Origin of the sequence: Lacinutrix iliipiscaria (assembly GCF_042686125.1) — a bacterium.
Lineage (GTDB): Bacteria > Bacteroidota > Bacteroidia > Flavobacteriales > Flavobacteriaceae > Oceanihabitans > Oceanihabitans iliipiscarium.
In genome coordinates, this window is the sequence record NZ_JBHUOV010000001.1 from 115,343 (window position 1) to 173,013 (window position 57,671).

The window sequence follows — 57,671 nt, forward strand, 5'->3', positions numbered from 1 at the left end:
CGAAGTCAAACTGCTCCAGCCCAAAGATTAACCGATTTTGTAGAAGGTCATTTATCTGCCGATTTAAATCCGACCTCCTATCAACCTGGCTTAAAAAGTGCGCCATTACATTCTTTATTTCCAAAAGCTATTGGCGGACGGTTACGTCAAGGTTTTAAAGCTTTTGGTGAGAAAATGAAAGGATATTATACTGCAGAAGCCAATATAATAGGCGTAGAATCAAGAACGTCTTCTCCTGTTAATATTCCAAGAAATGACAACTTAGAGCATCCAGAAATTAAAGGTTTTTTTCCATGCGGAGAAGGAGGAGGTTATGCAGGAGGTATCATTTCTGCGGCTATGGATGGCGAACGATGTGCAGAAGCAGCAACAAAAGGCTTATAAGTTTAATAATATTGTTATTTTTGCAACTTAAATATAAATAAATGAACGCATACATATTTCCAGGTCAAGGTGCTCAATTTTCAGGAATGGGTTTAGACTTATACGAAAATTCACCTGAAGCACAATTATTATTTGAAGATGCTAATGAGATATTAGGATTTAATATCACAGACATTATGTTTGAAGGCTCTGCTGAAGACCTTAAAGAAACTAAAGTCACTCAGCCTGCCATTTTTTTACATTCAGTGATTTTAGCAAAAACACTTGGTGATCGTTTTAAACCAGATATGGTTGCTGGACATTCTCTAGGTGAGTTTTCTGCATTAGTTGCCAATGGTGCATTGACTTTTGAAGATGGATTGCGTTTAGTATCACAACGTGCTTTAGCTATGCAAAAAGCATGCGAAATTCAGCCAAGTACAATGGCTGCTGTTCTTGGTTTAGAGGACGCTATTGTTGAAACTATTTGTGAAAAAACTGAAGGTGTTGTTGTTGCTGCAAATTATAATTGCCCAGGACAACTAGTGATTTCTGGAGAAATTAATGCTATTAATCGTGCATGTGAAGCTTTAAAAGAAGCTGGTGCACGTCGTGCTTTAGTTTTACCTGTTGGTGGTGCGTTTCACTCACCAATGATGGAGCCTGCAAGAGAAGAATTAGCCGCAGCAATTGAGAACACAGTTTTTAACACACCTAATTCTCCTATTTATCAAAATGTAACTGCTTGTGCCATACTTAATGAATCAGAAATCAAGAAAAACTTAATTTCTCAATTAACAGCTCCTGTTAGATGGACACAATCTGTACAACAAATGATTGCAGACGGAGCTACTTTATTTACTGAAGTTGGTCCAGGGAATGTGCTTCAAGGCTTAGTTAAAAAAATTAATAGGGAAGCACAAACAGCTTCAGCATCATTAGAAACTAAGGCTTAATGAAACGTTCTCTATTTATTGGGTTTCTAATCATCTTAAATATAGTTTTGGATCAAGTTTCTAAAGTTTGGGTTAGAGCTTCAGTTGCTCCTGGGACTAAAACTGAAATTATTGGCGATTATTTCACCTTACATAATGTTGAGAATTCTGGTGCTTTTTTAGGTATGGGAAGTGATTTAGACCCTACACTTCGCCTTATCTTTTTATTGATAATACCAACTGGAGTAATGGCTTATGTCCTATTTTATATCTTCAAAAACAAAGAATTAGATAAGCTTTCATTAATTGGATTTTGCTGTATTTTAGGTGGAGGAATGGCAAATATTTATGATCGCTTCATGTATGGTGAAGTGACTGATTTTTTTCATATTGATTTTGGAGGTGTATTTAAAACTGGCATTTTTAACGTTGCAGACATGTCTGTAATGCTAGGCTTAGGCTTATTAATTATTAGTAATTTTAAAAAGAAAGAAATCGCTTAATCTTCCTTTCTAATATTTTGTTCCCATTGCCAAGCAGAACGCATAGCATCATCTAAAGTAAGCTGCGCTTTCCAACCTAAATCTGTGTTAGCCTTTTTTGTATCAGCATAAGCAGAAGTAATATCTCCTGCCCTTCTATCAGTTATTTTGTAATTCAGTTTCTTCCCTGAAACACGCTCAAAAGATTGAATAACTTCAAGTACAGAACTCCCTGTTCCTGTGCCTAAATTAAAAGTCTCATAATTAGCTTTATTCTTATTACTCAATAATCTTTGCAAGGCAACAACATGAGCTTTAGCCAAATCAACAACATGTATATAATCTCTTATACAAGTTCCGTCTGGAGTTGGATAATCATCACCAAAAACAGATAATTGTTCACGAATACCAATAGCTGTTTGAGTAATAAAAGGCACTAAATTTTGAGGTACACCAAGAGGTAATTCTCCTATTTTAGAACTTTCATGAGAACCAACTGGATTAAAATAACGCAGTGCTATGGCATTAAAATTTTTGTTAACATGGCAAACATCTTGAATTATTTCTTCACCTATTTGCTTCGTGTTTCCATAAGGAGATTCGGCCATTTTCACAGGTGCATTTTCAGTAATTGGCATTACATCAGCTTGGCCATAAACCGTACAAGAAGAACTAAAAATAAAATTAGAGTGCTTTAATTTTTGTAACTCTTGCATTACATAAACAAGCGTATTTATATTGTTTTCATAATACATAAGTGGCTTCTCCACACTTTCTCCAACCGCTTTACTCGCTGCAAAATGAATAACACCTTTAATATCTTGGTGGCGTTTAAAAAAGTCTTGAACTTTGGACTTGTCTTTTAAATCCAACTGTTCAAAAATTGGAGTTTTACCAGTAATAGAAATAATCCTATCTAAATTGTCTATAGATGAATTAGATAAATTATCAATAATCACTACCTCATAATTTTCTCTCTGAAGTTCAACAACAGTATGTGAACCAATAAATCCTAATCCACCAGTTACTAATATCTTATCCATTAATAAACGCTATAACTTTAGATGTAATATATGTAATTTGCTCATCGTCTAACTCAGTATGCATCGGTAGTGAAATTACTTCTTTTACAAGTTGATTGGTCACAGTAAAATCGGCTTCGTTATATCTTGAATCCTGATAGGCTTTTTGATTATGCAACGGAATAGGATAATAAACACCACAAGGAATGTCATTAGCTTGCAAAAAAGATACTAATCCATCTCTATCTACATTTTTAAGTTTTAATGTATACTGATGAAAAACATGATTATCATCACTCCCTTGACGAAAAGGCGTTGCTATTTGCTTAATATTTTTAAAGGCCTCATCATATTTATTTGCAGCCGCTCTTCTACGTTTATTATAAGTATCTAAATAAGGCAACTTTGCGTCTAAGACAGCTGCCTGAATAGAGTCTAATCTAGAGTTCACACCAACAACATCATGATGATAGCGCTCATACATTCCGTGATTCACAATACCTCTTATTATATGAGCAAGTTCATCGTCGTTGGTAAAAATAGCACCTCCATCGCCATAACAACCTAAGTTTTTTGATGGGAAAAATGATGTGGAAGACACATGTCCTATGGTTCCCGCTTTTGCTTTATCTCCATTAGAAAACGTATAGTTTGCGCCAATACCTTGTGCATTATCTTCAATTACATACAAATCGTTTTCATTAGCTATTTTCATAATAGCCTCCATATTAGCACATTGCCCAAATAAGTGTACAGGAACAATAGCCTTTGTCTTAGGTGTAATTGCTTTTTTTATAGCATCAATATCTATATTAAAGGTATCTGGATCTACATCTACTAAAACTGGAGTTAATTGCAATAACGCAATCACCTCAACAGTTGCAGCAAAAGTAAAGTCTGCTGTAATAACCTCATCACCTGGCTTTAAACCTAATCCCATCATTGCAATTTGCAATGCATCTGTACCATTCGCACAAGGAATAACATGCTTAACGCCTAAATACTCTTCAAGGTTGTTTTGAAATTCATGGACTTTTGGTCCATTTATAAATGATGCATTATCAATAATGTTTTGAATAGCAGGATTTACAACCTCTTTTATACCGTTATACTGACCTTTAAGGTCAACCATTTGAATTTTTTTCATACACTACGAAATTACAAAAATCATTCTCGTTTACCAATGAAACATTTATGAATAATTTATTAAATGATAGCCATGTATTTAATTTAAAAGAAATGTATTTTAGCAACAAAGAAATGATATTGCGTTTTATTTATAACATCATTATTAACATAACCCCTTTTATATTAAAAGGTGTCGCTTATTTTAACCCAAAAGTTAAAAAAGGAGTGTTAGGTCGCTCACAAACTTTTAAAACACTAAAGACCAACATCTCTAAAACTGACCAAACCATTTGGTTTCATTGTGCATCATTAGGCGAATATGAACAAGGACTTCCTGTTTTTAAAGAAATCAGAAAATTATATACAAATCATAAAATAGTGTTGAGTTTTTTTTCTCCTTCTGGTTATGAGATACGCAAACACTCGAAAATCGCTGATGTTATAATTTATTTACCACTTGATACGAATAAGAATGCCATAAAATTCCTTGACCTTGTGAATCCAGAACTTAGCGTTTTTGTAAAATATGATATTTGGCCAAACTTTTTAAATGAATTAAAACACAGAAATAAAAAAGCAATTCTAATTTCAGCCCTTTTTAGATCAAGTCAGCCTTTTTTTAAAAGTTACGGAAAGCATTTACGAGAAGCATTGTTCACTTTTGAACATATATTTGTTCAAAATGAAACTTCAAAAAATCTATTAAATAAAATAAATTATACCAAAGTTACAATATCTGGCGATACACGATTTGATCGTGTTTACAGCCAATTAGAGATCAATAACACATTAGAATTTATTGAAACTTTTAAACAAGACAGCCTTTGCATTGTTGCAGGTAGCACTTGGCCTGAAGATGAAAACATATTGATAGACTATATAAATAAATATGCTTCAGATGATTTAAAGTTTATTATTGCACCTCATAACATTAATGTCTCACAAATAGGAAAGTTTAAAAAACAGCTTAAAGTAAATTCTATACTATTTTCAGAAAAGGAGCATAAAAATCTAGCAGAATACAAGGTGTTTATTATTGACACTATAGGCTTACTATCAAAAATATACAACTATGCAAATATTGCCTACGTTGGAGGAGCTATGGGTCATACAGGTTTGCACAATACATTAGAACCTGCAGTCTTTGGGATTCCAATAATTATTGGTCAAAATTTTAAAAACTTCCCTGAAGCTAGTGAAATGATGAAAAACCAAGGTTTATTTTCAATACGTAATAAAAAAGAAATAGAATCTATTCTAAATCGCTTAATCTCAAATACTGAAGAAAGATATGCTGCTGGCCTGTCTAATTTTGAATATATTAAAAAAAATAAAGGTTCAGTCATCCAAATCATGGACTTTCTTCGTATTTAGACTAAATAATTTACGCAGTTAATAATAATGTTAAAATTCTTAACAAAACTATAGTATATTTTAACTAGAAGTTATTACTTTCGTATTATTGATAATTAACACTAAAACTATTACTAATGAAAAAATTATTATTTAGCGCTGCTTTATTATTAGCATTAAGCGTTTCATTTACTTCATGTAGAGAAGTAAAAGAAAAAACTGACACTGCTGGTGACGCAGTAGAAAATGCTGTTGAAGCTACTGGTGAGGCTGTAGAAAATGCTGCTGATGCTGCTGGTGAAGCTGTTGATGACGCTGTTGACGCTGCAGGAGATGCTGCTGATGCTGCTGGTGAAGCAGTAGATGGTGCAGTAAACGCTGCTGGTGAGGCTGTAGAAAATGCAACTGATGCTGCTGGCGAAGCAGTAGATGGTGCTGTAGATGCTGCTGGAAATGCAGTTGACAAAGCTGCAGATGCAGTAAAAGATAAAGTAAAAGAAGTAAAAGACGAACACTAATTTTTCGCCTTTCTTTTATCTGAAATTAAAAACCCTTCAATTAAATTGAAGGGTTTTTTCATTTTTATTGCAATCGAAACAATTATTAATATTATAAATTTGATAGTTTTTAGACTCAAAAAATAGAAGATTAAATACTTTTAGCTCAAAAATTTGCTACATTAACAATATTTCTTATATTTGGTTTACCAATCTGGTTAACCAATTTAACAAAATGAAATTTATATAACTATCACAAAAAAGCCTTTTCTAAATAAAAGGCTTTTTTTATAATTTTAAAATACCTTAAGAAATTAATGTTTCACATGAAAAAAATATCATCAATAATATTCCTGCTATTCGCACTAACTGGTTGTACTAATACTAAAATCACCAATCAAATTAAAGTTTCTAATGCAGAAGAGCTAAATTCAGCAATAAACAAATGTAAACCTGGTGAACAAATTATTATAGCTAACGGAACATATAAAGATGTTGAAATTAAATTTATCGGAGAAGGTACTGAAGACAAACCAATTACCTTAAAAGCAGAAACTGCTGGAAAAGTATTCATTGAAGGAGAATCAAGCTTAGAAATTAGTGGAAATTACTTAGAAGTTAATGGTTTGTTTTTTAGAAACGGACATTCGCCAAAAGCTAACGTCATTGCATTTAGAACCAGTGAAAAAGACGTCGCTAACCATTCTAAAGTGACCAATTGTGTGATTTTAGATTTTAATAATTTAGAACGCGACCAAGATAATCTTTGGGTACAACTTTACGGAAAACATAACGAATTAAGTAACTGTTACATTGCTGGTAAAACGAATGGCGGACCAACAGTTAGAGTTGATTTAAAAGGAAATCAAAGCATTAGAAACTACCATAAAATTATTAATAATCACTTTGGCCCTAGACCTCGAAAAGGTGGAGCTAGAGGCGAAACCATTCAGTTAGGAAGTAGCTTTACATCTATGAGTCCGAGTAACACATTAATTGCAAATAATTTATTTGAAGAGTGTAACGGCGAAGTTGAAATCATTTCGAGTAAAACCAATTTCAATATCATTAAAAATAATGTGTTTTATAAAAGTGAAGGTTCAGTAGTTACAAGACATGGAAACTATGTCGCAGTAGATGGCAACTATTTTATCGGAGATGGTGAAAACGATCAATATGGTGGAATCAGAATTATCAATACTGGTCACTGGGTAACTAATAATCTGTTTTATAAAATTAAAGGTAAGAATTTTAGAAGTCCGATTGCGATTATGAATGGGATTCCAAAATCGCCTTTAAACAGATACAATCAAGTGACTGATGTTGTTGTGGCTTACAATACCTTTGTAGATTCCGATTCGCCATGGCAATTTGGTGTTGGTACAAATATCTCCCAAGCCGATGTATTACCAGAGTCAGAAATTCGCTCAGCAAGAGCTTTAAGAACTGAAGTCGTCAATAACGTGATTTATAATTCTGAAGGTGATGCAAACCCAATAATAGAGCATGATAAGGCTGATGGTGTTACCTTTGCTAGTAATATTATTGATAACAATGGCGTAGAAGTTAAAAACAGTCATGGTTTAATTTCTAAAAAATTAACATTAACAGATATTGGTACAGGGCTTTCTGTTCCAACTTCTGGTTTTGATGATGTTGAAGCGTATAATGGTTTTGACTTTGAAACGATTACTGAAGATCTATTAGGAAACTCAAGAAGTAAATCCAATCAAATTGGTGCGATTTTAAATGTAGACAACATCAACTTAGAGCTCTTAGATAAATCAAAATATGGTGCAGATTGGTATTCTAATGAAGTTGAAGCTAAAGAGCCTAAAACACATACTGTTTCAAATGCTTCAGAATTAATTGCCAAACTTAAGGAAGCCGAAAGTGGTGATATTATTGCTTTAAATGATGGTGTTTTTAAAATTTCAGAATCCTTAGTAATTGACAAAACGATCACTGTTGAATCTAAAGAAAATTCAGAAATTATATATGAAGGCGCAGCAAACACACCAGCGTTTTCATTACAACCTTATGGGAAATTAACAGTTAAAAACATCAAACTAAAAGGAAACAATTCTAATTATGCCTTTGCGAGTTTAAAAGCAAACATGTCTAATCATTTTGGCTTGGAAGTTATAGATGCTGACATTAGTAATTTTAATTATGCTTTAAGGGTTTATAAACAAGCCTTTTCTGAAGAGATTACATTCAAAAACACCTCTATTTCCGACTGTGAAAATGGGATTGAATTATCTGAAGAAACCAACGACAGAGGCGATTATAACACCGAATATCTAACCATAGATAATTGTAATTTCAATAACGTCAAACAAAATGTCATCGATTATTATCGAGGTGGTTATGATGAGTCTACCATTGGAGGAAATCTTTTAATCACTAACAGCACCTTTACTAATTGTGGTGAAAAAGAAAAAAACAAGAGACTGCTAAACCACAACGGAATTGTAAATGTGAACATTAATAACAACACGTTTAAAAACAATAAGGTGCAATTTGTCTCTATTCTTTGGGGCGCAAAAAACAATGTAGAATCAAACAATACAGTCATTAATTCAGGAGAAATAAAGACAGAAGAAAACTTAGTAATGACATTAATGTACTAATTATTCTTGCGTAGCAATGAATCCTTTAAAGTGTAATAAAAAGCTTAAAATGAAAAAATCAATCTTTATACTCGTTACAATTCTAACAATAGTTGCATGTAAAAATGAGGCTAAAGTCAATTCAGATTCGACTTCGGTTTCTACTTCAGATTCTATTAAAAAATACCCAAGTGACGTCATTCCGTTTATGGACAAATGGAAAATTCTTTTGGGTGATGGGACTTATGTAGACAGCTTAGTCAACTATCAAAAAGATGATTTCTTTTATGTTGAAAACGATGGTCAAACCGATTGGGTTGTCTATAAAACACCAAACTCTGGAGTCACTTCTAGAACCTCTAGCAACACAAGAACAGAGCTTGGTCAAAAAGCCCATTGGATACCTGAAGTTGGCGGAAAACTAACTGGAACATTAAAAGTACAGCATGTCTCTACATCTGGCGATGCAAGAGTTGCGGCTTCATACTCTGTTGTGGTTGGGCAAATTCATAGTGATGAAGGCCATGAAAACGAGCCCATCAAAATCTTTTATAAAAAATTCCCAAATCATACAAAAGGATCTGTTTTTTGGAATTATGAAATCAACACAAAAGGCGATAATTCTAAAAGATGGGACTATTCAACTGCTGTTTGGGGTTACGACATGTCAGTTGTTGGTTCTAGTACAACAACATTTCCTGAAGAACCAAAAGACGGTATTGCTTTAGGTGAAGAATTTAGCTATGAGATAAACGTCTATAAAGGTATAATGTATCTTACTTTTATAAGTGAAGGTCACGAAACTAGAACATTTACTAAAAGCTTATTGAAATCAGATTTTTCAAGAAAAGAAGATATTCCTGAACAAATATGGACACTGTATGCTGCTATTGGACGTGATGGTATTGAACGTGAAAATGCATATGCTGGCGAAATAAATTATTTCAAACAAGGCGCTTATAATCAAACCAACGGCAAAGATCCTAAAGACAATATTGTTTGGAGTACTGGATCTGAAACCTATGGAGGAGACATCGTTAAACAATATGCAAATGGTTGTTATGCTGAAGTTTGGTTTAAAGAAGCGACTGTTGGTGCATCTACAGATCCCAATCAATAAAACAAGGAACATTGAATAAAGTCATATTAATAATGGGTGTTTCGGGTTGTGGCAAAAGTACCATCGGAGCATTACTTGCTAAAGAATTAAACATTCCTTTTTTTGATGGTGACGACTTTCACTCAAAAAGTAATATTCAAAAAATGTCTAACGGACAAGCTTTAAATGATGATGATAGACAAGCTTGGTTAGAAACTTTAAATGATTTGGCTAAAAGGGAACTCGCAAAAAATAGTTGTATCATTGTTTGTTCTGCGTTAAAGCAAAAGTATCGAGAGACCTTAAGTATAGGTATTAATCAAGAAATAAAATGGGTGTATTTATCAGGCTCTTTTAATCAGATTTACAATAGAGTAAATAAGAGACCAGATCACTTTATGCCATCAGATTTATTGCAATCTCAATTTGATGCTTTAGAAGAACCTAAAGATGCATTAAAGATTGACATTAACTTATCACCAGAAGAAATTATAAAAAAGATAAAAACAGATTTATGAATACTTCGGAATTTGGATTATTTGGTTTAGGCGTTATGGGAAAGAGCCTATGCCGAAACTTAGCTAATAATGGTTTTAAAATCGCTATGTTTAACAGACATGTCGATGGGATTGAAGTTGATGTTGCTAAAAACTTTAAAGCAGAGCATCCCGAATTATCTGAAGCTGATGCTTTTGATGATATTTCGGCTTTTGTAAATGCCTTAGAAACCCCGAGAAAAATCATGCTCATGGTGAATGCAGGTAAAACAATCGATTATGTCATTGAAGATTTACTGCCTCATTTATCAGAAAATGACATACTAATTGATGGTGGAAACTCAAACTATAAAAAAACTAAAGAACGCTACGAGTATTTAAAATCTAAAGGCATTCATTTTATAGGAACAGGTGTTTCTGGTGGCGAAGAAGGCGCTTTAAAAGGACCATCGATAATGCCAAGTGGAGATTTGGAAGCTTATAATAATGTGAAGCCTTTTTTGGAAAAAATTTCAGCAAAAGACCAAAATAACTTACCATGTTGCACCTATGTTGGGCCTGAAGGTAGTGGTCATTTTATAAAAATGGTACACAATGGTGTCGAGTATGTTGAAATGCAATTACTAGCTGAAGTTATCACTATTTTGGAAGCTTCGGGTCATGACTTAGATGAGATTGCTAACATTTTAGAATCTTGGAAAAATACGGCTAATAGCTATTTATTAGAAATAACTATAGATATTTTAAGAAAAAAGGAAAGCAGCGATTGGCTTGTAAATAAGATATTGGACAAAGCAGGTAATAAAGGCACAGGAAATTGGACTACCATTGCTTCAGCAGAACTTGGCGTGCCGAGTACCTTGATTGCCTCTGCCCTATTTTCACGCTATATTTCGTTTTATAAAGAGGAACGCATTCAGCTAAATGAGAAGTTAAAAAAAGAAAATATTTCCAAATTAAACCTATCAACAAATGATGTTTTAGAAGCTTATCAGTTTGCAAGAATTATAAATCACTACCAAGGGTTTAAACTCATTGCTGAAGCTTCGAATAAATTTTTATGGCATCTAAATTTAAGTGAAATTGCTAGAATCTGGACGAATGGTTGCATCATAAGATCAACACTAATGGAAGAATTGGTTGAGGTCTTTAAAATAACGACTAATATTTTAACCAATCAAAAATTAATAAATATCGTTAACCAATATAAGCTTTCAGCAAAAAAAGTGGTTTCAGAATGTGTTCTTAATGATATTACTGCGCCTTGTTTAGGAGAGTCTATTCAATTTTTAAATGGAATTACAACAGCAAATTCTTCAGCAAATATCATTCAAGCGCAACGTGATTATTTTGGAGCGCATACATATCAAAGAAATGATGATGATGGCGTGAAAAGTCATCATACCATTTGGAATAAAACAAACTAATATTATGGATTCAACAACACCAAAGAAATCTTTACTCAAAAAAATTATTGCCATCATATTAGGGTTTGGCCCAGGTATTTTCGCCATTGGTTACACTATTGGAACAGGTAGTGTAACATCTATGATTGTAGCAGGAAGCAAGTTCAACATGCAATTGCTTTGGGTACTTTTATTAAGTTGCATCTTCTCAGGCGTACTCATGTTTGCTTATGGAAACTACGGATTAATAACTGGCGAAACAGCACTCTACGGATTTAAAAAACATTTAAAATTTGGTAAAGCTTTAGCCATATTAATTATAATAGGCATAACCTTTGGACAGTGGAATTCCTTAATGGGAATTCTAGGTATTTCCTCAAATATTATTTTTGAAATACTGGCTGTGAATTTTGATGGATTAAGCACTTTCAAATATGAAGCAGTTCTAATAATAGCCATTATTATAATAATTACATTTTACTTATTAATGTTGGTTGGGAAATACACATTTTTTGAAAAAATACTGGTCATATTTGTGACTTTAATGGGATTCTCATTTATACTTTCATTATGTTTTGTTCAACCACTTCCTATGGATGTTGTAAAAGGATTAATACCAACGATTCCTGATGTTCCTGGTGGTAAAATGTTAGTCGCTGCTTTTGTTGGAACGACGATGGCTTCAGCAACATTTTTATCAAGACCATTATTTGTAAAAGGAAAAGGCTGGACGATTAAAAACTTAGATCAACAAAAAAAGGATTCTATTACAGCTGCAATTTTAATATTTATTATCAGTGGAGTAATTATGGCTGTGGCTGCAGGAGCTTTATATTATGAAGGAAAAGAAGTAACACATGTATTGGATATGGCAAATACCTTAGAACCAGTGGCAGGTAAATGGGCGGTTACTATTTTCTTTTTTGGTGCCTTAAGTGCAGGTTTATCATCTATTTTTCCGTGTTTGTTAATTGCACCTTTATTAATTGCAGATTATCAATCTGGAGAGTTGGATACAAACTCAAAACAATTCAGAATTATAACGTTTATCGCTTGTTTAGTGGCTTTAATTGGACCAGCTTTTGGCGCCAACCCCATTGAAGTTCAAATTCTTTCTCAAGTATTTAATGTATTTGTGTTACCAGCTGTCGTATTAGGGATTATTTTAATGGTAAATAGTAAAAAAATAATGAAAAACTATAAGACCAGTGTAGGAGTGAATATCGGACTTTTTGCAGCACTGTTCTTTTCATTAGTGATTTCATATAATGGGATAGTTGCGTTAACAGAATATTTCTAAAAAAAATAAAACATAAAATTAAATAATACCACCATGAATAAAAAAACAACCACAATTGCACTTTGTATTTTATGTGCCATTTTTACACTGAATAGCTGTAAGAACACAGCTAAAAAAGTAGAGGAAACAACTGAAGAAAAAGAGACTGAAAAAACAGTATATGCCAGTGATGTCATTCCGTTTTTTGATCATTGGAAATTAATCTTAGGTGATGGATCAAATGTTGGAATCGCCAATAATTTTGAAAACAAAGATTACTTTTATACAACTAACGATGGTAAAAATGATTGGGTGGTTTTTAAAACGCCTAATGGAGGCAATACACATGGCACCTCTAATAATACGAGAACCGAATTAGCACAAACCAAAAAATGGTACCCTAAAACAGCTGATGATAAATTAACCGCAACACTTAAGGTTATGAATGTATCTGCTACAGGAGATGCAAGAGTAGCTGCTTCACATGCTGTTGTTGTAGGACAAATTCATAGTGCAGATAAACATGAAAATGAACCTTTAAAAATATTCTACAAAAAATTTCCAGGTCATAGTAAAGGTTCTGTGTTTTGGCATTATGAAATTAACACAGCAGGTGATGATAATTCTGGACGCTGGGATTATTCTTCAGCGGTTTGGGGACATGATTTTTCTGTAGTTGGTGACACTGAAAACACCTATCCTGAAGAACCAGAGGATGGGATTACTTTAGATGAAGAATTTAGCTATGAAGTAGTCGTTAAGGATGGTATTATGACATTGAAGTTTACAAGTGAAGGGCATGAAACCAAAACCTTTACAAAAAACTTAATTGAATCAGAATACACAACAAAAGCAGATATCCCTGAGCAAACCCAAAAACTATTTGTTCCTATTGGTCAAGATGGTGTAGAACGAAAAGAGGCATACTCAGGTGAAGGTTGCTTTTTTAAACTTGGTGCTTATAACCAAACAAATGGAAAATCACCAGAAGTGAATAGAAACTGGTGTTCTGGTGCTGAAACACATGGTGGTGATGTTCAAAAACAATATGCCGACGGAAATTATGCTGAAGTTTGGTTTAAAACAGGAAGTATTTCTGTAAGTGACAATGCCGTGTCTAACGAAGGGTATTTCAGCAAAAATGATAAAGTAAAATAAGTTATAAAACGATGATAGAAAATAAATTAACAGGTAAAAACATACTGATTACAGCTGGTGCTCAAGGTATTGGTGAAGCCATTACAAAGCATTTTATAGATAGTGGCGCCAATGTAGCCATTCACTATTTCTCTAGTGCAGACACAGCAAATGCTTTGGTAGGTGATGCAACTAATAAAGGACAAAAAGCAGTAGCCATTAGTGGCGATTTAACAAAAGAATCTGATGCTAATGCTTTAGTTGAAAAAACAGTAGAAACATTAGGAAGCTTAGACATACTTATTAATAATGCAGGTTCATTGGTTGCTCGCAAATTGCTCAATGAGTTGGAAGCTGAATTCTGGCATAAAGTCATGGATATAAACATGACATCAATGCAATTTGTAACGCGAGCTGCAACTCCTTATTTAGCAAAAAACGATAACAGTAGCATTGTTAATTTGGCATCACTTGCAGGACGGAAAGGTGGTCATCCTGGTTCATTGGCATATGCTACGAGCAAAGGAGCTATCCTAACTTATACACGTGCGCTTTCAACAGAACTTGGTCCAAAAGGTGTTCGCGTTAATGCGGTAGCACCTGGTTTAATTTTAGGCACATCATTCCATAATACACATACCACGAAAGAATCTGCAGCTAAAACAATTGAAGGAATACCAATTAATCGTGCAGGAAATGCTGACGATGTAGCAAGAGCTGTTCTATATCTTGCATCTGAATATGATGGTTTTATAACAGGAGCAACACTAGACATAAATGGTGGTGTTTATAATATGTAAATGTGCTGTCATTGATTATTATGTAGCATTTTTTAATGAAATATTTACACGCTGTAGTTAAATTAACACAGAAATGAGTTAAATTTCTATACATTATTTGGTAAATGCCAAAAATCTTGTATATTGGTAAACCAATCTGGTAAACCAATTTTAATATGAAAAATGTATCATCTTATATACTTATTTTAGTGGCTGTTCTAGCTACTACATTTTCATGTAAAGATCAGGTTACCTCTAAGTCAGCTAATGAAAATACGACAATTTCTGATGCTCATCCAAAACTAATTTTAACTGCTCAAGGCGTCAAAGACATAAGAGCACAATTAGGTACGATTCCAATTTTTGACAATACCTTAGCCAAGGTAAAAGAAGAAATAGATGCTGAAATTGAAGCAGGTATTGAAGTGCCAATTCCAAAAGATTATTCTGGAGGATACACGCATGTACAACACAAACGTAATTGGGTCGTATTGCAAAAAGCAGGTGTATTGTACCAAATTTTGGGTGACGAAAAATATGCCAAATATGTCAAAGACATGTTAATGGAATATGAAGCTTTGTACAAGACATTACCGCTTCATCCAAAAACAAGATCCTATGCTAGAGGCAAATTATTCTGGCAATGTTTAAACGATTCAAATTGGTTAGTGTATGTAAGTCAGGCGTACGATTGTATTTACAATTATTTATCTGAAGAAGAGCGCAGCAAACTAGAAACAAATCTCTTTAGACCTTTCGCAGATCATATTTCAATAGATAGTCCACAGTTTTACCAAAGAGTTCACAATCATAGTACTTGGGGCAATGCCGCAGTGGGTATGATTGGTTTGGTGATGAACGACCAGGAATTAATTGATCGTGCTTTATACGGCATTAAAGATTTAAAACTTGATGCTACTAAAAAAGATGATGATGGCGGATTTTTAAACAAAGACGGAAAAGCAGGTTTTTTAGCAAATATAGAAGAACCGTTTTCACCAGATGGCTATTATAACGAAGGACCATATTACCAACGCTACGCCATGTATCCATTTCTGATTTTTGCCGAAGGGTTACATAACGTAAAACCCGAATTAAAAATATTTGAATATAAAGATGGCGTTTTACTCAAATCAATAAATGCCTTATTGAACTTATCAGATGCTGATGGCGATTTTTTTCCACTTAATGATGGCCAAAAAGGCATGTCATATTACAACAGTGCTTTAGTAACTGCTGTAGATATTTCATATCATTATGGAGATCAAGATCCTGGTTTATTGAGTATCGCAAAAGAGCAAAACCAAGTATTGTTAGACGATTCTGGGTTAGCAGTTGCTCTGGGTATTAAAAACGGAAAAGAAGAACCTTTCAATAAAAAGTCGATTAATCTTTCTGATGGGCCAAACGGAACTCAAGGAGGCGTCGCTATTTTGAGGAATCAAGATATTGAGCTCGTATTTAAGTATGCAGCGCAAGGCTCAAGTCATGGTCATTACGATAAGTTATCGTATTCTTTATATGAAAAAGGCGAAGAAATTCTTCAAGATTATGGTTTAGCTCGTTTTGTAAATATTGAGCAGAAAGGTGGTGGGAATTATCTAAAAGAAAACAAAACTTGGGCAAAACAAACTATCGCGCATAACACTTTAATACAAAATGAGACCTCTCATTTCAATGCTAATTATGACATAGGAAGTCAGCATCATTCGGTACTACATTATTTTTCTTCAGAAAATGAAAATGTGAAAGTAGCAAGTGCAAAAGAATCTAATGCTTATCCTGGTACAGAAATGCTTCGTACAATGGCTATCATTAAAGATGAAGATTTTGAAAAGCCATACCTACTAGATATTATGAAGGTGACTTCAGCTTCAACTCAGCAATATGACTTTCCTTTTTACTATTTCGGACAAGTATTGCAAACTAATTTTGAATATAAAACAAAAGAAACTTTAAAAGCTTTAGGGAGTAAAAATGGATATCAACATTTATATCTAGAAGCTACTGCAAAAGCAAATAGTGATAATTCTAAATTCTCATGGTTTAGCAATAATAAATTTTACACGTTAACAACAGTAACTAATCATAAAGATGAATTGTTATTCACAAGAATTGGTGCTAACGATCCAGAATTTAACTTAAGACGAGATCCGGCTTTAATATTAAGAACCAGAAACTCTAAAAACAAAACATTTGTTTCAGTAATAGAGAGTCATGGAAGTTATAGTCCAGTTACAGAATCCGCAGTAAACTCAAAAAGTAATATCAAAGAATTAAAAGTTGTTTTAGATACTGAAGCATATACGGCTGTACAACTAACCAATATTAAGGGTAATACAAAACTATTTATAACAGCAAATACCAATGCTTCAAAAGAGGCAAAACATAACATAACAATCAACGATAAGAATTATGAGTGGTCTGGTTCTTATTATTTCAATTAAAATAAAACAGATAAAAAATGAAACGATTTAGTGAAAAGTACATTATTACAAAAAACATGGAATGGGAAGAACTGGGAGGCGGGGTCTCAAGAAAGTTTTTAGGATACGATAACCAAATCATGATGGTAAGAGTAAAATTTGAAAAAGGTGCATTAGGATCACCACACCAACATTTTCATACACAAGCAACGTTTTGTGTGTCTGGTAAATTTGAATTTGAAATTGATGGTGTAAAGCAAATTGTAGAAGCAGGAGATGGTGTATATATTGAACCTAATTTGTTACACAGCGCTGTTTGCTTGGAGGAAGGTGAGTTAATTGACACATTTAGTCCTGTAAGAGAAGATTTCTTAAGTGGTGGTGAGGTATCTTATTTTGGAGATAAATAGTCATTATAAAAATTATAATAATCCAATTTATAAAGGTTTATGCAATAGTAAAATTCTCACAAATAAGAAAATCTTTGCTATTTTAACTCAATTCTTTTCTTTTTTAACATATTAATTTTACTAAAACGTTGGATTTAACAAAATTTTATATATATTTGGTCAACCAATCTGGTGAACCAATTTTTTATACCTACAAAAAAAGGACAGGTGCACGCCTATCCTTTAAAATTTACTTCTTTGGAGGGAAGTAATAACGTACATATTACTTGTTGCAACACGTACAATACAAAAGTACAAAAAAACAATTTAACTATTGTCGTGCAGTTACAAGTGATTTTTTAAAAATAACTAATTAAAAATTAAACAATTAATTATGAATTTAAAAACTAAGTCTGCATTAATGATTATGCTTCTATTTAGCATAATAACTTTTGCTCAAGAAGGTATCCTTATTAAAGGGAACGTAACAGATGAAAACTCAATACCTATTCTTGGTGCTAATGTGTTAGTTCTTGACACAACAAATGGAACATCCACTGATTTTGATGGGAATTATGAAATTCAAGTGAATAATGGTGATGTTCTTCAATTCTCGTATGTTGGTTATACAACACAAACCGTTACTGTTAACAATCAAGAAACAATTAATATTAACCTAGCTGTAGATTCAAACAACTTAGATGAAGTTGTAATTGTAGGTTATGGTCAGCGAAAAAAATCACACTCTACTGGAGCAATTGCTAAAGTTAAAGGATCTGATGTCGCTGGTATTCAAGCGACTCGTGTAGATGAAGCTCTAACGGGAAAGCTCTCAGGGGTATTAATTCAAAATCAAGATGGTGCACCAGGTGCTGATCCTAAAATTCAAATTAGAGCTGCTTCTTCTATTAATGGTAATTCAAGTCCATTAATCGTTGTAGATGGCTATCCAATTTCAGGAAGTTTAGCAACGGTTAACCCAAACGATATTGAAAGCTTAGAAGTATTAAAGGATGCGGCTTCAGCTGCTATTTATGGTTCAAGAGGAGCTAATGGTGTAATTTTAGTAACTACCAAAAAAGGAAAGTTAGGCAAGCCTAGTTTTAGCTACAATGTCTACACGAGTACATCAAGTAGATATAAAAGAGATAATATAAATCCAACAGCTTCAGAATGGGCTAATACTATAGAAACAAATGTAGCGAATGGAAATTGGGACATCTCTGAAGTAGATCCAGATTTATATAATTATAGATTAAATGCGTTTAAAAACTCCCCTGATGTTGTTGCTGCAGAAGATTGGCTTTTCAGAAATGGTAGTACTACTAGTCATGACTTTAGCATGAATGGAGGAACAGAAAATGTAAAATACTTTGCTTCTATTGGATATCAAGATACAGAAGGTATTGTAATTACTCAAGAGTATGAAAGACTTAACGCACGTTTGAATGTCGATACTGAATTAGGAGATCGATTTAAGACTGGAATAAGTTTCAATGGATTTAAATCTGAAAGAGATATCGTAGGACATGATATGAGAGATCTATTAAGAGCTTATAACATTCACCCTATTTACCATACCGAAGCTTCAATAGCATTTGTTCAACAATTAGATCAACAAGCTCAAGCTTTAGGCTATGACTCATTTGACTCTGGCTTTAGAGGAGGTGACGACGCACCTTGGAATAGTAGTATTTACACATTACAACCAGGTGATACTGCTCAAGATTGGCATTATGGAAGAAGTGGTAATGGTATTGGTGGTTCTGGTGATGCAGGTCCAGCAACAAAGCTTGATAACACAGACCAATGGCAAAAAACGTATTTTGCTAATGTAAGTTCTTATTTACAGTTTGGAATTATAGATGGATTAAATATAAAAACTGTTCTTGGTGGAGACCTTAGAGACACAGAAGACTATTTTTATAGAGGACTAGAGTTTGACTCAAGAGCACGTAGTACACAAACTGCACTAGATCGAACAAATGTAAAAAGGTCTTCAGTATTAAGTGAAACTACTTTGAACTATGCAAAAGTATTTGGAAGACACGATGTTGCTGCAGTATTAGGATATGAAATACAAAACCTATATGCTAAAGGAACTTCACTAAATGGTACTAATGTTCCGTTTGGAGAAATTATAAACTTCAGTCTGCTAAACCCAGAAGACATTACTACAACAGAAAGAGACGAAACTATAAGTAGAAGAAGTGTTTTTGGAAGAATTAACTATGCTTTCGATGACCGTTATTTATTTTCAGTATCTGTAAGAAGAGATGGTGATTCTCGTTTCGGAGCTAATAAAAGGTTTGCTACTTTTCCAGCGCTTTCTATAGGATGGAATGTACATAACGAATCATTTTTTAAATTTGATCTTGTAAGTTTATTAAAACTAAGGTTTAGTACAGGGTCTTTAGGTACAACTTCAGACTTAGGGGCTTATAATTCATTAAGTCTTTTAAATTCTCAACCTACGATATATGGAAATGGTTATATAATTCCTGAAGATGTAGCTAATGCAGATTTAACTTGGCAAACAAACACAGAAACTAACTACGGAATTGATTTAGGTGTGCTAAGAAATAGAATTACTTTAGGTGTAGATTACTATACCTCAGATATTGAAGACATGTTAATTAATCAGAGTGTATCAGAAGTTCTTGGTACAACTTCCATTAGACTTAATACTGGAGATGTAAGAAGCTCAGGAGTAGAATTCGAATTTTCTGCTGGAGTTTTACAAAAGAAAGATTTTTCTTGGGATATAAGTGCTAATTTATCAACTGTTAAAACAGAAATTACAGATTTAGGTGGTCTAGACGAATTACCTCGAGTAATTTATGGCCAATCTGGTAGAGGACCTGTTTATAGAAATTATGTCGGTGGAGAAATTGGTGAAATGTGGGGAATAGAAACCACTGGACAAGTTGAAGGTGTTTACACTGCAGATCCAACACGAAATATTGGCATTAATAGTTCTGCATACTATGTTGTTGACCAACAATCTCCTGGAGAAGAAGGTTATGGTGAAATTGACAAGACTAAAACAGTTGCTGAAGGTGGTGATTTAGTGAAAATAGGACAAAATACACCAGATTTTTATTGGGGATTCAATAGCTCAATGAAGTACAAAGATTTTGATATGTCTCTCCAATTCCAAGGCGCTGAAGGAGGAGAGGTTTGGAATGTTGACCCAATATACTATAATTCAGAATTTGGTGGTAGACTAAGAAGTAGTTTTGATGCCAATGAAGACGGTATTGCCGATCATAATGGTCAACATTATTTAGACTCTAATAATCAATTAGACGCACAGATACAAGACGCGTCATACATAGCACTTAGAAACCTTACTATAGGTTATACCTTAAACCCTAAATGGACTAGTAAAGTTGGTATAAGTTCTACAAGGTTATATGTTGCTGCCACTAATTTATTGTATTTATGGTCTGATGATTACACCTCTTTCAATCCAGAGGGTATTGAGACTACAAATAGTGGTTATTTAGGAGCAACAACAAATGGTACACAAGTAGGTGCCAGCCCAATTGCTAGAAGTTTTACAATAGGTTTAAATGTTAATTTTTAAATAAAGAAAAAATGAAAAAAGTATATATTTTATTATTAAGTTCATTGTTGTTAACAACAGCATGTGATAATGATTTAGATCAAGCCCCACCAAATATTGCTAGTTCAGATTCTTTGGAAGATTTTGATGGCATTTTGAATGCAGCATATTACTATCAACTTGGGTCTGTAACACCAATGGCAGTAATGGGAGATTTTAGAGCAGATAATGCTCTAATGATTGAAGAGCCATATCCATCATTCGATAGATTCACTAGTGAATTACCAATCATGGAGGATCAATTCTTTAGACCTTTCTACTCTGCTCTATACAAGTCCATATTAAGCGCAAATAATGTTATTGATAACTCATCAGATGCTACTCACGTAGGTGAAGCTAAATTTCTAAGAGCCTTGTCTTACTTTAAATTAGTAAGAGTATTTGGAGATGTTCCTGTGAATTTATCTCCAGCTCCAAGCACAACTGATACATCTATTTTAGAAAGACAACCGGCTGACGATGTTTATAATAACGTGATCATTCCTGATTTAACAGATGCAATAGCAGCTTTAGATACAGAAATCGTAGACGGAAGAGCATCTAAATATGCAGCTCAAGGGTTGTTGGGTAAAGTATATGTTCAAAGAGGTAATTTTGCAAGTGCAGAACCACATCTAGCTGCTGTTGTAAACGGAGCTTCCGCTGCTGGTATTGAACTAGTAACTTCTGGATTTGCTGATATTTTTGGCGTAGAAAATGATTTAAATTCTGAAATCTTATTTGCTACTCAAGTTTCAAGTTCTATTGAAGATGAATATGGTTTTACAGAATTTTGGTCATGGTCTGCAGGACTTGACACTAAATCTTTAGATCCTTTAGACACAGACCTAATTGCTGCATTTGATGCAAGTCCTGGAGATTTAAGAAGAGCAGTAACAATAAATGAAGCAGATTTAATGTCACCTAAATTCCCTCAAACTGGTGGCCCTGATCACGACTGGATTGAACTGAGATTAGCAGACGTTATATTATTGTATGCAGAAACATTAAATGAAAATGGTTCTTCAGAAGAAGATGTTCTTGATGTTTTAGACCCAATACGTACAAGAGCTGGCTTAGCTCCTCTAGATCATACTGTTCTTAACACTCAGGCTTTGGTTAGACAAGCCATTCAAGATGAAAGAAGATTAGAGTTAGCCTTTGAAGGGCAAAGATGGTTTGACCTAGTTAGAACTGGTTCAGTTGATGCCGAAATGGGAGAAACGGTTAATAGTAATTATCATTTATTTCCAATTCCTATTTCTGAAATACTTGCAACTGGAGGAGTGATTACACAAAACCCAGGATACTAATTTTTAAACATTAATAAATAAATTTAAGATTATAGTTTTTAAGTATAAATAATATTTGATTAATAGTTTTTTTAAATATTACACTTTAGTCTTTTAGTATAAAAAGATGATTATTTTCTAAATCAAAGAAGAATGAGCTTATCTGAAAAAGATAGATTCAACGATTTAGAAGTACAGCATTAATTTTATTTGATTGGTCTAAATTAATTAATGTAACCTGTTGAGTTTTACTGGTGCCGCAGCCAGTAAAATTCATCAGAAAAGGTTTTGGTTTTTCTTTGGTTATCCCTTTTAAATTTCTAAATTTAACAAGTGTCTAATCAATTTTAGAATACAAATAAAAATATGAAGTTAGAAATACTTACTGTAAATGAGAATCAAAGTATTCAAAATTCAATTATTTCTAAGATTCGAGATTTAATCAATTATAAAAATCTTGAACCTGGAGATAAGCTTCCCTCTGAACGAGTACTTTCAGATAAATTTGAAGTTTCTAGAGGGAATTTACGTGAAGCCATTCAAAAATTAGAGTTTTACGGATTATTAAAGTCAATACCTCAAAGCGGGACTTTTGTTGCAAATATAGGAGTTATTGCTATGAACGGCATGATTGAGGACATTTTAAGATTAGATGATCCAGACTTTAAGTCATTAGTTGAAACAAGAATATTATTAGAATTAAAAACAGCAAGGTTAGCAGCAATCCGAAGAACAGATAAAGATTTAGAACAAATGAAGAATGCTTTAGAGGCTTATGCTAATAAAGTAAATAATGGTCAAGATGCTGTTCAAGAAGATTTACTGTTTCATTTAGCTATAGCAAAAGCTAGCAGGAATAGCACCATGAATACGTTCATGCTAATTATTACACCAGGAATAATTACAAATTTTGAAAAGTATCATGTATGTGATAAAAACCTAGCTCAATCAGGTATAAAAGAACATCAAGCTATTTTTGAGGCTATTAAAAATCAAGATCCTCAACTAGCAAAACAAAAAATGAAAGAACATTTCAAGATATTATATCAATACTGCTATAATACTTGATATTTAAATCTGTTAGAAAATTAATTGCACGTTAAATTTTCTAATGTAGAATACATTAAGGAGGGAAGTAATTTTATTCTTAGAAAATGCATCCGCATTTTGCTACTAAAATTTAATTACTTTTTATAAAAATTTAAATAACCATAAATTGGTTTAGAATATTATACTATGAAAGTAAGAGGTTTAAGATGGTGGATTATTGGATTGATTTTTATTGCAACTGTAATAAATTATATAGATAGAACTGCATTTGCTTTACTTTGGCCTCAAATGGGAGAAGACCTAGGCATGGATAATTCAGATTATGCCTTAATGCTTAATATTTTTATGATTACTTATGCTGCCAGTAAGTTTTTATCTGGAAGATTATACGATAAAATTGGAACAAGAATTGGGTTTGTTTTATCAATTGTGGTTTGGTCTGCTGCTGCTGCCCTTCACGCAATAGCAAGAGGTGTGGTTTCACTATCAATAGTTCGTGGGTTACTTGGACTAGGAGAAGCAGGGTTATGGCCTGGTGCTGTAAAAAGTAATGGCGAATGGTTTCCTGTAAAACAAAGAGCACTCGCACAAGGTATTTTTAATTCAGGAGCCTCTATTGGTAATGTGGTAGCTCCCGTAATTATAGTCTTTCTTTATGCTCAATTTGGATGGAAGTCTACATATTTAATATTAGGTGCCTTAGGTTTGCTATGGGTAATTCCATGGTTTGCTCTAAACAAGTCTAAACCAGAAAGTCATCCTTGGATTACTGAAGACGAAAGAAACTTAATACTTAATGATCGAATAGAAAATAATGACGTTGCTGTTGAAGGCGCTAAAAGTTTAAGCGTATTAAAAATACTTAGTTACAAACAACCTTGGGGCGTTTTACTATGCAGATTTTTTATAGAACCTATTTGGTGGTTCTTTGCAGGTTGGATGCCAATTTATTTAAATTCTAAGTTTGGTCTAAGCATAGAAGAAATAGGAAAAACTATGTGGATTTCTTATCTCATGGCTGCAGCAGGTGGAATTTTAGGAGGCTTATTTACTGAAGAAATAATAAAACGTACTTCTGTTGATATTGGTAGGAAAGCAAGTATTGTTTTAGGAAGCCTTCTAATTATAATTGGATTTGTTTCTATCATAATATTTGTAAATGACTCTAATTACATGACTTTCATTTATTTAGCAGGATTAGCGCTTTTTGGATTCCAATTTGCTATAGGTAATATTCAAACCTTATCTAGTGACTTATTTAAAGGACCTTCTGTAGGAACATTAGCTGGATTAGCTGGAACGATAGCTGCTTTCTCCCCTATTATAATGAACTGGTTTATTGGAAGCATTACCAAAGGAGGATCATATACACCTGCTTTTATAGCTATAACATTATCTGTGGTGCTAGCAGTACTAGCTATTTTCTTTTTAATTAGAAAAGTTAAGCTTGTAGAAAATTAAAGAAATATTATAACATAATAAAATTCAATATTAAACGATGAATAAATCAAATGAAAAAGTTGCTATTGTAACAGGAGCAACTGGAGGAATCGGATTCGAAGTTGCAAAAAGATTAGGTAAAGATGGATATACAGTAATTTTAAACGGTATAGAAGACGAAGTAGGAGCCGAAAGAGTTAAACAACTTACTAATGAAGGAATAACTGCCGAATATTACGGTTTTGATGTTACTAGTGACGAAGCTGTTACTTCTAATATCACAAAAATTGGTGAAAAATATGGTAAAATAGATGTTCTTGTAAATAATGCAGGTGGATTAGGTGGACGATCTAGGTTTGAAGACATGACAACTGAATTTTACAGATTTGTAATGGCACTTAACTTAGATTCAGTATTTTTTGCTTCAAGAGCTGCAATACCGTTTCTTAAAAAAGGAGAACACCCTTCTATAATTAACTATACTTCTAATGCAGGATGGACCGCTGGTGGTCCTGGAGCTGGAGTTTACGGCACATCAAAAGCTGGTGTTCATGCCATTACTCGTGCATTAGCAAAAGATTTAGCTGAATATGGAATTAGAGTAAATGCCGTTTCTCCTGGTACTATTGATACACCGTTCCACGCCCAAATTAAATCAACTAAACCTGAAGTTTTTGCCTCTTGGGCAAATAATATCATGCTTGGAAGATTAGGACAACCTGAAGATGTTGCTGGTGTGATTTCCTTTTTAGCTAGTAAAGATGCATCTTTTATAACAGCAGAAACTATTCAAATTGGTGGTGGACAAGCACTAGGAATTTAATATTAAAATTTTATTAATATAAAATGAGTAGATTAAAAGGAAAGGTAGCTGTAGTAACTGGAGGTTCTAGAGACATAGGAAGAGCAATATCGATTAAACTTGCTAAAGATGGAGCAAAGGTAGTTGTAAATTATAACAGCTCTGAAGCTGGAGCCAACAAAACTGTAGAAGATATAAAATCTATTGGAGGCCAAGCTATTGCTATTAAAGCTGATGTATCAAAACAAGATGACATTAACAATTTAAAAGCAAAAACTATTGAAGCATTTGGAAACACAGTCGATATTTTAGTAAATAATGCAGGTGGTCTTTTTGCTCGCAAAACATTACAGGAATTAGATGAGTCATTTTATAACTTAGTTATGAATGTTAATTTTAAATCTACTGTTTTTGTAACACAAGCTTTCGAACCTTTAATGACTAAAGGAGGATCAATTATCAACCTTTCTTCTCAAGCTGCTAGAGATGGCGGTGGCGGTGGATCATCTTTATATGCATCTTCTAAAGGAGCTGTAACTACATTCTCAAGGGCAATGGCAAAAGAGTTAGGCCCTAAAGGAATTAGAGTAAATGCAATCTGCCCTGGTTTAATTGGAACAAAATTCCATGACGATTTTACGAAAGATGAAATCAGAAATAAGGTTGCAGGAGCGACTCCATTAAGAAGAGAAGGTCAAGCTGAAGAAGTTGCAGGTTTGGTAACATATTTAGCATCAAATGAAGCTTCTTTTATAACAGGAAACAATATAGATATTAATGGAGGCTTAGCCTTTAGTTAAAATATAAAAAATAATAATGAGTAAAGTAGTCACTTTTGGAGAAATTATGCTCCGTTTAGCACCACAAGGATTTTTAAGATTTTCACAAGCCAATAGCTTTGATGTCGTTTATGGAGGCGGCGAATCAAATGTCGCTGTTTCTTTAGCTAACTACGGTGTTTCTGTAGATTTTGTAACGCGTTTGCCTGATAATGATATTGGACAATGCGCTATGATGGAAATGCGCAAAAGAGGCGTTGGTGTAGATAAAATTGTTTGGGGTGGAGATCGTCTAGGAATATACTTTTTAGAAACTGGTGCAGTAAGTCGAGGTAGTAAAGTTGTTTATGATAGAGCACATTCTGCTATCGCAGAAATTAAATCAGGAATGATTGATTGGGATGCTGTGTTTAATGGTGTAGAATGGTTTCATTGGACAGGTATTACGCCTGCTATTTCGCAGGGTGCAGCTGATGTTTGTTTAGAAGCAGTAAAAGCAGCTAGTGAAAAAGGAATTACCATTTCTACAGATCTAAATTATAGAGCTAAATTATGGAAATATGGTGGCGATCGTGAAGCTATTATGACCGAACTCACCTCCTACTGTGATATCATTTTAGGCAACGAAGAAGATGCCGAAAAACATTTTGGCATCCATCCTGAAGGATTAGATGTTCACAAGCATGGCCATGATGTAAAAGCAGAGGCATTTCTATCTGTTTGTAAACAAATGATGGAAAAATTTCCTAAAGCTAAAAAAGTAATAACAACACTTCGTGGATCAATTTCAGCATCTCATAACACATGGGCTGGAGTTCTTTATGATGGTGAAAAAATGTATGAAACTCGTCAGTATCAAATCACAGATATCGTCGATCGTGTTGGCGGTGGAGATTCGTTTATGGGTGGATTAATATATGGGTTATTAAAATATCCTGAAGATGACCAAAATGCATTAGACTTTGCAGTTGCTGCATCATGTTTAAAACACACTATAAAAGGAGATGCTAATCTGGTAACTGTTTCTGAAGTAGAAAAATTAATGGGAGGTGATGCTTCTGGACGAGTAGCACGTTAAACAAAAAAATATGGCACAATTTTCAAGAATAGAAGTTGCGAATACGATGAAACTAACGGGACTTGTCCCTTTGTTTTACAATAACAACTTAGAAATCAGCAAGAAAGTATTAAAGGCTTGTTACAATGGAGGAGCTCGACTTTTAGAATTTACAGCAAGAGGTGATTTTGCTCATGAAGTTTTTGGTGAATTAGTTAAGTATGCAACTTCAGAATTACCAGGAATGATTTTAGGAGTAGGATCAGTTACTGATGCAGCTTCAGCATCAAGATTTATGTCTTTAGGCGCTAATTTTATTGTAACTCCAGTTTTAAGAGAAGATATTGCACTTGTATGTAACAGACGTAAGGTTTTATGGTCTCCTGGTTGTGGATCGCTAACTGAAATTGCTAGAGCTGAAGAATTAGGCTGTGAAATAGTAAAACTTTTCCCTGGAGGAATCTATGGCCCAGATTTCATAAAAGCAATTAAAGGCCCTCAGCCTTGGACTAGTATTATGCCAACTGGAGGTGTATCGCCAACAAAAGAAAATTTAGAAAGTTGGTTTAATGCAGGAACAATTTGTGTAGGAATGGGTTCTAAACTGATTAACAAAAATTCAGATGGACACTACGATTTAGAAAAAATTGAAACGCTTACAAGAAAAGCTATAGATATTATTAAAGGACTTAAAAATTAATGTATTGGAAACTTCTATTACTTTAAAACAATTGTCGCACCTATCTGGGTTTTCTGTTTCAACAGTATCTAAAGCTTTAAACAATAAATTTGATATTAGCTTAAAAACCAGGCAATTAATTAAATCTATTGCAAATGAAAACAATTACATCCCTAACAATCATGCTGTAGCTTTAAGGAAAAAGAAAACAAATACTGTTGCTGTAATTTTACCACAAATTAATGATGAATTTTATAGCTGTTTTTTACATAATATTGAAAAAGTAGCTTTTAGTTTTGGTTATAGAATTATTCTTTTTCAATCTTTTGAAGATCATGAAAAACTTGAAGAATGTATCTTAAAAATAAATGACGGAACCGTTGATGGGATTATTTTATTAACCGAATCAAAAACAAATCACACATATAATTATTCGAAGACTAGTAATCTGCCTCTAGAACATATCTTAGTCTCAAAAAACAAAACACAAAAACAATTAAAGTTAGAATGTATAAATAACTTTACAAAACTTATAGAATCAATTCTTTAGTAAAAAGCTCATTTTAATATATGCTAAAAAAAGCTATTCATTTTATGATATTGAGTGCTTTTGCTTTTGCACTGTTAAATGCTTTTGTTAAAAGTTTGAATCATTTTAGTGCCTATCAAATTGTGTTCTTTAGATCTATTGGCTCATTAGCTTTTACTGTACCTTTCCTTATTCGAAACAATATTTCAATGTACGGAAATAAAAAAAAACTGCTAATCATTAGAGGATTAGTAGGTGTTACTTCAATGACATTGTTTTTTTATTCTTTAAAATATTTAAATATGGGGACTGCAGCAACAGTTCGGTATATCTCACCTATTTTTGCGGCTATTTTTGCATTGATTTTTTTAAAAGAAAGAATAAAACCCTTACAATGGCTATTTTTGTTAATTGCTTTTTCTGGGGTTTTAATTTTAAAAGGTTTCGATTCTCAAATAAATACTATAGGTTTAATCTATGCTATAGCCTCAGCCATTTTTAGTGGTTTAGTGTATGTAACAATTAGAATGATTGGTAAAGGAGACCATCCTGTAGTTATTGTCAATTATTTTATGATTATTGCAGCTATAGTTGGAGGCGTGTTAGCTATCCCAAATTGGATTACACCAGTAGGTTATGAATGGGGCTTACTTTTAAGCTTAGGTGTTTTTGGATATTTTGGACAATTCTATATGACTAAGGCATTTCAAAATATTGAAACAAATCAGGCTGCTCCTTTAAAATATATTGAAGTCATATTTACGCTACTTATTGGTGTAATTTGGTTTAATGAAATCTATACTCTTTGGAGTGTTCTAGGAATTCTCCTAATTGTGTCTGGATTAATCTTAAATGTTAAAACCATTAGAAAATAGGCAAACATTGTTTAAAAACTACGTTATAGCAGAGAGCTCTGTTATTGTTAATTATAAATCATAAAAAAAGCCTTTATCTTTCGATAAAGGCTTTAGTACTGAAGACGGGACTTGAACCCGTACGTCCTAATGGACATTGGATTTTAAGTCCAACGTGTCTACCAATTCCACCACTTCAGCATTGGTATATTTTAAGAAAGTTTCAGAGCGAAAGACGGGATTTGAACCCGCGACCCCCACCTTGGCAAGGTGATGCTCTACCCCTGAGCTACTTTCGCAGTTTTTAATGAACGCACAATATCACTATTGCGGATGCAAATTTAAAATATTTCTAGGAATTCCAAAGCCTTTTTAAAGAAATAATCCATTTATTTTTAAGCACGCTTTTTCTTCATAAGCATACGTTTAATTTCATTAAGTTTCATTAGTGCTTCTACAGGTGTAAGTACGTCAATATCAATGTGTAATATCTCATCTTTAATCTCTTCAAGTAAAGGGTCATCTAAGTTAAAGAAGCTTAGTTGCATTTCATCTTTTAACGATTTCACTTTATCTGTAAGCTCTTCACTTGAATGCGATTTTTCTAATTTCTTTAAAATCTTGTTGGCACGATGTAAAACCTGCTGTGGCATTCCAGCCATTTTAGCCACATGAATTCCAAAACTATGCTCACTTCCTCCAGAAACTAGTTTACGCAAAAACAAAACATTATCTTTTAACTCTTTTACAGACACATTATAGTTCTTAATTCGGCTAAACGTTTCTGTCATTTCATTTAACTCATGATAGTGTGTTGCAAAAAGTGTTTTCGGCTTTGCTGGATGCTCATGCAAATATTCACTAATAGCCCAAGCTATGGATATGCCATCATAAGTACTGGTACCACGACCAATTTCATCAAGCAACACCAAACTTCTATCTGAGATATTATTCAAGATAGATGCGGTCTCATTCATTTCAACCATAAAAGTAGATTCTCCCATGGAGATATTATCACTCGCTCCTACTCTTGTGAAAATTTTATCGACCAATCCTATTCTTGCAGATTTCGCAGGCACAAAACTTCCCATTTGGGCTAATAATACAATTAATGCGGTTTGACGTAAAATTGCTGACTTTCCTGACATATTTGGCCCAGTAATCATAATGATTTGCTGCGTTTCTCTATCTAAAAACACATCATTTGCGATATAGGCTTCACCAATAGGCAACTGTTTTTCAATGACAGGATGACGACCATTCTTTATTTCTAAATCGAATGAATCATCTATTATTGGATATACATATTTATTGTCTTTGGCTAGCTGAGCAAATCCACATAAGCAATCTAACTGTCCAATGAGATGAGCATTTTGCTGTACTGGTTTTATATAGTGATTCATCCAAGTCACCAATTCTGAAAATAGTTGTTGTTCGATTCCTAAAATACGTTCTTCAGCACCTAAAATTTTAGCTTCATACTCTTTAAGCTCTTCAGTAATATAACGTTCTGCATTGACTAAGGTTTGTTTTCTTATCCATTCCTCAGGCACTTTGTCTTTATGTGTATTACGCACTTCAATATAATACCCAAAAACATTATTAGATGCTATTTTAAGTGATGTAATTCCTGTGCGATCACTTTCGCGTTTCAGCATTTGATCTAAATATGCTTTACCTGAAGTTGACAAGCCACGAAGCTCGTCTAATTCTTCAGAAAACCCTTCAGCAATAGTGTTTCCTTTTAAAACATTCACTGGAGCATCTTCATTAAGTATGGCTTTAATCTTCTCTCGAAGCCCATCACAATCTTGTAACTTATCTCCAATTATTTTAAGTGATTCATTATCGCAATGATACGATAATGCTTTAATTGGCGATATGGCTTCTAATGAATTTTTTAACTGAATAACTTCTCTTGGATTCACTTTTGAAGTCGCTACCTTAGAAATTAAGCGTTCAATATCACCAATATGTTTAATGTGATTCTGAATTTTCTGAAGGATTGTTTTGTCTTTAGTCAAAAAATCAACGACTTCATGACGCTGCTTTATTTTATCTACATTCTTTAAGGGTAATGCCAACCAACGCTTTAATAAACGCCCTCCCATTGGAGAAGTGGTTTTGTCAATTACATGAAGTAATGTAACCGCATTATTGTTGTTTGAATGGTAAAGTTCTAAGTTTCTAATCGTAAATTTATCCATCCAGACATACGCATCTTCTGCAATTCTGGAAATAGATGTAATATGCTCTAATTTATTATGCTGTGTTTCGCCAAGATAGTGTAAGATTGATCCTGAAGCGATAATGCCTTCATATAAATCTTCAATACCAAATCCTTTTAATGTTTTGGTGTTAAAATGTTTGACTAAGGTTTCATTCGCATAGTCTATTTGATACACCCAATCTTCAAGGTAAAAAGTGTGGAAATCGTCGCCAAAAGTTTCATTGAACAACGAACGCTTTTGTTTGGATACTAACACTTCACTTGGATTGAAATTTTGAAGGAGCTTATCAATATACTCAGCATTACCTTGAGAGGTTAAAAACTCACCTGTAGACACATCTAAAAACGAAATGCCTATTTTATTTTTTTCAAAATAAACCGAGCATAAAAAGTTATTCGATTTAGACACTAAAACTTCATCATTCAAAGCTACCCCAGGTGTTACTAGTTCTGTAACGCCACGTTTCACTATAGTTTTTGTTTGCTTAGGATCTTCTAATTGATCACAAATAGCAACCCGTTCTCCTGCTTTAACTAATTTTGGCAAATAGGTGTTTAACGAATGGTGTGGAAAACCTGCTAACTCTGTTTCGCTTTCACTTCCTGCACCTCGTTTAGTTAATATAATACCTAGAATTCCCGCAGCTTTTACAGCGTCTTCTCCAAAGGTTTCATAAAAATCGCCTACACGAAATAACAACAATGCATCTGGATACTTTACCTTAATGGCATTGTATTGTTTCATTAAAGGCGTGACTTTTTTTGCTTTTTTTGCCAATGGATAAGTGATTTTTATATGTTATTTTTGTCCTGAATGCAAGATTGCTAATGTAATTAATATTTGATTTTTACTGAAATCATCTCTACATAAGTTATCTACAATTATTCACATCCTATGCGCAAATTAAAAAACAGTGAATTAGACCGATTAAGTGTCGATGAATTTAAACAAACTAAAAAAACACCACTCATTATTGTGCTTGATAATATTAGGAGCTTGAACAATATAGGCTCTGTGTTTAGAACGAGTGATGCTTTTTTAATTGAAAAGATTTACCTCTGTGGTATAACAGCCAAACCACCTCATAAAGACATTCATAAAACTGCACTTGGGAGTACTGATTCTGTTGCCTGGGAATATGTAGAAAACACTATGACTGTTATTGATAAATTACAACAAGATAAGGTTCAAATATGCGCAATTGAACAGGCTGAAAACGCTACGATGTTAAATAAATTCTCACCAAAACAAAATACAACTTATGCTTTAGTTTTTGGCAACGAAGTCAAAGGGGTTTCTCAAGATGTGGTAAGCGCAAGTGATTTTGTTCTTGAAATTCCTCAGTTTGGAACCAAACATTCTTTAAACATTTCTGTGAGTTGTGGTGTTGTGGTTTGGGATGTTTATAGTAAACTAATCTTAAATCAAAAATAGGTGGCCAAAAAACCGAAGCAACCTTGGCCAACCAAAGCTGTTATGCAACAGATTTATGAAATGAACCTTTGGGGAGGAACATCCACTGATTTTTATTCTGGCACAGGTTCGCATGAACCAAAAATTGTAAATCCATATCTTAAGGCCTTAATTACCTTTTTTGAATCTCATAATACGCCTTTAGTTGTTTGCGATTTAGGTTGTGGTGATTTTAATATTGGTAAATCTCTTTCAAAATATACCCAGAAATATATTGCTATTGATATTGTAGAAAAACTTATTAATAGGAATAAAAGTTTATTTAAAGAAAGTAACTTAGAGTTTTATTGTTTGGACATTTCGAACGACGAGCTCCCTTCAGGCGATTGTATTATATTACGACAAGTATTACAGCATATATCAAATACCGAAATCCAAAAAATAATTAAGAAAATAGCCGTTTATAAATACATTATATTAACTGAACACCTCCCTTCTGAAGACTATATTCCTAATAAAGACATTATTTCTGGCCAAGGTATTAGGCTAAAACAAAACAGTGGTGTTAATCTACTAGAAGCACCTTTTAATTTAAATATTAGAGAGGAAAAAACTCTTGACACGTATATACTAGAGAACAACAAAGGTTGTATTGTTACCACATTATACACTCTTTTTTAAAAGCTTAGATGTTTAATCACAAATCTGGTCTAAAATCCAAAGGTAATCGGCTCTATTCTTTACAAAATCTCTATTGGAAATATCGATAATCTTGACATTTAATTCAGGTTGGTTTTTTAAAAACTCTAAATACCCAGAATTAATTTTATCTAAATAATCGTCTTCAATATCTTTTTCGTAGTTACGTCCTCGTTTTTTTATATTCTCTTGAAGTCGCTCTGTATTCTGATATAAATACACATACAAATCTGGTTTCGCAATATCTTTATAAACTTGATAAAAAAGCTTTCTATATAATTTAAATTCATCTTCAGGTAAAGTGATTTTAGAAAAGATAAGCGATTTAAATACATCGTAATCACTAACAATAAAATCCTTAAACAAGTCTAATTGCGATAAATCGTCACTAATTTGCTGATAACGATCTGCCAAAAAAGACATTTCTAAAGTGAACGCATAACGTTTTGGTTCTTTATAAAATTTAGGCAAGAACGGATTATCTGCAAAACGCTCTAAAATTAATTTCGCATTAAAATCATGTGCCATTTTATTTGACAAGCTCGTTTTTCCTGCACCAATATTTCCTTCAATGGCAATAAAATTATACTTTGAAAAGTCATATTGCTTACTTGGATTTTTCAACCAAATATTAATAGGTGTCAATACACTTTGATCTGTACACTCTTCTAATAAAACACTAACTTCTTTCTCAAATAATGGATGTTTTAATTGTGCTGCAATATTATTTAGAGGCTGCAAAACAAATCTGCGTTTATGCATTTCTGGATGTGGAATGGTTAAGGTTTTAGATTCTAAAACGTCTTCTTCAAAAAAGATAATATCTAAATCTATAATCCGAGCTTGATATCCTTCAGAAGCACTTCTTACACGTCCTAATTGCTTTTCAATACCTAGCAGGTTTTTTAGGAGTTTAGCAGGTTTTAATTCAGTTTCTAAAATCAAACAAGTGTTCAAAAAATCATCGCTTTCAAAACCAAAAGCAGGTGATTTGTAGACTTTAGAAATTAATTTTATATGACCAATCTGCTGATGAATAGCGTCTATGGCATTTTGCAAATTTTTAAATTTGTCGCCTTTATTACTTCCTAAAGATATGTAGACTTTTTTTGGTTGGTTCATAACAGGTGGCAAAATAACTAAAAGAAAAATTATTAAGTTATATTTACAAGAGCTATTTATTCACAATTTATAATGACCACAAAAGACAAACTTGCTGCACAACGTATTTATCTGTTTTTAGGTGCTTTGTTTATCACTTCTTTAGTAGTTTCAAATTTAATATTTCAGAAATTTTTTTACTGGTATCCTTTTAATATTGAAGTTTATGGCACAAAACTTTTTGAAATTTCAGTTGGTATTTTACCCTATCCTATTACCTTTTTAATTACTGACTTAATTAGTGAGATTTATGGTAAAAAGCGCGCCAATCAAATTGTAATTGCTGGCATTTTTGCTTCGTTTTTTTCAATGCTAATTGTATATACTGCCAATGCTGTACCTGCTACAGATTGGTCTCCCGTAAATGACACCTTGTTTTCAACAGTATTTGGAAGTACTGCAATCGCTGTATTTGCGAGCATGATGGCTTATCTTTTAGCCCAATTTATAGACATTCAAATTTATCACTTTTGGAAACGCCTTACCAAAGGGAAACATTTATGGTTACGCAATAATTTTTCAACCTTCTTATCACAATTCGTAGATACATTTACCATATTGGTTTTATTATGCTCTTTTGATATTATTGCTTGGGACAAATTCGCTGGATTGTTAGTCGCTGGATTCGTTTTTAAAGTTCTAATTGCTGCTTTAGACACACCATTACTTTACTTAGGTGTGTATCTTTTTAGAAAACGTTTTGACCTAAAAGTTAACGAAGAAATCGATTTTTAATAATGCTAAAGTTTTACTAAAATTTAATTTTAGAGCATCCAACTATAAATTTAATACGTAAATACTTACATAAACACAATGTGCTAATGAAGAAAGCTTTAAAAATTACAGGTATTACTTTACTTATTATTGTGGCAATTCTTATTGCCATTCCTTTTATGTTTCAATCTCAAATTAAGGAGATGGTCAAACAATTTATAAATGAAAATCTAAATGCCAAAGTAGAGTTTAGTGATGTTAACCTAAGTTTTTTAAGCAGCTTTCCGCAAGCACATGTTAGTGTTGATGATTTGGTGATTACTAATTTCGAACCTTTTAAAGACGAAACTTTTGCTACAGCTAAATCCATTTCGTTTGATATGTCTATAAAAGAATTATTTAAAACAGCAGATGAAGCACCTATAATCGTTAACGCTATTAAACTTGATGAAGCACTACTGACGCTAAAGACGAATACATTTGGTGATGTGAATTATGACATCGTTAAGAAAAAAGAAAACCAAAAGGCATCTAATGACACTGGAAAAGGCTTCAGTTTTGATGTTGAAGATTACGCTATAAACAATAGCGCTTTTACTTATTTAGATGAAAAATCAAATACTACTATATATATTACTGAGTTAAACCATTCTGGAAAAGGCACTTTTTCTGGAGAGGTTTCAGAATTAGACACAAATACAGAGGCTAGAATAAGCCTAAGTATAGATAGTACGAAATATTTAAATAACAATAACATAAAACTAGACGCTTTATTAGATCTTGATTTAGAAAATAACACGTACACTTTTAAAGAAAATAAAGCTTTAATAAATCAGTTAGCCATAGAATTTCAAGGGGATGTGAAAATGCTAGAAAACGGACAAGAAATTGATGTTTCTTTCGAAAATTCTGGTTCGACGTTTAAAGACTTTCTTGCAGTCATTCCAGAAACTTATTCAAAAAATTTAGACCAAGTACATACAACAGGAGACTTTAGAGTTAAAGGGTTAATAAAAGGAATAAACTCTGAAACAACCATTCCTCATTTAGATATTAATGTCGCTTCAAATAACGCTTCTTTTAAGTATCCCGATTTACCAAAACGTGTTGAAAATATTTCCATAAATGCATCGTTAAAAAACGATGATGGCAATATTGATAATACCTATGTAAATATTGAAAATTTAAACTTTAAAATAGATGAAGACGCTTTTAAATCTTCAGCAACGTTAAAAAACATCACCAAAAACATGCTAGTGAATGCTAATATAGACGGTGTTTTAAATTTAGCAAACATCAGTAAAGCCTATCCTATTTCTTTAGAAAAAGAACTGAGTGGTATTTTAAAAGGAAAATTAAACACGTCCTTTGACATGAATGCCTTAGAAACTAATGCCTATCAACGCATTAAAAACAATGGAAATGTAAGTGTAAGTGATTTTATATTTTCTTCGGAAGATATTGTAAATCCAATCCATATCAGTAAGGCAGACATGACCTTTAACCCTGGAACCGTAGCTTTAAACAATTTTGAAGCAAGAACTGGTAATAGCGACTTAAATGCAACTGGAACCATTAAAAATTTACTCGGTTTTTTATTAAGTGACAGTAAATTACAAGGAAACTTCAAAGTTAATTCTAATACTTTTGCCGTGAGTGATTTTATGGTAGCTGATGATGACGTCGCTTCAGAAAACAAAAAGACAAGCGAAGACGAATCACTTAAAATACCAGCCTTTTTAGATTGTGTTATTCAAGCTGATGCAAAAACAGTATTATACGATAATTTAACCTTAAAGAATGTAAAAGGAAAGCTTAGTATAAAAAACGAACAAGCTGTTTTAGAAAATATGACTTCAGATATTTTTGATGGTGAATTGGCTATTTCTGGATTAGTCGATACTAAAAATAAAACACCACTTTTTGACATGAACCTTGGCGCTAAAGACTTTGATATTTCGCAATCCTTTAAAGATTTAGAACTATTACAAAGTTTAGCACCTATTGCTAAAGCCTTAAAAGGAAAGCTTAACACGACTATACAATTATCTGGTGTTTTAGACCAAAACTTTTCTCCTGAATTGAGTTCTGTTACAGGAAACGCAATAGCAGAATTATTGACTACGAAAATTGAACCCAAAAACACAGCGCTCCTAGAACAATTAAGTGGCGCAGTTAATTTTATTGATTTTGAAAAATTAGATCTTAAAGATTTAAAAACAAAGTTAGATTTTAATGATGGACAAGTACTTGTGAAACCCTTCAATTTAAAATATGAAGACATCAACATTACTGTAGATGGTTCTCATGGTTTTGATAAGACAATGAATTATAATGCGGTCTTTGATGTGCCTGCCAAATACTTAGGAAGTGAAGTCAATCGCTTAATCGGACAAATAAATGATCCTGAAGTTAATAAAATCACCATTCCTGTTATAGCAACTATTGGTGGAAGTTTTACGAAGCCAACGGTTTCAACCGATTTAACAAGTGGTATTACAAAACTCACAAAACAACTTATAGACATTCAAAAACAAAAATTATTAAACCAAGGTACAGAACAACTTAGCGATGTTATTGGTGGTATTTTAGGTGGAAATAATAACGAAGAAAACAACCCTCAAAGCTCAGATACTACTCAAACACAAAGTCCATCAACAACCCCAAATTCAAACATTGAAGAAGGTGTAAAAGATCTTTTAGGCGGATTACTTGGAGGAAAAAATAAGGACAAAACAAAAAAGGATACTGTTAATTAAAAAAAACTTGATAAATCATAATAATTAAACTACTTTTGCATCCACAAATAAATTATCATTTATGTTAAGAATAGAAATTAAAGAGGGTGAAAATATAGAACGTGCATTAAAACGTTACAAGCGTAAACACAGAAATGTGAAAGTAATGCAAAACTTAAGAGAAAATCAATTTTTCACTAAGCCTTCTGTAAAACGCAGACGCCAGATTCAAAAAGCAAGTTATATTCAAGGATTAAGAGACGCTGAAGACATTTAGTCGTTACTCCCTTTTATAAATATATACAAAAACACGCTTCTAAATGAAGCGTGTTTTTTTTGTGTCTTAATCTACACCTATTTCTACTACCAACCCTTCATTTGCTCTCACATTAAAAACAGTTTGGTCATCAAAAATGAGGTATTGCCCTTTAATTCCTACTAATTTTCCAGAATAGCTTCCCTCTTTTTTAATATTTAAACTTTTAGGGTTTTTTGGATATTGATTTACTGGAAACTCTAAATGTGTTTCTGCATTATTTTCAATAAAATAATCTTGAGCTTCCTCAGGAATATACGCTTTCAAACGCTCACGCCAAACGACCAAGTCTTCATCAACAATATCATTCTTTAGCATGGTTCTCCAATTTGTTTTATCAGCAACGTGATCTTTTAAAGCAACTTCTGTAATGCCTGCTAAATACCTGTTTGGCACTTCAACAATTTCAATAGCTTCATGAGCGCCTTGATCTATCCAACGTGTAGGTACTTGACTTTTTCTTGTCACGCCCACCTTCACATTACTAGAGTTGGCTAAATACACAATGTGTGGTTGTAGTTGCACTTTCTTTTCGTAAGTTAAATCCCGATCTTCTTTATCTAAATGTGCAGTACTTAATTCTGGACGCATAATCCAATCTGCAGCTTGAGGAATATCAAAAAAACAGCTTTTACAAAACCCTTGACGATAAATTTCTTTATTCAAACCGCAGTGTAAGCATTGGTATTTCACAAACTTTAAATGCAGTGTTTTATTTAGTAACTGGTTCATATTTAGGAAATCAGTCTCAAACACCAAATAATATTGAATTGGTTGGGCTAACTCGGTTTCCATTTTTGTTAAAACACCTTGGTAGAACATAAAAAAAAGTCTTATTTTTAAGCTTTATAAAGATACTATAAATATGGCAATTCCAATAGTCAATTCTATTGCTTCCTGGTTTTTAAAAAAACGATTTCATCAAATTGAATTGTTTTTAAAATATCCTAACGAAGTGCAAAATGAATTGCTATTACTTCTTATAGATACAGCAAAAGACACTGAAGTAGGAAAGACTTACGACTTTGCTTCTATAAAAAATTATTCCCAATTTGCCGAACGTGTTCCTGTTTCTACTTATGAGGATTTACAGAAAAGTATTGAACGTTCTCGTAAAGGCGAAAACAATATTTTTTGGCCAACACCTATTAAATGGTTTGCCAAATCTAGTGGTACAACAAGCGCTAAAAGTAAATTTATTCCTGTGAGTCAAGACTCCTTAGAAGATTGTCATTATGCCGCAAGTAAAGATTTATTATGTATGTATTTAAATAATAATGAAGACTCACAATTATTTACAGGGAAAGGGTTACGCTTAGGAGGTAGTAAAGAGTTATACAAAGAAAATGGAACTGTTTTTGGTGATTTGAGTGCTATACTAATAGACAACATGCCTTTTTGGGCAGAGTTTAGTAGTACTCCTAGTAATAAAGTATCACTGATGAGTGACTGGGAGCATAAAATGCAAGCTATTGCTGATGAAACTATAAATGAAAATGTAACTAGTCTTGCTGGCGTACCGTCTTGGATGCTTGTACTTCTAAACAATGTATTAGAGCGTACAGGAAAAAATAATGTATTTGACGTTTGGCCAAATTTAGAAGTGTATTTTCATGGAGGTGTAAGTTTTACTCCTTATCAAGATCAATATGAAGCGATTCTGCCTAAAAACAATTTTAAATATTATGAAATTTATAATGCTTCTGAAGGTTTTTTTGCCATTCAAGATAAAAACAATTCTAATGAATTATTATTGATGCTAGATTATGGCATTTTTTATGAATTTATTACGATGGAAACTTATGGCACTCCTCAAGAAAAAATAATCCCCTTAGCAGAGGTAGAAATTGGAAAAAATTATGCTGTGATAATTACTACTAATGCTGGCTTATGGCGTTATAAAATTGGTGACACTGTAAGGTTTACCTCTATAAATCCTTATAGGATTAAAATCTCAGGAAGAACTAAACACCATATAAATGCATTTGGCGAAGAACTGATTATTGAAAATGCTGAAGACGCACTAAAAAAAGTATGTAAAAAGACAAAAGCTGAAATTGTTGATTTTACGGGAGCTCCAATATTTATGAAAGGTAAAGAGAAGGGAGCTCATGAATGGCTTATTGAATTTAAGAAACCGCCTAACGACATTCATCTATTCAATGAATTATTTGATAACGCCTTAAAATCGTTAAACTCAGACTATGAAGCGAAACGGTATAACAACATGACACTTAACAAGCCAACTATACATATTGCCAGAGAGCAATTATTTTATGATTGGTTAAAACAACATGATAAACTGGGAGGACAACATAAAGTACCTAGGCTATCTAATTCAAGACAATATATTGATGAGCTACTTAAATTAAATGAATAACTGTCATTCAACGAAGAAAAACGCCCTCTTTTTTCTTACAACGAGTATTATTTATAGTTGGTCTAAAACCGCTAAACATTCTTAATATTAAATATATATTTACATTGCTATTAATCGAATACTACATAATGTTTTAGTATTAATTATCATATCCATGATAAAGAAAGAAGCCCAAGCTCAAAGCTTGGGTTATTTTTTTTAGAATAGAATCAACTAAAAAGTTTAAGTTTTTTAACAAAATCATTAGGATGTGACAGAAAAATGATTCGCTCTTTATTTATAATTTCACCTATACTCTCAGGATTACCAGAAACTAATAATGGAGTTGTACTCTGCTCTAATATTTCATCAACACGTTGTTCAAATGACACTTGACTTGGGGTTACAAACATTGACAACAAGGCTGTGGGTTGTGTAGTATCAATAACTTCTTTGATGTTTTCAATAGGAACATTCTGACCTAAATAATAGACTCTCCAACCCAACTCTCTAGCTATATAATACGCTAACAACAATCCTATCTCATGGTATTCCTCCTCAGGAAGGAACATTACAATAGATGGGGAATCCTCTTTGGGAGCTGGCAACATATCAATAGCGACAAAAATTCTTTTTTTAATAAGGTTAGAAATGAAATGTTCTTGAGCTGGCATAACTTTATTTAATCCCCAAAGCACGCCGACTTGATGTAAAAAAGGGTAAATCAAATCAATAGTAGTCGATAACAAGCCTTTTTTTAATACTTGAGATTTAATAATCTCATCAAATTTTTCTTCATTCAATTCAAGCGTACTTAAAACAAGAGTGCTTATTTCATCTTCAATATTTGTTCCAATAATTTGCTTGGTAATTATATCATATATTTCACCCTCAGATAAATTATCTATCTTCGAAATACGATATCCATTTCGATTTAGAATACTAATATTTAATAATTTCTTTAATTGTTCTCCCGAATAATATCTAATATTAGTATCAGTCCTATGAGGTTCTAAAAAACTATATCTAGATTCCCATTTTCTCAAAGTATGTGCTTTAATACCTGTTAAAGTCACAATTTGAGCCATTGTATATTTACTCATGTCTAATTTTTATTGAACGAAGTTAAACAAAAAAAGGATAAAAGAATAGAAAAATATTATTTCTTGTCTAAGTTTTTTATATTTTTCTTTGACATTAAATAATATTAATGTAGTTTTGTCTAAGTTTAACAATAAATATATTAGACAATATGAAAACGAAATTCTTTTTTACCGTATTATTTAGTTTAACATTACTAGTTACATCGTGTAGTAATGATGACGACAATTCAATCTCAACGCCAACCCCTAACATTGTAGAAATTGCTCAAGCTACACCTGATTTAAGTTTATTAGTAGATGCCTTAATCCAAGCAGATGCTGGATTAGTAGATCTTTTACAAACTGATGGTCCTTTCACTGTTTTTGCTCCAACAAATCAAGCTTTTGCTGATTTATTAGATGCCTTAGGACCTGATTATACCAGTTTAGCTGATTTTAATACTGCCGATGAAAAAGCACTACTAGCTAACATTTTAACTTATCATGTTGTTTCTGGCACTGCTGCTTATTCTACAGACTTAAGTAATGGTCAAATGATAAATACAGCTCAAGGAGAAACCATAACAATAAACTTATCTGGCGGTGTATTTATTTCAGATGCTTCTGATACTGATGCTGAAGTAGCAATAGCCGATGTTGCTGCAAGTAATGGTGTGGTTCACGTTATTGACAAAATATTATTACCTGAAGATGTAGCAAATAGCTTAAGACCAAACATTGTTGAATTAGCAATGGCTACTGCTGACTTAAGTCTTCTTGTTGATGCGCTTGTGCAAGCTGATGCTGGATTGGTAGATCTACTACAAACTGATGGACCATTCACTGTATTTGCACCTACAAATCAAGCTTTTGCTGATTTATTAGATGCCTTAGGCCCTGATTACACAAGTTTAGCTGATTTTGATACAGCAGACGAAAAAACATTACTAGCAAATATATTGTCCTATCATGTCATTACATCTCAAGCCTTATCTACTGATCTATCTAACGGACAGATGATTAACACAGCATTAATGGGTGAGTCTATTACGATTAACTTAACTGGAGGTGTTTTCATTGAAGATTCTACAATGACTGACGCTGAAGTTATTGCTGCTGATGTCTTAGCAAGCAATGGTGTGGTTCACATTATAGACAAAGTATTACTTCCTAATTAAACTATTCAATCCATCCACTAATGGTTGAATACACAAACCGACAACCACTAAAGTTGTCGGTTTACTTTTTTTAAAACTTCTAATTTATGTCAAAACAAAAAATTATAATTATTGGCTCCGGTTTTTCTTCACTATCTGCATCATGCTATTTAGCAAAGAAAGGATATGATGTGACAATTTTAGAAAAAAATAAAACCGTTGGAGGCAGAGCGAGACAGTTAAAAAAAGACGGGTTCGTTTTTGATACTGGCCCAACTTTTTATTGGATGCCTGATGTTTTTGAACGTTTCTTTAATGATTTCAACACCTCAACAAACGATTATTACAAACTCAATAAACTGAATCCTGCTTATGAAATCTATTTTGGGAAAAATGATTCCATTAAAATCTCTGATAATTTTGAAGACATTAAAAACACATTTGAATCTATTGAAAAAGGGAGTGGAAATAAACTTCAAAAATTTATCAATAAAGCACATGTCAACTATGAAATAGCTATTAAAGATTTAGTTTATAAACCTGGTGTAAATGTATTCGAAATCATAAATAAAAAAACATTTTTAAAGCTTTATGAGTTTATTTTAACTATCAAACAACAAGTCTCTGGTTATGTCCAAGACAAGAAACTTCAAAAAATACTAGAATTTCCTGTACTCTTTTTAGGAGCTAAACCTAGTAACACACCTTCTTTTTATAATTTTATGAATTATGCCGATTTTAAATTAGGCACTTGGCATCCAGAAGGCGGCATGTATGAAGTTGTAAAAGCTATGACTACACTTGCAAAAAGCTTAGGCGTCACAATTATAACAGAAAGTGCTGTTGAAAAAATTGATACAGTACATAAAAAAGTCACTCGAGTTTTAGCTAATAACCAATGGTATTCATGTGACATTTTATTAAGTGGTGCCGATTACCATCATACGGAAACTTTGCTTCAAAAAGATTTAAGACAATATTCAAATCAATATTGGGATAAAAAAATATTTGCGCCTTCAGCATTACTATTTTATGTAGGTTTCAATAAAAAAATTGAAAATGTTTCACATCATACGCTATTCTTTGATACTGATTTTGATACGCATGCAAAGACCATTTATGATACGAAGGAATGGGCAGAAAAACCTTTGTTTTACGGAAGTTTTCCAAGCATAACTGATGCTTCATCTGCGCCTAACGGAAAAGAAGCTGCTATTTTCTTAATCCCTATTGCTCCTGATATTGAGGACACTCCTGAAATAAGACAAAAATATTTCGATCAACTAATTAATCGTGTAGAATCAATAACTGGAGAATCGCTTAAAAACAGCGTCCTATTCCAGGAGTCTTATTGTGTGAAAGATTTCAAAAACGATTATAATTCTTATAAAGGAAATGCTTACGGACTAGCAAACACACTCATGCAAACTCATGTGTTAAGACCTAAACTGAAAAGCAAAAAAGTTGACAATTTATATTTCTGTGGACAGTTAACAGTACCTGGTCCTGGTGTACCTCCATCTTTAATTTCTGGTAAAATTGTTAGCGATTTAATTTTAAAGCATCATAAAAAATGAAAGCACTATTTGATCAATCAAGTTTAAAATGTAGCAAGGTCGTAACAAACGCTTATAGCACTTCCTTTTCTCTAGGCATCAAATTATTTGCGCCTTCCATTCGACCTGCTATCTATGCCATATATGGCTTCGTTAGGTATGCCGATGAGATTGTAGATTCTTTTGAAGATTACCCTCAAAGCGAATTATTTCATGATTTTGTAGACGAATACAACAAAGCACTCAAACGAAGAATAAGTTTAAATCCTATTATTAATTCGTTTCAAGAAGTTGTTCATAATTATGAATTATATGAATATGCGTTAGATTTCTTAAAACGCATGGAAGCCGATTTACATGTAAAAGATTATACGACAACTGAAGATTATGAAAATTACATTTATGGTTCTGCTGATGTTGTAGGACTCATGTGTCTTCGGGTTTTTGTCAACAATGATAATATTCAATTTAACGCATTAAAAAATTCGGCTAAACATTTAGGCTCAGCGTTTCAAAAAGTGAACTTCCTCAGAGACATTAAAGATGACATTGAAAATTTAGGGCGTTCATATTTCCCTAATTTATCAAACAATACATTAAATAACTCTTCTAAAGCCGATATAATTGAAGATATTGAAAATGACTTTCATGATGCCTATAAAGGAATTATTAAATTACCATTAGAAAGTAGATTAGGCGTTTACATAGCCTATAGATATTATTTAAAATTACTTAATAAACTGAAATATGCCGATTCAGACAAAATATTAAAAGGTAGAATTCGAATATCAAATACTTTAAAGGTATACATACTCACCAAATCGTATCTACGATATAAGTTTAATATAATTTAAAATCATGAATTTTCTGTTTTTCATTCTTACAACAATAGGTACTTTTTTACTCATGGAAATTGTGACTTGGTTGACCCATAAATATGTCATGCATGGGTTTTTATGGTATTTACACAAAGACCATCATCAGCCAAAATACCAACATACTTTTGAGAAAAACGATGCGTTCTTCGTTATATTTGCGATTCCAAGCATCTGTTTATTTTATTTTGGTCTTTTACCAAGTTTAAACTTTATGTTTTTTATAGGGTTAGGAATTTTTTTCTATGGAATAACTTATTTTTTAATACATGATGTTCTTATTCATCAGCGATTTAAATGGTTTAAAAACACCAAAAACAAATACCTTTTAGGATTGAGAAAAGCACACAAAATGCATCACAAACATTTAGACAAACCAGATGGTGAATGTTTTGGAATGTTGTTAGTGCCGAAAAAGTATCATAAACAGTATAAATAAAACCCATGCAATCTTACACTTATCTTTTAATTGATTTATTATGTATTGCTATTCCATTTATATCTAGTTTTTATCCAAAGCACGCTTTTTACAAAGAGTGGAGCCCTTTTTTTAAAGCAAATATAATTATTGCAATACTATTTCTGACTTGGGATTATTTCTTTACAGAATCAGGTATTTGGGGCTTTAATTCTGATTATCTTTTAGGCATATATTTCGGAAATTTGCCTCTAGAAGAAATCTTGTTTTTTATTTGTATTCCTTATGCTTGTGTATTTACTTATTTCGCTTTAACATACCTTATAAAGAACAACCCATTAGATAAAATTCAAAAACAAATCACCTTCATATTGATATTTGGATTACTCGCTTTGGCTATTGTAAATTCTGATAAGCTTTATACAGCAATCACTTTTTTAAGTACAAGTTTGTTTCTAGTTTATTTGGCTTATAAAAAGCAAAACTTAGCCTTTCACTACTTAAGTTACTTTACAATTCTACCCTTTTTCTTTATGAGCAACGGAATACTTACTGGAAGTGTTCTTGCTGAAGCAATAGTTTGGTATAATAATACTGAAAATTTAGGCTTACGCATTGGAACGATACCAATTGAAGACTCTGTTTATGGGTTGTTACTTGTTTTTATGAACATTGAATTGTATCGCTATTTCAAAACCCGTTCACTATAAAATATAAAAAAACCATCTGTAAACGTATTCACAAATGGTTATATAAAAATGAAATGAAATACAATTAAGAGACTGCTTTCAATTTCTTGATCGTTGTTTTAGTTAGTTTTTCTTCTGCGTAAGCTTTAGTTACATTTAGTTTTTTCTCTTTACTTCCTGGTAATTCAAACATGGCATCAGTTAGAATTTCTTCACAAAGTGAACGTAAACCACGTGCACCCAATTTATACTCTATAGCTTTACCAACTATAAAATCTAACGCACCATCTGTAATACTAAATTCAATCTCATCCATTAAAAACAACTTTTTGTATTGTTTAACAATGGCATTTTTAGGCTCTGTTAAAATAGCTCTTAGAGTATTAGCATCTAAAGGATCCATATAAGTTAGCACAGGAAGTCGTCCAATAATTTCTGGAATTAATCCAAAGTCTTTTAAATCTTTTGGAATAATATATTGTAATAAATGATTTTGGTCGACCACCTCATCACTCATAGAAGCGCTATAACCAACCGCTTGCATGTTTAATCGTTTAGAGATGACACGTTCAATACCATCGAAGGCACCACCTGCAATAAATAAAATATTTTCAGTATTGACCTCAATAAATTTTTGATCAGGATGTTTGCGTCCTCCTTTTGGTGGTACATTTACAACAGTTCCTTCTAATAATTTAAGTAACGCTTGTTGCACACCTTCACCAGAAACATCACGTGTTATCGAAGGATTATCACTCTTACGTGCAATTTTATCAATTTCATCAATAAAAACGATCCCCTTTTCTGCCTTTTCAAGATTGTAATCTGCCGCTTGTAGCAAACGTGTCAAAATACTTTCAACATCTTCACCAACATATCCAGCTTCTGTAAGTACAGTCGCATCAACAATGGCTAAAGGCACATTAAGCATTCTGGCTACCGTTTTTGCCATTAACGTTTTTCCTGTTCCTGTTTGACCAACCATAATAATGTTTGACTTTTGAATTTCAATATCATCATCAGTAGGTGGTTGTAATAATCTTTTATAATGATTATATACCGCAACAGACATTACTTTTTTAGTTGCTTCTTGGCCAATAATATATTCGTCTAAAAACCCTTTGATTTTCTGTGGTTTACGAAGCACTAACTCTGCAGACAAATCATTATTATCGCTTTGTTTAGATTCTTCTACTACAATACCATGTGCTTGCTCGATACAACGATCACAAATGTGAGCGTCTAATCCTGCTATTAATAAATTAGTTTCAGGTTTTTTACGACCACAAAACGAACATTCTAAATCTTCTTTTGCCATTAGTTCTTAAGTTTGAAATGCGATTTAGTTTCTCACTAAAATCTCATCAATCATTCCGTATTCTTTCGCCTTATCAGCTTTCATCCAGTAATCACGATCACTATCTGTATATACTTTGTCGTAATCTTGTCCTGAATGCTTACTTATAATTTTATAAAGTTCTTCTTTTAAAATTAAGATCTCACGCGCTGTAATTTCAATATCACTAGCTTGTCCTTGAGCACCACCTAACGGCTGATGAATCATCACGCGAGAATGGGTTAAACCACTTCGCTTTCCTTTTTGTCCAGCACATAGTAAAACCGCTCCCATTGATGCTGCCATTCCTGTACAAATAGTAGCAACATCTGGCTTTATAAATTGCATCGTATCATAAATTCCAAGTCCTGCATATACACTTCCTCCTGGAGAGTTAATATATATTTGAATGTCTTTAGAAGAATCTGTACTTTCTAAAAACAGTAGTTGAGCTTGTATAATATTAGCTACTTGGTCGTTAATTCCAGTACCTAAAAAGATAATTCTATCCATCATTAAACGCGAAAACACATCAAATATAGCGATATTCATTTGGCGTTCTTCAATAATGTTTGGTGTCAAGCTTGTTGGATACATACTGCTAATTATCTTGTTATAGTATGTACTGCTTATACCTTGATCTTTTATTGCAAATTTTTCAAATTCTTTTCCGTAATCCATAGGTTAATTTAAATTTTAAATAAATAAAAAGGCGTTGAATGTTAATTTCAACGCCTAAATATAGGGATTTATTCTTTATAAGATGTTAACTTATTTATCTCCATAAACTTCTTTTACAAAGTTTTCGTAAGTCACTTCTTTAGTTTTAATGTTTGCTTTTTCTTTATAAAGTGCTAACAATTTCTGACTAACTAATTGTTCTGATATACGACGTGCTTCATCTTGATTAGACAATACACGAGCAGAAATATCTTCTAATTCTTTATCTGATGGGTTCATTTGACCAAATTGAGCCATTTGCATTCTTATCATATTCTTAGCATGATCTTTAATATCTTCAAGAGTGACTTGAATATTATTTTCTGTGATGAGCTTGCCTTCAATTAATTGGTAACGTAAGCTTTTTTCCGATTTTTCGTATTCTTCTTTAGCTTGTGCTTCATCTAATTGTTGTTCTCCTGCAGTCTGCATCCACTTCTGTAAAAATTCTGCAGGCAAATCAAACTTGGTGTTTTCTACTAAATATTCAGTAATATCATTTAACAATTTCTGGTCACCTTGTTGCACAAATTGCTTTTCTGCATCTTCTTTAATCTTTTCTTTTAGTTCGGTTACCGATTTTACGCCATCTTTACCAAATAGTTTATCGAACAACTCTTGATCTAAATCAGCTAACTCTCTTTGGTTGATTTCAGTAACTGTAAAAGTCACTTCTATATCTAAACCATGCGCATCATCATGTTGAATTTTCAAAGCATGCATTAATTCATGATCATCGCTATAAAGCCCTTTGGTTTTAAGTGTAATAACATCTCCTATTTTAGCACCAATGAATTTTTTAGCATTTGCAGCACCTTTAAATTTATCTAAAGTTAAAGTCACTGTATTGTCTATCTCTTTATCTTCATTTTTGAAAGTCCCAGTAACTTCACTGTCTTTTTCAATAACGGTTTGAGAGATTAATTTACCATATTGTTTTTGAATATTTTCAATCTGGTCATTAATCATTTTATCACCAGCAACAATATTATAATGTGTGATTGCTTTTTTACTTTTTAAGTTCACTTCAAATTCTGGAGCTAAACCTAATTCAAACTCAAAAGAAAAATCACCTGCATCCCAATCAATTTCATCTTGTGTTTTTGGTAAAGGCTGTCCTAAAACGTCTAATTTCTCTTCGGTTAAATATTTATTTAAAGCATCTTGTAAAAGTTTATTCACTTCATCTACTAAAACTGCTTTTCCATATTGCTTTTTAACCATTCCCATTGGCACATGACCTTTTCTAAATCCTGGAATGTTAGCGGTTTTACGGTAATCTGATAAGATTTTTTCGATTTTATCACTATAATCTTCTTTAGCGATATCTACTTTTACTACCGCATTTAATGCATCAATGTTCTCTCTTGTAATATTCATTATAAATGATATAAAGCCCTTAATTGGACGTTTAACATTAGTTTCTTTTACCTAAAAAAGGAGTGCAAAAATACTACTTTTTTACACTCCAGCAAAGTTTTTAACGTATTGTAAACGAGACTCGTTCTTATAAAAAAAATTATGCTTAAATAATTACATCTAAGAGTCTTAGTTAGATGACTTTTTATCAGCCTTTAAAAAGGAATGTAATAACGACTGTAAGACACATAAAAGGACACTAAATAACATTGCAGTCCAAAAGCTACTTACTGCAAAACCATCAATAAATTTATCTGCTAAAAGAATAATGCAGGCATTAATAACAAACATAAATAAACCAAGAGTTATGATGGTTATTGGCAATGTCAAGATGACCAAAATAGGTTTAACAATGAGATTTAGAATAGACAGCACTATAGCGACTATAACTGCGGTAGTATAGCCATCTACGGTTACTCCATTTAAAATATTAGCTAATGCAAATACAGCAATAGCGTTTAGTAAAAGTCTTATTATTAAATTCATGGTATTAAGTTTATTTAATTAGTAAGTAACTTTTGAAAATCGTTACAGCCTAATTTACGAAATCTAAAACAGCTTGATAGAAAGCTTTAGGGTTTTCTGCATGCAACCAATGACCAGCATTTGCAATTGTTTCTATTTTGGCTTCAGGAAAATGTCTCTTAATTATAGCTTCGTCATGTATAGCAATGTATTCACTTTTATCGCCACGAAGAAACAAGGTTGCCTCACTAAATTTTGCATGAATTGGCAAAGCTTCGCCAACTTCGCTTACGTTCTCTTTTAATACTTCAAGATTGATGCGAAGCGCTAGTTTTCCTTTTTCAATCCAATATAAATTTTTGAGTAAAAATTGGCGTGTTCCAAAATCGGAAACATATTGAGATAATACGTTATCGGCTTCACCTCTACTTTTTAATTGTTCAAAATCAAGAGCACTTAATCCTTCCAAAATAGCATCATGATGAATAGGATAAAATCGTGGCGAAATATCGGCAACAATTAATTTAGACACTAGTTCAGGATATGTAGTTGCAAACAACATGGCAGTTTTTCCGCCCATTGAATGTCCTAATAATATAATATCATCTAATTTATGTGCGTCGCAGTATGCTTTTAAGTCTTCAACTAAAACCTCATAATTAAATAAATCATCATGAAAACTTCGTCCATGATTACGTTGATCTACTAAATGCACTTCAAAATTATTTTCAGCAAACTGATTGCCTAATGTTTTCCAGTTATCGCTCATCCCTAAAAAGCCATGAAGTATGATAAACGGTTTACCTTGTCCGATGATATTAGAGTATAATTGCATTACTTGAGTTTATGTAAATACATTTGGATTACATTTTCTACACCTAGATACAAGCTTTCCGAAATAAGAGCGTGACCAATAGAAACTTCTAATAAGCCTGGAATATGATCTTTAAAAAATTTAATATTATCTAAAGACAAATCATGTCCTGCGTTAACCCCTAAATTTAAACGATTAGCTAATTCTGCACACGCTGTATAAGGCTCAATAGCACTTTCATTTCCTAAACCATATTGATGTGCAAAGGCTTCTGTATATAATTCAATACGATCGGTTCCAGTAACTTTAGCACCTTCAATTTGTTCTAGTACAGGATCGACAAAAATAGATGTTCTTATACCATTTTGTTTAAACTCTTTAATCACTTCAACTAAAAAGTCTTTATGTTTAATCGTGTCCCAACCTGCATTACTGGTTATTGCATCAATACTATCTGGAACCAATGTAACCTGTGTAGGTTTTATCTCTAAAACCATATCAATAAACTTAGGTATTGGATTACCTTCTATATTATATTCTGTATAAACTTCAGGTTTTAAATCGTAAGCATCTTGATAACGTATATGTCTTTCGTCTGGCCTAGGATGCACTGTAACACCTTCTGCTCCAAAACGCTGAACATCTTTTGCAAACGCAACCACGTTAGGCAAATCTCCACCTCTTGAGTTTCTTAAAGTTGCAATCTTATTAATATTTACACTTAATTTTGTCATTCTTGAAGTTTTAAAGCACAAAAATACAAAGTAGAACACGCTTATTGTACTATTTTTTTGATTAATTTGCAGAAGAAAAACAGTGTGAAATGAATCTTCCTGATTATATTATAAACGACATAAAACCACTAGCTATTTCCGATAGTATTCGCGATTTACAACATTTATTTAATCAATTGACCTATTCACATATTCCAATTAAAAATGAAGAAGGCGTTTATTTAGGTTGTATTTCTGAAACTGATGCTCATTGTTTTGATAGTACAAAACCTTTAAAAGAATATGTTTACTCAACAGAAGGTTTTTTTGTCCGAAAAGACACTAATTGGCTAGATGTTCTTGAAGCCTTTGCGCAGAATGGCACCAACATTATGCCTGTTTTAAGTCACTCAAACAATTATTTAGGCTATTATGAGCTAAATGATATTATTAGTCTCTTTAATGAAACTCCATTCTTCTCTGAAGCTGGAGCAATTTTAATAATTGAGAAAAACCTAAACGATTACTCCTTTAGTGAAGTCAGTCAAATTGTAGAGTCAAATGACGGGAAAATTTTAGGTGCTTTTATATCAAAAATTGAAAATGATGTTGCAGAAATAACCCTTAAAATAGGCAACACAGGATTAAACGACATCATGCAAACGTTTAGGCGTTATAGTTACAATGTAGTTTCTGGGCATGAAGAAGATAGTTATCTTGAGAATTTAAAAGAACGCTCAGATTACTTAAACAAATATCTTAACATGTAAGCATGAAAGTAGCCATTTATAGTCAGTTTCAAAAAAACAAACCTCTAAAATCTCTTGAGGTCTTACTTGATGTACTCCACAAAAAACATATTGATACATTTATTGAAGCTTCTTACTTCAAGAAAACAAAGAATAAAATAAAAAAGGACATAAAGACAAACACGTTTACCGAACTAGACAATACTTACGATTTACTTATTAGTATTGGTGGCGATGGAACCATTTTACGTGCTATTACTTATGTTAAAGATTTAAACATTCCTATTGTAGGTATAAATACTGGAAGATTAGGATTTTTAGCCACTATTCAAACAGATGATATCGAAGCTGCTTTTAATGATATATTAAATAAAAATTATAAAATATCAGAACGAAGTTTATTATCTCTAGAAACACAACCAGAAAACAACTCTATTAAAGATTTAAACTTTGCACTTAATGAGATTGCAGTAAGCAGAAAAAATACAACATCAATGATTACGGTTGAAACCAAGCTAAACGAGGAGTATTTAACCTCTTACTGGAGTGATGGTTTGATTCTTTCAACTCCTACAGGATCTACTGGCTACTCTTTAAGCTGTGGAGGTCCAGTAATAACTCCTGATGCCAAAAGCCTTGTATTAACTCCTATTGCTCCTCATAACTTAAGCGCAAGACCTTTAGTTATACCAGATTCAACTGAAATCGAACTTAAAGTTAGCGGACGTGAGGACCACTTCTTAGTTTCGCTAGATTCCAGAATTGCAACTTTACATAATTCAGCTGTAATTAAAATTAAAAAAGCAGCTTTCACTATAAAAATGATAGAATTACAAGAAGAAAGCTTTTTAGATACGCTTCGAAAAAAACTACTTTGGGGCGAAGACAAGCGCAATTAAACAATAATTTAAAGGAAAAACTGTTTTAAGCACATACAATTTGGCTCAAATTGTTATAGGCTAATCTTATTTATTATATTTGCAAACTTTTGGTTATATATGAGGTATTTATTAATAATTTTTATAAGTGTGTTAACATTACAGCTAACTCAAGCGCAAACCTATGAAATAGGTCTATTTGCTGGTGGAAGTAATTTTATAGGTGATGTTGGCTCTACTAAATACATCAATCCTAAACAACCTGTTTTTGGTGGTATTTTTAAATGGAATCGAAGTTCAAGACACTCATTTAGATTCACACTTCTTTATTCAGAATTAGTTGGAGACGATTTAAAATCAGATGATCCTAGAAGAAAAGAAAGAGGCTATAAATTTAACAGCCATATCATTGAAGCTTCATTAGGCTTAGAGTTTACGTTCTTCGATTTTAACTTACATAGTAGAAAAACCAACTCTACACCTTATTTATATACTGGAATAACTGTTGCTAAACATGATAACTTTCATTTTAGCCCTTCAGGAAATTTTATAAACGATAATACTTACAGCTTTGCTTACGGTATTCCTATGGTCTTAGGCTATAAAACCCAATTAAGTGAAAGTCTTATTATAGCAGCAGAAATTGGTGCTAGATATACTTTTTCTGATGAAATAGATGGTAGTATCCCAGACGCAGAAGGCTCTATTGAAAACGCCTCTTTTGGAAATATAAATAATAATGATTGGTATGTTTTTACTGGTCTTACACTAACCTATACTTTTGGAGAAACTCCATGTTATTGTGCATTTTAAATGAGTCTGAAGGAAAACATAAATACAAACCATTTACCAAAACATCTTGCAGTTATTATGGATGGCAATGGTAGATGGGCTAAGCAGAAAGGTATGATTCGTGCTTTTGGTCATGAAAATGGAACAAGAGCTGTTAGAGATATTGTTGAAGGAGCTGCAGAACTAGGGATTGAAAACTTAACTCTTTATGCTTTTTCTACTGAAAACTGGAAAAGGCCAAAATTGGAAGTACAAACTTTAATGAAGCTCTTGGTAAGTTCATTAAAAAAAGAGATCAAAACACTTCAAGATAACAATATCAAATTGTTTGCTATTGGAAATTTATCGGCACTACCTAAAAAAGCTCATCAAGAACTTTTAGAGGTCATTGACAACACAAAAAAGAATAACAGAATGACTCTAACTTTAGCTTTAAGCTATGGTTCGAGAGAAGAAATATTAAATACAGTTAAAAAAATAGCTGTTAAAGTTAAAAATAATATAATTTCGCCAGAAAATATTGATGAATCAGTTATAAATGAGCATCTTTACACGCGAAATTTACCAGATGTAGATTTACTGATTAGAACAAGTGGAGAACAACGTATTAGTAACTTCCTGCTTTGGCAAATAGCCTATGCAGAATTGTATTTTACAGAAACGTTATGGCCAGATTTTAAAAAGGAAAACCTATACGAGGCGATTATAGAATATCAAAAAAGAGAACGACGATTTGGGAAAACAAGTGAACAACTTAGCTAAATTAATGCCACCATTAAAAATAACCGCTAAACAATTTTTAGCCCTATTAATAACACTATTTAGTTTAAGTACTTTTGCACAAGAAAATACATTTACTAAAGGCAACAAATATACTATTGGAGATATTTCAGTAAATGGAAACACTTCGTTTAGTGAACAAACTATTATTACTTACTCTGGTTTAAGAAAAGGAAGTGAGATACAAATCCCAGGAGAAGATATTAGTAGTGCAATAAAAAAATTATGGAATTCTAACCTTTTTAATGATATTGATATTTACCTCAATAAAGTTGAAGGAAATGTAGCCTATCTTGAAATTAGATTATCTGATTTACCAGAACTTAATGAATTAAAAATTAATGGTGTAAAAAGAAAATCTAAAAGAGAGACTATTATTAAAGAAAATAAACTTGAAAAAGGAGTTAAAGTTACCGAAAACTTAATAACGACAACCAAGAATTACTTACAGAACAAATATAAAAAAGAAGGATTTTTGAACACAAAAGTTTCTATAAACACCATAGAAATTAAAGATTCTTTAAATAAACCTAAAGTCAATATGGTCTTATATATTGATAAAGGAAAAAAAGTTAAAGTCAAAGACATCGTCTTTTCTGGAAACAATGTGTTAACCGATGGTAAGTTAAAAAGAGCCATGAAAAACACAAAAAAAAGAAACTTAGTTAGAGTTTACAAACGTTCTAAATATATAGAAGAAGATTACAAAACCGACTTAGTTAGCCTAATCGACAAGTATAAAGAGAATGGTTATAGAGATGCTCGCATATTGTCTGATAGCTTAATCGTAAACGATGACAAAACGGTCTCCTTAAACATAAACCTTGAAGAAGGTGAACAATATACCTTTGGAGATATTACTTTTATAGGAAATACTGTTTACTCTGATGCTGTATTAAAAAGAAAACTTCGTATTAGTAAAGGCGAAACTTATAATGGGGTCTTATTACAAGAACGTATTGCAGACGATTCATCTCCAGATGCAGACGACATTACCAACCTTTACCAAAATAACGGTTATTTATTCTCTAGAATTAATCCTGTTGAAGTGAATGCTGAAGGCAATGTTATTGATATGGAAATAAGAATCTCTGAAGGTAAACCAACTTACTTTAACAATGTTACCGTAACAGGTAATGATGTTACTAATGATAAAGTTATTTACAGAGAATTACGTACACGTCCTGGACAGTTATACAGTAAAGCAAATGTAATTCGTACCATTAGAGAGTTGAGCCAACTTGGTTTCTTTGATGCGGAGCAAATTAGCACCAATTTCCCTAACCCAAACCCTAATGAAGGAACCATAGATTTAGAGTATGGTGTGGTTGAAACTGGATCTAGCCAAATTGAACTGCAAGGTGGTTATGGTGGTGGTGGCTTTATTGGTACGCTGGGTTTATCATTTAATAACTTCTCAATAAAAAACATCCTAAACAGAAAAGCTTATACACCTGTACCTAGAGGTGATGGTCAAAAATTATCTCTGCGTTTACAGGCAAGTCGTTTCTTTCAAACTTATAGTTTCTCATTTACAGAACCTTGGCTTGGTGGTAAAAAACCTGTACAGTTTTCAACATCTGTATCACATTCCAAACAATTTTTATATGATTCTCAAACTGGAAATGCAGACAAAAGTAAACGTTTCAATATTACGGGACTCTCTGTTGGTTTAGCAAAACGTTTATCTGCACCAGATGATTATTTCACCCTCTCACAAGCAATAAGTTTTCAGCATTATGATTTAAAAAACTATAATACAGGCTTATTTACTTTTGGAGATGGTAACTCTAACAACCTAGCCTACACTATTGGTTTAAGTAGAAATAACACATATAATGATCCTGTATTCCCTACTGGAGGATCTAACTTTACAATGAGTGCTAAATTATCTCTTCCATATTCATTATTTAATAATGTAGATTATGCTGCATTACAAGAAGAAAGAGAAGAACAATTAGAAATAATAAATGATAGTAATAATAATGCAGTCGTAATCAATGAAGCTTCAGCCAGAGTGGGTGAAATTGATCAAGAGCGTTTTAGATGGTTAGAGTTTTATAAAATTAAATTTAAAGCAGATTGGTATTCTCGCTTAATTGGT

52 protein-coding genes and 2 tRNA genes (2 of these 54 running past the window's edge) are annotated in these 57,671 nt (G+C 32.6%); 40 read left to right on the forward strand and 14 right to left on the reverse strand.

All coding sequences use genetic code 11. The features are described from left to right. The 3 genes in view from ACFS5M_RS00520 to lspA are tightly spaced (at most 41 nt apart) and all read left to right on the forward strand, a layout consistent with a single transcriptional unit that may run on beyond the window. Window positions 1–384: the end of an NAD(P)/FAD-dependent oxidoreductase gene (locus ACFS5M_RS00520; protein ID WP_183484274.1), read on the forward strand. The gene continues 1,173 nt to the left of window position 1, outside the view; the window shows 384 of its 1,557 coding nt (coding positions 1,174–1,557); its start codon lies off the left edge, out of view; its stop codon occupies window positions 382–384. Window positions 385–425: 41 nt separating this feature from the next. Continuing rightward, entirely contained in the window at window positions 426–1,319 is an 894-nt protein-coding gene (gene fabD, locus ACFS5M_RS00525; protein WP_183484277.1) for an ACP S-malonyltransferase, read from the forward strand. Further along, complete coding sequence (gene lspA / locus ACFS5M_RS00530; RefSeq protein WP_183484280.1) at window positions 1,319–1,801, forward strand: signal peptidase II; 483 nt, start codon at window positions 1,319–1,321, stop codon at window positions 1,799–1,801. Before fabD ends, lspA begins: the two co-directional genes overlap by 1 nt. On the opposite strand, the gene galE is transcribed toward lspA, so the two are convergent. Beyond that, entirely contained in the window at window positions 1,798–2,823 is a 1,026-nt protein-coding gene (gene galE, locus ACFS5M_RS00535) for a UDP-glucose 4-epimerase GalE (RefSeq protein WP_183484284.1), read from the reverse strand. The genes lspA and galE overlap by 4 nt on opposite strands. Then, window positions 2,816–3,949, reverse strand: coding sequence for a DegT/DnrJ/EryC1/StrS family aminotransferase (locus ACFS5M_RS00540; RefSeq protein ID WP_183484287.1), 1,134 nt, complete (start codon window positions 3,947–3,949; stop codon window positions 2,816–2,818). The genes galE and ACFS5M_RS00540 overlap by 8 nt, the downstream gene beginning before the upstream one ends. Before the next feature lie 47 nt (window positions 3,950–3,996). Here ACFS5M_RS00540 and ACFS5M_RS00545 point away from each other — a divergent pair, with 47 nt between their 5' ends. The 21 genes from ACFS5M_RS00545 to ACFS5M_RS00645 all read left to right on the forward strand — a co-directional run bounded on the left by ACFS5M_RS00545 (window position 3,997) and on the right by ACFS5M_RS00645 (window position 29,514). Further along, on the forward strand, window positions 3,997–5,304 hold the full coding sequence (locus tag ACFS5M_RS00545) for a 3-deoxy-D-manno-octulosonic acid transferase (protein WP_379897589.1): 1,308 nt from the start codon (window positions 3,997–3,999) through the stop codon (window positions 5,302–5,304). Window positions 5,305–5,420: 116 nt separating this feature from the next. Next, window positions 5,421–5,801, forward strand: a complete 381-nt coding sequence (locus tag ACFS5M_RS00550) for a hypothetical protein (protein WP_183484290.1) — start codon at window positions 5,421–5,423, stop codon at window positions 5,799–5,801. A 305-nt stretch (window positions 5,802–6,106) separates the two neighbouring features. Continuing rightward, window positions 6,107–8,413, forward strand: a complete 2,307-nt coding sequence (locus tag ACFS5M_RS00555) for a chondroitinase-B domain-containing protein (protein WP_183484295.1) — start codon at window positions 6,107–6,109, stop codon at window positions 8,411–8,413. A 49-nt stretch (window positions 8,414–8,462) separates the two neighbouring features. Beyond that, a complete protein-coding gene (locus tag ACFS5M_RS00560; RefSeq protein ID WP_183484298.1) occupies window positions 8,463–9,512 on the forward strand; it encodes a polysaccharide lyase family 7 protein in 1,050 nt (349 codons plus the stop codon). Between the two features lie 11 nt (window positions 9,513–9,523). Beyond that, window positions 9,524–10,009: a gluconokinase gene (locus ACFS5M_RS00565; RefSeq protein WP_379897592.1), complete on the forward strand. Its 486-nt coding sequence runs from the start codon at window positions 9,524–9,526 to the stop codon at window positions 10,007–10,009. After that, window positions 10,006–11,415, forward strand: coding sequence for an NADP-dependent phosphogluconate dehydrogenase (gene gndA / locus ACFS5M_RS00570; protein WP_221267537.1), 1,410 nt, complete (start codon window positions 10,006–10,008; stop codon window positions 11,413–11,415). Before ACFS5M_RS00565 ends, gndA begins: the two co-directional genes overlap by 4 nt. Window positions 11,416–11,419: 4 nt before the next feature. Next, window positions 11,420–12,694 carry an Nramp family divalent metal transporter gene (locus tag ACFS5M_RS00575; RefSeq protein ID WP_183484301.1) on the forward strand — a complete coding sequence of 425 codons (1,275 nt, stop codon included), beginning with the start codon at window positions 11,420–11,422 and terminating at the stop codon, window positions 12,692–12,694. Between the two features lie 33 nt (window positions 12,695–12,727). Continuing rightward, window positions 12,728–13,831 carry a polysaccharide lyase family 7 protein gene (locus ACFS5M_RS00580; protein WP_183484304.1) on the forward strand — a complete coding sequence of 368 codons (1,104 nt, stop codon included), beginning with the start codon at window positions 12,728–12,730 and terminating at the stop codon, window positions 13,829–13,831. 11 nt (window positions 13,832–13,842) lie between these two features. After that, window positions 13,843–14,610 (forward strand): SDR family NAD(P)-dependent oxidoreductase, encoded by a 768-nt coding sequence (locus tag ACFS5M_RS00585; RefSeq protein ID WP_183484307.1) that lies wholly within the window; start codon window positions 13,843–13,845, stop codon window positions 14,608–14,610. A 155-nt stretch (window positions 14,611–14,765) separates the two neighbouring features. After that, window positions 14,766–17,036 (forward strand): alginate lyase family protein, encoded by a 2,271-nt coding sequence (locus tag ACFS5M_RS00590; RefSeq protein WP_183484309.1) that lies wholly within the window; start codon window positions 14,766–14,768, stop codon window positions 17,034–17,036. Between the two features lie 17 nt (window positions 17,037–17,053). Continuing rightward, complete coding sequence (locus ACFS5M_RS00595; RefSeq protein WP_183484312.1) at window positions 17,054–17,425, forward strand: cupin domain-containing protein; 372 nt, start codon at window positions 17,054–17,056, stop codon at window positions 17,423–17,425. A 373-nt stretch (window positions 17,426–17,798) separates the two neighbouring features. Next, the gene (locus tag ACFS5M_RS00600; RefSeq protein ID WP_183484314.1) at window positions 17,799–20,993 is read left to right on the forward strand and encodes a SusC/RagA family TonB-linked outer membrane protein; all 3,195 of its coding nucleotides are present in this window, start codon (window positions 17,799–17,801) and stop codon (window positions 20,991–20,993) included. An 11-nt stretch (window positions 20,994–21,004) separates the two neighbouring features. After that, window positions 21,005–22,324, forward strand: a complete 1,320-nt coding sequence (locus ACFS5M_RS00605) for a RagB/SusD family nutrient uptake outer membrane protein (protein WP_183484317.1) — start codon at window positions 21,005–21,007, stop codon at window positions 22,322–22,324. 345 nt (window positions 22,325–22,669) lie between these two features. Further along, window positions 22,670–23,371 carry a FadR/GntR family transcriptional regulator gene (locus ACFS5M_RS00610; RefSeq protein ID WP_183484320.1) on the forward strand — a complete coding sequence of 234 codons (702 nt, stop codon included), beginning with the start codon at window positions 22,670–22,672 and terminating at the stop codon, window positions 23,369–23,371. 168 nt (window positions 23,372–23,539) lie between these two features. Further along, complete coding sequence (locus ACFS5M_RS00615; protein ID WP_183484323.1) at window positions 23,540–24,814, forward strand: MFS transporter; 1,275 nt, start codon at window positions 23,540–23,542, stop codon at window positions 24,812–24,814. A gap of 37 nt (window positions 24,815–24,851) precedes the next feature. Then, a complete protein-coding gene (locus ACFS5M_RS00620) occupies window positions 24,852–25,616 on the forward strand; it encodes an SDR family NAD(P)-dependent oxidoreductase (protein WP_183484326.1) in 765 nt (254 codons plus the stop codon). A gap of 23 nt (window positions 25,617–25,639) precedes the next feature. Further along, window positions 25,640–26,395: an SDR family NAD(P)-dependent oxidoreductase gene (locus tag ACFS5M_RS00625; protein WP_183484329.1), complete on the forward strand. Its 756-nt coding sequence runs from the start codon at window positions 25,640–25,642 to the stop codon at window positions 26,393–26,395. Window positions 26,396–26,411: 16 nt separating this feature from the next. Continuing rightward, window positions 26,412–27,452: a PfkB family carbohydrate kinase gene (locus ACFS5M_RS00630; RefSeq protein ID WP_183484332.1), complete on the forward strand. Its 1,041-nt coding sequence runs from the start codon at window positions 26,412–26,414 to the stop codon at window positions 27,450–27,452. A 10-nt stretch (window positions 27,453–27,462) separates the two neighbouring features. Then, window positions 27,463–28,131: a bifunctional 4-hydroxy-2-oxoglutarate aldolase/2-dehydro-3-deoxy-phosphogluconate aldolase gene (locus tag ACFS5M_RS00635; RefSeq protein WP_183484335.1), complete on the forward strand. Its 669-nt coding sequence runs from the start codon at window positions 27,463–27,465 to the stop codon at window positions 28,129–28,131. A 4-nt stretch (window positions 28,132–28,135) separates the two neighbouring features. Further along, on the forward strand, window positions 28,136–28,660 hold the full coding sequence (locus ACFS5M_RS00640; protein ID WP_183484338.1) for a LacI family DNA-binding transcriptional regulator: 525 nt from the start codon (window positions 28,136–28,138) through the stop codon (window positions 28,658–28,660). Window positions 28,661–28,680: 20 nt separating this feature from the next. After that, the gene (locus ACFS5M_RS00645) at window positions 28,681–29,514 is read left to right on the forward strand and encodes a DMT family transporter (protein WP_379897599.1); all 834 of its coding nucleotides are present in this window, start codon (window positions 28,681–28,683) and stop codon (window positions 29,512–29,514) included. A 96-nt stretch (window positions 29,515–29,610) separates the two neighbouring features. Here the strand turns inward: ACFS5M_RS00645 and ACFS5M_RS00650 are convergent. The 3 genes from ACFS5M_RS00650 to mutS form a co-directional block, all read right to left on the reverse strand. After that, a tRNA-Leu gene (locus tag ACFS5M_RS00650) sits at window positions 29,611–29,694 on the reverse strand. Between the two features lie 26 nt (window positions 29,695–29,720). Then, window positions 29,721–29,792, reverse strand: a tRNA-Gly gene (locus ACFS5M_RS00655). 96 nt (window positions 29,793–29,888) lie between these two features. Continuing rightward, window positions 29,889–32,501, reverse strand: coding sequence for a DNA mismatch repair protein MutS (gene mutS, locus ACFS5M_RS00660; protein ID WP_183484342.1), 2,613 nt, complete (start codon window positions 32,499–32,501; stop codon window positions 29,889–29,891). Between the two features lie 117 nt (window positions 32,502–32,618). Between mutS and ACFS5M_RS00665 the strand changes: the two genes are divergently transcribed. After that, window positions 32,619–33,158, forward strand: a complete 540-nt coding sequence (locus ACFS5M_RS00665) for an RNA methyltransferase (RefSeq protein ID WP_183484344.1) — start codon at window positions 32,619–32,621, stop codon at window positions 33,156–33,158. Further along, the gene (locus ACFS5M_RS00670; RefSeq protein ID WP_379897602.1) at window positions 33,159–33,818 is read left to right on the forward strand and encodes a class I SAM-dependent methyltransferase; all 660 of its coding nucleotides are present in this window, start codon (window positions 33,159–33,161) and stop codon (window positions 33,816–33,818) included. Between the two features lie 12 nt (window positions 33,819–33,830). On the opposite strand, the gene folK is transcribed toward ACFS5M_RS00670, so the two are convergent. Next, window positions 33,831–34,958 carry a 2-amino-4-hydroxy-6-hydroxymethyldihydropteridine diphosphokinase gene (gene folK, locus ACFS5M_RS00675; RefSeq protein WP_183484347.1) on the reverse strand — a complete coding sequence of 376 codons (1,128 nt, stop codon included), beginning with the start codon at window positions 34,956–34,958 and terminating at the stop codon, window positions 33,831–33,833. 72 nt (window positions 34,959–35,030) lie between these two features. On the opposite strand from folK, the gene ACFS5M_RS00680 reads away from it, so the two are divergent. The 3 genes from ACFS5M_RS00680 to rpsU all read left to right on the forward strand — a co-directional run bounded on the left by ACFS5M_RS00680 (window position 35,031) and on the right by rpsU (window position 38,726). Beyond that, window positions 35,031–35,732 carry a queuosine precursor transporter gene (locus ACFS5M_RS00680; protein ID WP_183484350.1) on the forward strand — a complete coding sequence of 234 codons (702 nt, stop codon included), beginning with the start codon at window positions 35,031–35,033 and terminating at the stop codon, window positions 35,730–35,732. A gap of 86 nt (window positions 35,733–35,818) precedes the next feature. Continuing rightward, entirely contained in the window at window positions 35,819–38,470 is a 2,652-nt protein-coding gene (locus ACFS5M_RS00685; RefSeq protein ID WP_183484353.1) for an AsmA-like C-terminal region-containing protein, read from the forward strand. A gap of 61 nt (window positions 38,471–38,531) precedes the next feature. Beyond that, window positions 38,532–38,726: a 30S ribosomal protein S21 gene (gene rpsU / locus ACFS5M_RS00690; protein WP_183484356.1), complete on the forward strand. Its 195-nt coding sequence runs from the start codon at window positions 38,532–38,534 to the stop codon at window positions 38,724–38,726. Between the two features lie 66 nt (window positions 38,727–38,792). On the opposite strand, the gene ACFS5M_RS00695 is transcribed toward rpsU, so the two are convergent. After that, window positions 38,793–39,587 (reverse strand): DUF2797 domain-containing protein, encoded by a 795-nt coding sequence (locus ACFS5M_RS00695; RefSeq protein ID WP_183484358.1) that lies wholly within the window; start codon window positions 39,585–39,587, stop codon window positions 38,793–38,795. Window positions 39,588–39,630: 43 nt separating this feature from the next. Between ACFS5M_RS00695 and ACFS5M_RS00700 the strand changes: the two genes are divergently transcribed. Then, window positions 39,631–41,145 carry a GH3 auxin-responsive promoter family protein gene (locus ACFS5M_RS00700; RefSeq protein ID WP_183484361.1) on the forward strand — a complete coding sequence of 505 codons (1,515 nt, stop codon included), beginning with the start codon at window positions 39,631–39,633 and terminating at the stop codon, window positions 41,143–41,145. A gap of 209 nt (window positions 41,146–41,354) precedes the next feature. Here the strand turns inward: ACFS5M_RS00700 and ACFS5M_RS00705 are convergent, their stop codons facing one another. Next, window positions 41,355–42,227, reverse strand: a complete 873-nt coding sequence (locus ACFS5M_RS00705) for a MerR family transcriptional regulator (RefSeq protein WP_183484364.1) — start codon at window positions 42,225–42,227, stop codon at window positions 41,355–41,357. Window positions 42,228–42,376: 149 nt separating this feature from the next. On the opposite strand from ACFS5M_RS00705, the gene ACFS5M_RS00710 reads away from it, so the two are divergent. The 5 genes from ACFS5M_RS00710 to ACFS5M_RS00730 all read left to right on the forward strand — a co-directional run bounded on the left by ACFS5M_RS00710 (window position 42,377) and on the right by ACFS5M_RS00730 (window position 46,922). Further along, complete coding sequence (locus ACFS5M_RS00710) at window positions 42,377–43,384, forward strand: fasciclin domain-containing protein (RefSeq protein ID WP_183484367.1); 1,008 nt, start codon at window positions 42,377–42,379, stop codon at window positions 43,382–43,384. A gap of 86 nt (window positions 43,385–43,470) precedes the next feature. After that, the gene (locus ACFS5M_RS00715) at window positions 43,471–44,940 is read left to right on the forward strand and encodes a phytoene desaturase family protein (RefSeq protein ID WP_183484370.1); all 1,470 of its coding nucleotides are present in this window, start codon (window positions 43,471–43,473) and stop codon (window positions 44,938–44,940) included. Next, window positions 44,937–45,773 (forward strand): phytoene/squalene synthase family protein, encoded by an 837-nt coding sequence (locus ACFS5M_RS00720; protein WP_183484373.1) that lies wholly within the window; start codon window positions 44,937–44,939, stop codon window positions 45,771–45,773. Before ACFS5M_RS00715 ends, ACFS5M_RS00720 begins: the two co-directional genes overlap by 4 nt. A gap of 4 nt (window positions 45,774–45,777) precedes the next feature. Beyond that, window positions 45,778–46,233, forward strand: coding sequence for a sterol desaturase family protein (locus ACFS5M_RS00725; protein ID WP_183484376.1), 456 nt, complete (start codon window positions 45,778–45,780; stop codon window positions 46,231–46,233). A gap of 5 nt (window positions 46,234–46,238) precedes the next feature. Continuing rightward, complete coding sequence (locus ACFS5M_RS00730) at window positions 46,239–46,922, forward strand: lycopene cyclase domain-containing protein (RefSeq protein ID WP_183484379.1); 684 nt, start codon at window positions 46,239–46,241, stop codon at window positions 46,920–46,922. 64 nt (window positions 46,923–46,986) lie between these two features. Here the strand turns inward: ACFS5M_RS00730 and clpX are convergent, their stop codons facing one another. The 6 genes from clpX to ACFS5M_RS00760 form a co-directional block, all read right to left on the reverse strand. Continuing rightward, a complete protein-coding gene (gene clpX / locus ACFS5M_RS00735) occupies window positions 46,987–48,219 on the reverse strand; it encodes an ATP-dependent Clp protease ATP-binding subunit ClpX (protein WP_183484382.1) in 1,233 nt (410 codons plus the stop codon). Between the two features lie 24 nt (window positions 48,220–48,243). After that, window positions 48,244–48,918, reverse strand: coding sequence for an ATP-dependent Clp endopeptidase proteolytic subunit ClpP (clpP, locus tag ACFS5M_RS00740; protein WP_183484385.1), 675 nt, complete (start codon window positions 48,916–48,918; stop codon window positions 48,244–48,246). A gap of 90 nt (window positions 48,919–49,008) precedes the next feature. Then, on the reverse strand, window positions 49,009–50,337 hold the full coding sequence (gene tig / locus ACFS5M_RS00745; protein ID WP_183484388.1) for a trigger factor: 1,329 nt from the start codon (window positions 50,335–50,337) through the stop codon (window positions 49,009–49,011). Between the two features lie 168 nt (window positions 50,338–50,505). Further along, on the reverse strand, window positions 50,506–50,862 hold the full coding sequence (locus ACFS5M_RS00750; RefSeq protein ID WP_183484391.1) for a phage holin family protein: 357 nt from the start codon (window positions 50,860–50,862) through the stop codon (window positions 50,506–50,508). Between the two features lie 49 nt (window positions 50,863–50,911). After that, a complete protein-coding gene (locus ACFS5M_RS00755; protein ID WP_183484394.1) occupies window positions 50,912–51,676 on the reverse strand; it encodes an alpha/beta fold hydrolase in 765 nt (254 codons plus the stop codon). Further along, entirely contained in the window at window positions 51,676–52,389 is a 714-nt protein-coding gene (locus tag ACFS5M_RS00760; RefSeq protein WP_183484396.1) for a pyridoxine 5'-phosphate synthase, read from the reverse strand. The genes ACFS5M_RS00755 and ACFS5M_RS00760 overlap by 1 nt, the downstream gene beginning before the upstream one ends. An 89-nt stretch (window positions 52,390–52,478) precedes the next feature. Between ACFS5M_RS00760 and ACFS5M_RS00765 the strand changes: the two genes are divergently transcribed. From ACFS5M_RS00765 to ACFS5M_RS00785, 5 genes are all read left to right on the forward strand, one after another. After that, entirely contained in the window at window positions 52,479–53,138 is a 660-nt protein-coding gene (locus ACFS5M_RS00765) for a CBS domain-containing protein (RefSeq protein WP_183484399.1), read from the forward strand. A gap of 2 nt (window positions 53,139–53,140) precedes the next feature. Next, window positions 53,141–54,016: an NAD kinase gene (locus ACFS5M_RS00770; RefSeq protein WP_183484402.1), complete on the forward strand. Its 876-nt coding sequence runs from the start codon at window positions 53,141–53,143 to the stop codon at window positions 54,014–54,016. Between the two features lie 99 nt (window positions 54,017–54,115). Continuing rightward, window positions 54,116–54,808, forward strand: coding sequence for a type IX secretion system protein PorG (gene porG, locus ACFS5M_RS00775; protein WP_183484405.1), 693 nt, complete (start codon window positions 54,116–54,118; stop codon window positions 54,806–54,808). Then, on the forward strand, window positions 54,809–55,549 hold the full coding sequence (locus tag ACFS5M_RS00780; RefSeq protein ID WP_183484408.1) for an isoprenyl transferase: 741 nt from the start codon (window positions 54,809–54,811) through the stop codon (window positions 55,547–55,549). Window positions 55,550–55,553: 4 nt separating this feature from the next. After that, window positions 55,554–57,671 carry the 5' portion of a BamA/OMP85 family outer membrane protein gene (locus ACFS5M_RS00785; RefSeq protein WP_183484411.1) on the forward strand. Its footprint extends 495 nt past the window's final position, so only the first 2,118 of its 2,613 coding nucleotides appear in the window; it begins with the start codon at window positions 55,554–55,556; the stop codon falls past the right edge of the window.

Bases quoted from the DNA above. Each gene is read 5' to 3' on its own strand.
- ACFS5M_RS00560 (WP_183484298.1), top strand. From the start codon at position 8,463: ATGAAAAAATCAATCTTTATACTCGTTACAATTCTAACAATAGTTGCA.
- ACFS5M_RS00540 (WP_183484287.1), bottom strand. From the start codon at position 3,949: ATGAAAAAAATTCAAATGGTTGACCTTAAAGGTCAGTATAACGGTATA.
- ACFS5M_RS00545 (WP_379897589.1), top strand. From the start codon at position 3,997: ATGAATAATTTATTAAATGATAGCCATGTATTTAATTTAAAAGAAATG.
- galE (WP_183484284.1), bottom strand. From the start codon at position 2,823: ATGGATAAGATATTAGTAACTGGTGGATTAGGATTTATTGGTTCACAT.
- ACFS5M_RS00720 (WP_183484373.1), top strand. From the start codon at position 44,937: ATGAAAGCACTATTTGATCAATCAAGTTTAAAATGTAGCAAGGTCGTA.
- ACFS5M_RS00595 (WP_183484312.1), top strand. From the start codon at position 17,054: ATGAAACGATTTAGTGAAAAGTACATTATTACAAAAAACATGGAATGG.
- clpX (WP_183484382.1), bottom strand. From the start codon at position 48,219: ATGGCAAAAGAAGATTTAGAATGTTCGTTTTGTGGTCGTAAAAAACCT.
- ACFS5M_RS00610 (WP_183484320.1), top strand. From the start codon at position 22,670: ATGAAGTTAGAAATACTTACTGTAAATGAGAATCAAAGTATTCAAAAT.
- ACFS5M_RS00685 (WP_183484353.1), top strand. From the start codon at position 35,819: ATGAAGAAAGCTTTAAAAATTACAGGTATTACTTTACTTATTATTGTG.
- folK (WP_183484347.1), bottom strand. From the start codon at position 34,958: ATGAACCAACCAAAAAAAGTCTACATATCTTTAGGAAGTAATAAAGGC.
- ACFS5M_RS00700 (WP_183484361.1), top strand. From the start codon at position 39,631: ATGGCAATTCCAATAGTCAATTCTATTGCTTCCTGGTTTTTAAAAAAA.
- ACFS5M_RS00760 (WP_183484396.1), bottom strand. From the start codon at position 52,389: ATGACAAAATTAAGTGTAAATATTAATAAGATTGCAACTTTAAGAAAC.
- ACFS5M_RS00710 (WP_183484367.1), top strand. From the start codon at position 42,377: ATGAAAACGAAATTCTTTTTTACCGTATTATTTAGTTTAACATTACTA.
- porG (WP_183484405.1), top strand. From the start codon at position 54,116: ATGAGGTATTTATTAATAATTTTTATAAGTGTGTTAACATTACAGCTA.
- ACFS5M_RS00600 (WP_183484314.1), top strand. From the start codon at position 17,799: ATGAATTTAAAAACTAAGTCTGCATTAATGATTATGCTTCTATTTAGC.
- ACFS5M_RS00645 (WP_379897599.1), top strand. From the start codon at position 28,681: ATGCTAAAAAAAGCTATTCATTTTATGATATTGAGTGCTTTTGCTTTT.
- ACFS5M_RS00770 (WP_183484402.1), top strand. From the start codon at position 53,141: ATGAAAGTAGCCATTTATAGTCAGTTTCAAAAAAACAAACCTCTAAAA.
- ACFS5M_RS00575 (WP_183484301.1), top strand. From the start codon at position 11,420: ATGGATTCAACAACACCAAAGAAATCTTTACTCAAAAAAATTATTGCC.
- tig (WP_183484388.1), bottom strand. From the start codon at position 50,337: ATGAATATTACAAGAGAGAACATTGATGCATTAAATGCGGTAGTAAAA.
- ACFS5M_RS00615 (WP_183484323.1), top strand. From the start codon at position 23,540: ATGAAAGTAAGAGGTTTAAGATGGTGGATTATTGGATTGATTTTTATT.
- ACFS5M_RS00730 (WP_183484379.1), top strand. From the start codon at position 46,239: ATGCAATCTTACACTTATCTTTTAATTGATTTATTATGTATTGCTATT.
- ACFS5M_RS00725 (WP_183484376.1), top strand. From the start codon at position 45,778: ATGAATTTTCTGTTTTTCATTCTTACAACAATAGGTACTTTTTTACTC.
- ACFS5M_RS00680 (WP_183484350.1), top strand. From the start codon at position 35,031: ATGACCACAAAAGACAAACTTGCTGCACAACGTATTTATCTGTTTTTA.
- rpsU (WP_183484356.1), top strand. From the start codon at position 38,532: ATGTTAAGAATAGAAATTAAAGAGGGTGAAAATATAGAACGTGCATTA.
- ACFS5M_RS00605 (WP_183484317.1), top strand. From the start codon at position 21,005: ATGAAAAAAGTATATATTTTATTATTAAGTTCATTGTTGTTAACAACA.
- ACFS5M_RS00585 (WP_183484307.1), top strand. From the start codon at position 13,843: ATGATAGAAAATAAATTAACAGGTAAAAACATACTGATTACAGCTGGT.
- ACFS5M_RS00630 (WP_183484332.1), top strand. From the start codon at position 26,412: ATGAGTAAAGTAGTCACTTTTGGAGAAATTATGCTCCGTTTAGCACCA.
- ACFS5M_RS00750 (WP_183484391.1), bottom strand. From the start codon at position 50,862: ATGAATTTAATAATAAGACTTTTACTAAACGCTATTGCTGTATTTGCA.
- ACFS5M_RS00705 (WP_183484364.1), bottom strand. From the start codon at position 42,227: ATGAGTAAATATACAATGGCTCAAATTGTGACTTTAACAGGTATTAAA.
- ACFS5M_RS00780 (WP_183484408.1), top strand. From the start codon at position 54,809: ATGAGTCTGAAGGAAAACATAAATACAAACCATTTACCAAAACATCTT.
- ACFS5M_RS00695 (WP_183484358.1), bottom strand. From the start codon at position 39,587: ATGTTCTACCAAGGTGTTTTAACAAAAATGGAAACCGAGTTAGCCCAA.
- lspA (WP_183484280.1), top strand. From the start codon at position 1,319: ATGAAACGTTCTCTATTTATTGGGTTTCTAATCATCTTAAATATAGTT.
- ACFS5M_RS00580 (WP_183484304.1), top strand. From the start codon at position 12,728: ATGAATAAAAAAACAACCACAATTGCACTTTGTATTTTATGTGCCATT.
- ACFS5M_RS00765 (WP_183484399.1), top strand. From the start codon at position 52,479: ATGAATCTTCCTGATTATATTATAAACGACATAAAACCACTAGCTATT.
- fabD (WP_183484277.1), top strand. From the start codon at position 426: ATGAACGCATACATATTTCCAGGTCAAGGTGCTCAATTTTCAGGAATG.
- gndA (WP_221267537.1), top strand. From the start codon at position 10,006: ATGAATACTTCGGAATTTGGATTATTTGGTTTAGGCGTTATGGGAAAG.
- clpP (WP_183484385.1), bottom strand. From the start codon at position 48,918: ATGGATTACGGAAAAGAATTTGAAAAATTTGCAATAAAAGATCAAGGT.
- ACFS5M_RS00590 (WP_183484309.1), top strand. From the start codon at position 14,766: ATGAAAAATGTATCATCTTATATACTTATTTTAGTGGCTGTTCTAGCT.
- ACFS5M_RS00620 (WP_183484326.1), top strand. From the start codon at position 24,852: ATGAATAAATCAAATGAAAAAGTTGCTATTGTAACAGGAGCAACTGGA.
- ACFS5M_RS00755 (WP_183484394.1), bottom strand. From the start codon at position 51,676: ATGCAATTATACTCTAATATCATCGGACAAGGTAAACCGTTTATCATA.
- ACFS5M_RS00555 (WP_183484295.1), top strand. From the start codon at position 6,107: ATGAAAAAAATATCATCAATAATATTCCTGCTATTCGCACTAACTGGT.
- ACFS5M_RS00665 (WP_183484344.1), top strand. From the start codon at position 32,619: ATGCGCAAATTAAAAAACAGTGAATTAGACCGATTAAGTGTCGATGAA.
- ACFS5M_RS00625 (WP_183484329.1), top strand. From the start codon at position 25,640: ATGAGTAGATTAAAAGGAAAGGTAGCTGTAGTAACTGGAGGTTCTAGA.
- ACFS5M_RS00635 (WP_183484335.1), top strand. From the start codon at position 27,463: ATGGCACAATTTTCAAGAATAGAAGTTGCGAATACGATGAAACTAACG.
- ACFS5M_RS00715 (WP_183484370.1), top strand. From the start codon at position 43,471: ATGTCAAAACAAAAAATTATAATTATTGGCTCCGGTTTTTCTTCACTA.
- ACFS5M_RS00550 (WP_183484290.1), top strand. From the start codon at position 5,421: ATGAAAAAATTATTATTTAGCGCTGCTTTATTATTAGCATTAAGCGTT.